The sequence below is a fragment of the Nocardioides agri genome, assembly GCF_013778305.1.
GTDB lineage: Bacteria > Actinomycetota > Actinomycetes > Propionibacteriales > Nocardioidaceae > Nocardioides > Nocardioides agri.
Genome location: NZ_JACEIC010000002.1, coordinates 2,589,003 through 2,645,154 on the forward strand (window position 1 = coordinate 2,589,003; position 56,152 = coordinate 2,645,154).

55 protein-coding genes and 2 tRNA genes (1 of these 57 running past the window's edge) are annotated in these 56,152 nt (G+C 71.4%); 41 read left to right on the forward strand and 16 right to left on the reverse strand.

The features are described from left to right. The first annotated feature begins 140 nt into the window (after positions 1-140). Genes tmk through HZF07_RS17075 form a run of 3 tightly spaced genes read left to right on the forward strand, consistent with a single transcriptional unit; the run spans position 141 to position 3,519 of the window. A complete protein-coding gene (gene tmk / locus HZF07_RS17065) occupies positions 141-794 on the forward strand; it encodes a dTMP kinase (protein WP_309504808.1) in 654 nt (217 codons plus the stop codon). Beyond that, the gene (locus HZF07_RS17070) at positions 791-1,984 is read left to right on the forward strand and encodes a DNA polymerase III subunit delta' (protein WP_309504809.1); all 1,194 of its coding nucleotides are present in this window, start codon (positions 791-793) and stop codon (positions 1,982-1,984) included. The genes tmk and HZF07_RS17070 overlap by 4 nt, the downstream gene beginning before the upstream one ends. Further along, positions 1,981-3,519, forward strand: a complete 1,539-nt coding sequence (locus HZF07_RS17075; RefSeq protein ID WP_157343289.1) for an alpha/beta hydrolase — start codon at positions 1,981-1,983, stop codon at positions 3,517-3,519. Before HZF07_RS17070 ends, HZF07_RS17075 begins: the two co-directional genes overlap by 4 nt. 7 nt (positions 3,520-3,526) lie before the next feature. On the opposite strand, the gene HZF07_RS17080 is transcribed toward HZF07_RS17075, so the two are convergent. Then, the gene (locus tag HZF07_RS17080) at positions 3,527-3,880 is read right to left on the reverse strand and encodes a VOC family protein (protein WP_157343291.1); all 354 of its coding nucleotides are present in this window, start codon (positions 3,878-3,880) and stop codon (positions 3,527-3,529) included. Positions 3,881-4,147: 267 nt separating this feature from the next. Between HZF07_RS17080 and HZF07_RS17085 the strand changes: the two genes are divergently transcribed. Beyond that, entirely contained in the window at positions 4,148-4,627 is a 480-nt protein-coding gene (locus HZF07_RS17085) for an ABC transporter substrate-binding protein (RefSeq protein ID WP_157343293.1), read from the forward strand. Positions 4,628-5,119: 492 nt separating this feature from the next. Here the strand turns inward: HZF07_RS17085 and HZF07_RS17090 are convergent, their stop codons facing one another. Beyond that, positions 5,120-6,082 carry a TauD/TfdA dioxygenase family protein gene (locus HZF07_RS17090; protein ID WP_157343295.1) on the reverse strand — a complete coding sequence of 321 codons (963 nt, stop codon included), beginning with the start codon at positions 6,080-6,082 and terminating at the stop codon, positions 5,120-5,122. 206 nt (positions 6,083-6,288) lie between these two features. On the opposite strand from HZF07_RS17090, the gene HZF07_RS17095 reads away from it, so the two are divergent. The 6 genes from HZF07_RS17095 (at position 6,289) to HZF07_RS17120 (ending at position 14,995) form a co-directional block, all read left to right on the forward strand. Beyond that, the gene (locus HZF07_RS17095) at positions 6,289-7,482 is read left to right on the forward strand and encodes an ROK family transcriptional regulator (protein ID WP_157343297.1); all 1,194 of its coding nucleotides are present in this window, start codon (positions 6,289-6,291) and stop codon (positions 7,480-7,482) included. A gap of 67 nt (positions 7,483-7,549) precedes the next feature. Beyond that, positions 7,550-9,127, forward strand: a complete 1,578-nt coding sequence (locus HZF07_RS17100) for an ABC transporter substrate-binding protein (RefSeq protein WP_181645311.1) — start codon at positions 7,550-7,552, stop codon at positions 9,125-9,127. Between the two features lie 7 nt (positions 9,128-9,134). After that, on the forward strand, positions 9,135-10,094 hold the full coding sequence (locus HZF07_RS17105; RefSeq protein ID WP_157343299.1) for an ABC transporter permease: 960 nt from the start codon (positions 9,135-9,137) through the stop codon (positions 10,092-10,094). After that, on the forward strand, positions 10,091-10,981 hold the full coding sequence (locus HZF07_RS17110; protein WP_157343301.1) for an ABC transporter permease: 891 nt from the start codon (positions 10,091-10,093) through the stop codon (positions 10,979-10,981). Before HZF07_RS17105 ends, HZF07_RS17110 begins: the two co-directional genes overlap by 4 nt. After that, positions 10,974-12,647 (forward strand): ABC transporter ATP-binding protein, encoded by a 1,674-nt coding sequence (locus HZF07_RS17115; RefSeq protein ID WP_309504810.1) that lies wholly within the window; start codon positions 10,974-10,976, stop codon positions 12,645-12,647. Before HZF07_RS17110 ends, HZF07_RS17115 begins: the two co-directional genes overlap by 8 nt. Before the next feature lie 14 nt (positions 12,648-12,661). Next, a complete protein-coding gene (locus tag HZF07_RS17120; RefSeq protein WP_157343303.1) occupies positions 12,662-14,995 on the forward strand; it encodes an arylsulfatase in 2,334 nt (777 codons plus the stop codon). Between the two features lie 137 nt (positions 14,996-15,132). Here the strand turns inward: HZF07_RS17120 and HZF07_RS17125 are convergent, their stop codons facing one another. Together HZF07_RS17125 and HZF07_RS17130 are read right to left on the reverse strand one after the other, a co-directional pair. Continuing rightward, positions 15,133-15,528, reverse strand: coding sequence for a limonene-1,2-epoxide hydrolase family protein (locus HZF07_RS17125; RefSeq protein WP_157343305.1), 396 nt, complete (start codon positions 15,526-15,528; stop codon positions 15,133-15,135). Between the two features lie 30 nt (positions 15,529-15,558). After that, complete coding sequence (locus HZF07_RS17130; RefSeq protein ID WP_181645312.1) at positions 15,559-16,476, reverse strand: LysR family transcriptional regulator; 918 nt, start codon at positions 16,474-16,476, stop codon at positions 15,559-15,561. A gap of 133 nt (positions 16,477-16,609) precedes the next feature. Here HZF07_RS17130 and HZF07_RS17135 point away from each other — a divergent pair, with 133 nt between their 5' ends. Then, positions 16,610-16,792: a hypothetical protein gene (locus HZF07_RS17135; RefSeq protein ID WP_157343309.1), complete on the forward strand. Its 183-nt coding sequence runs from the start codon at positions 16,610-16,612 to the stop codon at positions 16,790-16,792. A gap of 175 nt (positions 16,793-16,967) precedes the next feature. Beyond that, positions 16,968-17,043 (forward strand) — tRNA-Thr (locus HZF07_RS17140). 476 nt (positions 17,044-17,519) lie between these two features. Here the strand turns inward: HZF07_RS17140 and HZF07_RS17145 are convergent. Then, complete coding sequence (locus HZF07_RS17145; protein WP_157343311.1) at positions 17,520-17,903, reverse strand: VOC family protein; 384 nt, start codon at positions 17,901-17,903, stop codon at positions 17,520-17,522. A 391-nt stretch (positions 17,904-18,294) separates the two neighbouring features. On the opposite strand from HZF07_RS17145, the gene HZF07_RS17150 reads away from it, so the two are divergent. Beyond that, positions 18,295-18,480 carry a hypothetical protein gene (locus HZF07_RS17150; RefSeq protein WP_157343312.1) on the forward strand — a complete coding sequence of 62 codons (186 nt, stop codon included), beginning with the start codon at positions 18,295-18,297 and terminating at the stop codon, positions 18,478-18,480. 375 nt (positions 18,481-18,855) lie between these two features. Continuing rightward, positions 18,856-19,287 (forward strand): protein-tyrosine phosphatase family protein, encoded by a 432-nt coding sequence (locus HZF07_RS17155; protein WP_181645313.1) that lies wholly within the window; start codon positions 18,856-18,858, stop codon positions 19,285-19,287. 62 nt (positions 19,288-19,349) lie between these two features. Here the strand turns inward: HZF07_RS17155 and HZF07_RS17160 are convergent, their stop codons facing one another. Next, on the reverse strand, positions 19,350-19,892 hold the full coding sequence (locus HZF07_RS17160) for a DUF1697 domain-containing protein (protein ID WP_157343316.1): 543 nt from the start codon (positions 19,890-19,892) through the stop codon (positions 19,350-19,352). A 673-nt stretch (positions 19,893-20,565) separates the two neighbouring features. On the opposite strand from HZF07_RS17160, the gene HZF07_RS23520 reads away from it, so the two are divergent. Together HZF07_RS23520 and HZF07_RS17170 are read left to right on the forward strand one after the other, a co-directional pair. Continuing rightward, a complete protein-coding gene (locus tag HZF07_RS23520) occupies positions 20,566-21,717 on the forward strand; it encodes an SDR family NAD(P)-dependent oxidoreductase (protein ID WP_198346414.1) in 1,152 nt (383 codons plus the stop codon). 44 nt (positions 21,718-21,761) lie between these two features. Continuing rightward, entirely contained in the window at positions 21,762-22,754 is a 993-nt protein-coding gene (locus tag HZF07_RS17170; protein ID WP_232523064.1) for an RNA polymerase subunit sigma-70, read from the forward strand. A 159-nt stretch (positions 22,755-22,913) separates the two neighbouring features. On the opposite strand, the gene HZF07_RS17175 is transcribed toward HZF07_RS17170, so the two are convergent. Continuing rightward, positions 22,914-23,237 carry a winged helix-turn-helix transcriptional regulator gene (locus HZF07_RS17175; protein WP_157343318.1) on the reverse strand — a complete coding sequence of 108 codons (324 nt, stop codon included), beginning with the start codon at positions 23,235-23,237 and terminating at the stop codon, positions 22,914-22,916. Between the two features lie 57 nt (positions 23,238-23,294). Here HZF07_RS17175 and HZF07_RS17180 point away from each other — a divergent pair, with 57 nt between their 5' ends. After that, a complete protein-coding gene (locus tag HZF07_RS17180; protein WP_157343320.1) occupies positions 23,295-23,930 on the forward strand; it encodes an NADPH-dependent F420 reductase in 636 nt (211 codons plus the stop codon). 548 nt (positions 23,931-24,478) lie between these two features. On the opposite strand, the gene HZF07_RS17185 is transcribed toward HZF07_RS17180, so the two are convergent. Then, on the reverse strand, positions 24,479-24,925 hold the full coding sequence (locus HZF07_RS17185) for a MarR family winged helix-turn-helix transcriptional regulator (RefSeq protein ID WP_309504811.1): 447 nt from the start codon (positions 24,923-24,925) through the stop codon (positions 24,479-24,481). A 70-nt stretch (positions 24,926-24,995) separates the two neighbouring features. On the opposite strand from HZF07_RS17185, the gene HZF07_RS17190 reads away from it, so the two are divergent. Further along, a complete protein-coding gene (locus HZF07_RS17190; RefSeq protein ID WP_157343324.1) occupies positions 24,996-25,625 on the forward strand; it encodes a maleylpyruvate isomerase family mycothiol-dependent enzyme in 630 nt (209 codons plus the stop codon). A 122-nt stretch (positions 25,626-25,747) separates the two neighbouring features. On the opposite strand, the gene HZF07_RS17195 is transcribed toward HZF07_RS17190, so the two are convergent. Both HZF07_RS17195 and HZF07_RS17200 read right to left on the reverse strand, forming a co-directional pair. Next, complete coding sequence (locus HZF07_RS17195; protein WP_157343326.1) at positions 25,748-27,025, reverse strand: hypothetical protein; 1,278 nt, start codon at positions 27,023-27,025, stop codon at positions 25,748-25,750. After that, positions 27,022-27,528: a SigE family RNA polymerase sigma factor gene (locus HZF07_RS17200; RefSeq protein ID WP_157343328.1), complete on the reverse strand. Its 507-nt coding sequence runs from the start codon at positions 27,526-27,528 to the stop codon at positions 27,022-27,024. Before HZF07_RS17200 ends, HZF07_RS17195 begins: the two co-directional genes overlap by 4 nt. A gap of 248 nt (positions 27,529-27,776) precedes the next feature. Between HZF07_RS17200 and HZF07_RS17205 the strand changes: the two genes are divergently transcribed. Beyond that, positions 27,777-27,909 (forward strand) — tRNA-Thr (locus HZF07_RS17205). Positions 27,910-28,110: 201 nt separating this feature from the next. Beyond that, complete coding sequence (locus HZF07_RS17210) at positions 28,111-28,458, forward strand: hypothetical protein (protein ID WP_157343330.1); 348 nt, start codon at positions 28,111-28,113, stop codon at positions 28,456-28,458. Between the two features lie 7 nt (positions 28,459-28,465). Here the strand turns inward: HZF07_RS17210 and HZF07_RS17215 are convergent, their stop codons facing one another. Continuing rightward, positions 28,466-29,410 (reverse strand): AraC family transcriptional regulator, encoded by a 945-nt coding sequence (locus tag HZF07_RS17215; protein ID WP_157343332.1) that lies wholly within the window; start codon positions 29,408-29,410, stop codon positions 28,466-28,468. Between the two features lie 209 nt (positions 29,411-29,619). Here HZF07_RS17215 and acpA point away from each other — a divergent pair, with 209 nt between their 5' ends. From acpA to HZF07_RS17230, 3 genes are all read left to right on the forward strand, one after another. Beyond that, positions 29,620-31,326 carry an acid phosphatase gene (gene acpA, locus HZF07_RS17220; RefSeq protein ID WP_198346415.1) on the forward strand — a complete coding sequence of 569 codons (1,707 nt, stop codon included), beginning with the start codon at positions 29,620-29,622 and terminating at the stop codon, positions 31,324-31,326. Positions 31,327-31,748: 422 nt separating this feature from the next. Continuing rightward, complete coding sequence (locus HZF07_RS17225; RefSeq protein ID WP_198346416.1) at positions 31,749-33,692, forward strand: AAA family ATPase; 1,944 nt, start codon at positions 31,749-31,751, stop codon at positions 33,690-33,692. 94 nt (positions 33,693-33,786) lie between these two features. After that, complete coding sequence (locus tag HZF07_RS17230; protein WP_157345559.1) at positions 33,787-34,092, forward strand: Imm51 family immunity protein; 306 nt, start codon at positions 33,787-33,789, stop codon at positions 34,090-34,092. A gap of 44 nt (positions 34,093-34,136) precedes the next feature. Here the strand turns inward: HZF07_RS17230 and HZF07_RS24565 are convergent, their stop codons facing one another. From HZF07_RS24565 to HZF07_RS17245, 3 genes are all read right to left on the reverse strand, one after another. Then, positions 34,137-34,808 (reverse strand): phage tail protein, encoded by a 672-nt coding sequence (locus tag HZF07_RS24565; RefSeq protein WP_220131844.1) that lies wholly within the window; start codon positions 34,806-34,808, stop codon positions 34,137-34,139. A 115-nt stretch (positions 34,809-34,923) separates the two neighbouring features. After that, a complete protein-coding gene (locus tag HZF07_RS17240) occupies positions 34,924-36,960 on the reverse strand; it encodes a calcium-binding protein (RefSeq protein ID WP_157343334.1) in 2,037 nt (678 codons plus the stop codon). Continuing rightward, positions 36,960-37,472, reverse strand: coding sequence for a hypothetical protein (locus tag HZF07_RS17245; RefSeq protein WP_157343336.1), 513 nt, complete (start codon positions 37,470-37,472; stop codon positions 36,960-36,962). Before HZF07_RS17245 ends, HZF07_RS17240 begins: the two co-directional genes overlap by 1 nt. Before the next feature lie 289 nt (positions 37,473-37,761). Between HZF07_RS17245 and HZF07_RS17250 the strand changes: the two genes are divergently transcribed. From HZF07_RS17250 to HZF07_RS17265, 4 genes are all read left to right on the forward strand, one after another. Then, positions 37,762-38,541, forward strand: coding sequence for an SDR family oxidoreductase (locus tag HZF07_RS17250; protein WP_157343339.1), 780 nt, complete (start codon positions 37,762-37,764; stop codon positions 38,539-38,541). 171 nt (positions 38,542-38,712) lie between these two features. Further along, positions 38,713-39,459 (forward strand): hypothetical protein, encoded by a 747-nt coding sequence (locus HZF07_RS17255; protein ID WP_157343341.1) that lies wholly within the window; start codon positions 38,713-38,715, stop codon positions 39,457-39,459. After that, positions 39,456-39,878 carry a phage holin family protein gene (locus tag HZF07_RS17260; protein WP_181645314.1) on the forward strand — a complete coding sequence of 141 codons (423 nt, stop codon included), beginning with the start codon at positions 39,456-39,458 and terminating at the stop codon, positions 39,876-39,878. The genes HZF07_RS17255 and HZF07_RS17260 overlap by 4 nt, the downstream gene beginning before the upstream one ends. Then, positions 39,854-40,423: a DUF3618 domain-containing protein gene (locus HZF07_RS17265; RefSeq protein ID WP_157343343.1), complete on the forward strand. Its 570-nt coding sequence runs from the start codon at positions 39,854-39,856 to the stop codon at positions 40,421-40,423. Before HZF07_RS17260 ends, HZF07_RS17265 begins: the two co-directional genes overlap by 25 nt. A 56-nt stretch (positions 40,424-40,479) precedes the next feature. Here the strand turns inward: HZF07_RS17265 and HZF07_RS17270 are convergent, their stop codons facing one another. Then, positions 40,480-40,923, reverse strand: a complete 444-nt coding sequence (locus HZF07_RS17270) for an Lrp/AsnC family transcriptional regulator (RefSeq protein WP_157343345.1) — start codon at positions 40,921-40,923, stop codon at positions 40,480-40,482. Between the two features lie 146 nt (positions 40,924-41,069). Between HZF07_RS17270 and ddaH the strand changes: the two genes are divergently transcribed. From ddaH to HZF07_RS17340, 14 genes are all read left to right on the forward strand, one after another. Then, a complete protein-coding gene (gene ddaH / locus HZF07_RS17275) occupies positions 41,070-41,912 on the forward strand; it encodes a dimethylargininase (protein ID WP_309504815.1) in 843 nt (280 codons plus the stop codon). Between the two features lie 11 nt (positions 41,913-41,923). Then, complete coding sequence (gene rocD, locus HZF07_RS17280; RefSeq protein WP_157345562.1) at positions 41,924-43,147, forward strand: ornithine--oxo-acid transaminase; 1,224 nt, start codon at positions 41,924-41,926, stop codon at positions 43,145-43,147. A gap of 41 nt (positions 43,148-43,188) precedes the next feature. Continuing rightward, positions 43,189-44,481, forward strand: a complete 1,293-nt coding sequence (locus HZF07_RS17285; protein WP_157343347.1) for a Glu/Leu/Phe/Val family dehydrogenase — start codon at positions 43,189-43,191, stop codon at positions 44,479-44,481. Between the two features lie 22 nt (positions 44,482-44,503). After that, positions 44,504-46,132, forward strand: coding sequence for an L-glutamate gamma-semialdehyde dehydrogenase (pruA, locus tag HZF07_RS17290; RefSeq protein WP_157343349.1), 1,629 nt, complete (start codon positions 44,504-44,506; stop codon positions 46,130-46,132). A gap of 104 nt (positions 46,133-46,236) precedes the next feature. Continuing rightward, positions 46,237-47,550, forward strand: coding sequence for a cyanophycinase (locus tag HZF07_RS17295; RefSeq protein ID WP_157343351.1), 1,314 nt, complete (start codon positions 46,237-46,239; stop codon positions 47,548-47,550). A gap of 67 nt (positions 47,551-47,617) precedes the next feature. Then, a complete protein-coding gene (locus tag HZF07_RS17300) occupies positions 47,618-48,511 on the forward strand; it encodes a MurR/RpiR family transcriptional regulator (RefSeq protein WP_198346418.1) in 894 nt (297 codons plus the stop codon). 97 nt (positions 48,512-48,608) lie between these two features. Then, positions 48,609-49,583, forward strand: a complete 975-nt coding sequence (locus tag HZF07_RS17305; protein WP_157343353.1) for an ABC transporter substrate-binding protein — start codon at positions 48,609-48,611, stop codon at positions 49,581-49,583. A gap of 108 nt (positions 49,584-49,691) precedes the next feature. Then, positions 49,692-50,642, forward strand: a complete 951-nt coding sequence (locus HZF07_RS17310; protein ID WP_232523065.1) for an amino acid ABC transporter permease — start codon at positions 49,692-49,694, stop codon at positions 50,640-50,642. A gap of 29 nt (positions 50,643-50,671) precedes the next feature. Next, on the forward strand, positions 50,672-51,424 hold the full coding sequence (locus tag HZF07_RS17315) for an amino acid ABC transporter ATP-binding protein (RefSeq protein WP_157345569.1): 753 nt from the start codon (positions 50,672-50,674) through the stop codon (positions 51,422-51,424). Then, a complete protein-coding gene (locus HZF07_RS17320) occupies positions 51,424-52,626 on the forward strand; it encodes a M20/M25/M40 family metallo-hydrolase (RefSeq protein ID WP_157343355.1) in 1,203 nt (400 codons plus the stop codon). Before HZF07_RS17315 ends, HZF07_RS17320 begins: the two co-directional genes overlap by 1 nt. Before the next feature lie 53 nt (positions 52,627-52,679). Then, entirely contained in the window at positions 52,680-53,321 is a 642-nt protein-coding gene (locus tag HZF07_RS17325; RefSeq protein ID WP_157343357.1) for a response regulator transcription factor, read from the forward strand. 88 nt (positions 53,322-53,409) lie between these two features. After that, entirely contained in the window at positions 53,410-54,183 is a 774-nt protein-coding gene (locus HZF07_RS17330; RefSeq protein ID WP_157343359.1) for an SDR family NAD(P)-dependent oxidoreductase, read from the forward strand. Next, the gene (locus tag HZF07_RS17335) at positions 54,183-55,046 is read left to right on the forward strand and encodes a fumarylacetoacetate hydrolase family protein (RefSeq protein WP_157343361.1); all 864 of its coding nucleotides are present in this window, start codon (positions 54,183-54,185) and stop codon (positions 55,044-55,046) included. The genes HZF07_RS17330 and HZF07_RS17335 overlap by 1 nt, the downstream gene beginning before the upstream one ends. Positions 55,047-55,272: 226 nt before the next feature. Then, positions 55,273-56,043 (forward strand): sulfite exporter TauE/SafE family protein, encoded by a 771-nt coding sequence (locus HZF07_RS17340; RefSeq protein WP_181645315.1) that lies wholly within the window; start codon positions 55,273-55,275, stop codon positions 56,041-56,043. On the opposite strand, the gene HZF07_RS17345 is transcribed toward HZF07_RS17340, so the two are convergent. Next, positions 56,040-56,152, reverse strand: partial view of an MmcQ/YjbR family DNA-binding protein gene (locus HZF07_RS17345; protein ID WP_309504816.1) — the final stretch only. 238 nt of this gene lie beyond the right edge of the window; the window shows 113 of its 351 coding nt (coding positions 239-351); the start codon falls outside the window, past its right edge; it ends in the stop codon at positions 56,040-56,042. The two genes, HZF07_RS17340 and HZF07_RS17345, sit on opposite strands and share 4 nt — an antisense overlap.

Genomic DNA, 56,152 nt, shown 5'->3' on the forward strand with positions numbered 1-56,152 from the left:
GTCACCGACCCCCGCAGCCGCGTCGCCGGACTCTTGACGACCCACCTTTTCCTCGACCTCCAAGGTGGTGGTCCGGGCGCGGCTGCGGGCCGTTGCGACCCGAGGTGGCGACAGTCGGTGCCGCCCCGTAGGTTCTCCGCGTGAGCACGTTGCCCGGTTCCTACGCACCGACCGGCGTGTTCGTCTGCTTCGAGGGCGGGGAGGGCTCGGGCAAGTCCACCCAGTCCCGGCTGCTGCGTGACTGGCTGGAGGCCGAGGCGTACGCCGTCGTGCTGACGTTCGAGCCCGGCGACACCGCCGTCGGCAAGGAGCTGCGCTCGATCGTGCTCAGCCCCGAGACGGGCGACATCTCCGACCGCACGGAGGCGCTGCTCTACGCCGCCGACAAGGCCGAGCACGTCGACACCGTGGTCCAGCCGGCCCTCGACCGCGGCGACGTGGTGATCACCGACCGCTACGTCGACTCGATGCTCGCCTACCAGGGCGCCGGCCGGGCGCTCGACGTCGACGAGGTCGAGCGGGTCGCCCGGTGGGCGACCCACGACCTGCGTCCGCACCTCACGGTCGTGCTCGACCTCGAGCCGGCGGCCGGTCTGGGTCGGTTCGCCGAGCGCGACCGGATCGAAGGCGAGTCGCTGGAGTTCCACCAGCGGGTGCGGGAGGGGTTCCTCCGCCTCGCGGCCGAGGCTCCCGACCACTACCTCGTGCTCGACGCCCGCGCACCGGTCGAGGAGATCGCCGCGCAGATCCGCGCCGCGGTCACGCCGTACCTGCCCCAGGCGGCGCACTCGTGAGCGCCCTTCGAGACGCGGCGTCCCTCGACTCCTCAGGCACCGTGTGGGACTCGCTGGTGGGCCAGCGGCGTGCGGTCGAGGTGCTCTCGACGGCCGCGGCCGGGCAGGGCATGAGCCACGCGTTCCTCTTCACCGGGCCGCCCGGGTCGGGCCGGTCCAACGCGGCGGTCGCGTTCGCGGCGGCGCTCCAGTGCGAGTCGGAGCCGCGGGGCTGCGGCACCTGCCACGCCTGCCACACCGTGCTCGCGGGCTCGCACGCCGACGTCGCGGTGATCCGCACCGAGCGGCTCTCGATCGGCGTCAACGAGGTGCGCGACCTGGTGCGCCGCTCCGCGCTCGCGCCGGTCGGCCGGCACTGGCAGATCGTGATCGTCGAGGACGCCGACCGGCTCACCGAGGGCGCGTGCAACGCGCTGCTCAAGGCGATCGAGGAGCCGACCGAGCGCACCGTCTGGATGCTGTGCGCGCCGACGGTCGAGGACGTGCTGCCCACGATCCGCTCCCGCTGCCGGCTGGTCACGCTCAGCACGCCGTCGCCCGACGCGGTCGCCGACTTCCTGCGCCGCCGCGACGGGGTGAGCGAGGCGCTCGCGTCGTACGCCGCCCGCGCCAGCCAGGGCCACATCGGCCGCGCGCGCGCGCTGGCCCGCGACGAGGACACCCGCAACCGCCGCCGCGAGGTGGTCGCGATCCCGACCCAGCTCACCTCCCTCGGCGCGTGCATGGGCAAGGCGGCGACGCTCACCGAGGTCACCAAGGCCGAGGCCGACGCGATCACCTCCGAGCTCGACGCGCGGGAGAAGGCCGACCTCGACGCGGCCTACGGCGTGGTCGAGCGCGGCCGGCGCCCCCGCGAGTACGCGCCCGCGCTGCGCGACCTCGAGAAGGACCAGAAGACCCGCGCCAAGCGGCGTCACCTCGACGTCGTCGACCGGGGGCTCATGGACCTGGTCTCGGTCTACCGCGACGCGATCGCGGTCTCGACCGGGGCCACCGGTGCCCTGGTCAACGAGGAGATACGGCCCGAGATCGAGCGGCTGGCGCGCACCGGCACGCCCGAGGTGCAGCTGCGCCGGATCGCCGCGATCTTCGAGGCGCGCGAGCAGATGCTGGAGTTCAACGTGCAGCCGGCGCTCGCCCTGGAGTCGATGATGCTGGCGCTGGTCGCCCCGGAGGTACGTCGAGGATGAACCTCCGGCGCGCGGTGGCGCTCCTCGTCGTGCTGGCCCTGGTCGTCGGGTCGGCGCTCACCGTCGCGCTCGTCGTGGCCGCCGACCACGACGGCGCCCGGGACGACGTCTCCGACGACCGCCCCGCCGTGGGTGGCCCCGGCGCGACGCTGGAGACGTTCTACGCCCAGGACCTCCACTGGCGCGACTGCGACGATGCCGAGTGCGGGGAGCTCACCGTCCCGGTCGACTACCGCGACCCCGGCGGCGAGACCATCGACCTCGCGCTGCTCAAGGTGCCGGCGGCCGACCCCGATGCCCGGATCGGCTCGCTGGTGGTCAACCCGGGCGGCCCGGGTGCTCCGGGCACCGACTACGCCGGCAGCGCCCGGGAGGTGTTCCGGCAGCCGATCCTCGACGCCTACGACATCGTCGGCTTCGACCCGCGCGGCACCGGCCACAGCGCGCCGGTCGACTGCCTCGCCGACGGGGAGCTCGACGACTACATCGCGCAGGACCCGGACCCCGACACCGCCGCGGAGGCGCAGACGTACGCCGGGTGGGTGAAGGCGTTCGGCGTCGGCTGCGCCGACCGCTCCGGAGACGTCGCGGCCCACGTCACCACGATCGAGACCGCCCGCGACATGGACGTGCTCCGGGCTGCCCTGGGCGAGGACCAGCTCGACTACTTCGGCGCCTCCTACGGCACCAAGCTCGGCGCGACCTACGCCGACCTCTTCCCGGACCGGGTCGGCCGCCTCGTGCTCGACGGCGCGGTCGACGTCTCGCTGAGCAGCCGGGAGCTGAGCCTGCAGCAGGCGGCCGGGTTCGAGACCGCGCTGCGCGCCTACGTGCAGGACTGCGTCGACTCCGGCGACTGCGTGCTCGGCGACTCGCTCGACGAGGGGCTCGCCACGATCAAGCAGCTGCTCGACGACATCGACGCCGAGCCGCTGCCGACCGACGACGGCGACCGGGTGCTCGCGGTCGGCAACGCCTTCTACGGCGTGGTGCTGCCGCTCTACGTCCGCGACTACTGGGACCTGCTGACCCAGGGACTGACCGCCGCGCTCGACGGCGACGGCACGCTGCTGCTGCGGTACTCCGACGTCTACAACTCGCGCGGGGGCGGCGGCTACACCGACAACAGCTCCGAGGCGATCTACGCGATCAACTGCCTCGACGACCCGTGGGCGATCCCGGCCCGCGAGGTCCCCGGCCAGCTGCCCGAGTTCGAGGCGGCGTCCGCGACCTTCGGGTCGGTCTTCGCGTGGGGGCTGACGAGCTGCGGTGGCATCCAGGTGCAGTCCTCCGAGCCGGCCCGCGACATCCGCGCCGCCGGCGCCGCCCCGATCGTCGTCGTCGGCACCACGCGCGACCCGGCCACGCCGTACGCGTGGGCGGTCGCGCTCGCCGACCAGCTCGAGTCCGGCGTCCTGGTCAGTCGCGACGGCGACGGCCACACCGGCTACAACTCGGGCAACGAGTGCGTCGACACCGCCGTCGAGGACTACCTCGTCGAGGGCACGGTGCCCGAGGACGGGCTGTCCTGCTGATCGCGCCTCACACCGGCTGCCAGAGCTCGATCCGGTTGCCCTCGGGATCGGTGACCCACCCGAACCGACCGACCCCCTCCATGTCCTGGGTCTCCGCGGCGACGTCGGCGCCGTGCTCGCGCAGCTGGACGAGCATCGCGTCGAGGTCGCGGACCCGGAGGTTGAGCATCGTCTGCTGCGTACGACGCCCGAAGTAGTCGGTGTCCGCCTCGAAGATCGCGACCACGGTCGGCCCCGGCTCCTGCTGCCACAGGCCGTGCTCGCTGACGTCGAGCCCGAGGACGTCGCGGTACCAGGCGGTCAACGCAGCCGGGTCGGTCGCGCGCACGAAGTAGCCACCGATGCCGAGAACACGTTCCATGAAGCCAGCCTGCCAGCAACCTCCCGCGAGCGCATGGGTGTGAGACCTCAGGTCTGGGGTACCCCCGGAAGACCCGGGGGACAGGGTTCGTCACCACCTGGGAGGAAACAAATGCAGAAGCTACTCGGATCCACGGCCGCCCGCGCCGTCGCGCTCGCGACCGTACTGGCGATGAGCCTTGTCTCGTTGCAGTCCGCACCAGCCATCGGGGAGGGAGCCCGTTCCGGAGCCGCCGAGCGTTCCGTCGCTCAGACCAAGGCCGGCGAGTTGAAGTCACGCATCGTCGGCACCACGAGCAAGGGCCAGAAGGTCACCGGCTCGTTCGTGCCCTTGAAGTTCATCGACCGCAACGGGTCCCTCCGCGTGCGTGGTCTCGTGCAGGGGGTCGTGCACGAGAAGAACGGCGACCGCACGACGTTCGCCACCATGAAGACCATGAAGGTCGCCTCGATCGCTGGCGCTCCGGCAGCGGGGCGGACCGCGGCCACACAGCGGGCGACCTGCGACATCCTCAACCTGGTGCTCGGCCCGCTGGACCTGGATCTGCTCGGTCTGAAGGTGCACCTGGACCGGGTCGTCCTCAACATCGTCGCTGAGTCCGGCGCCGGCAACCTGCTCGGCAACCTGCTCTGCTCGATCACCGGGCTGCTCGACGGCGGCCCGCTCGGCGGTCTGCTCGGCGGTGTGCTCGGTCAGCTGAGCGACCTGCTCAACCAGATCCTCGGCCTGCTGCGCCTGGGAGTCTGACCGCACCAGGTTTGGTGCTGCCTCCCTGCCGGGTACCCCCGCTGCGGGGACAGCCGTTTGGGCAGAGAGGCAGCACCATGGCCGTGATGAGCATCGACGCCGCTGCGCACGCGCACAGCTGGAGCCTGCAGGGCGTCACCTACGAGGACTCCCTGGTGCTGGAGGAGCTCGTCTGCTCCGGCTGCGGAGCCGTCACCTACCGCTGACCGCCCCGGGACTCTGGTCCCGGGCCTCAGCTGCCGGTCTGGTCTCCGGGGTGCCAGCAGCCGTCGGCGCCGGGGTGCCAGTCGAGGTTGCGCAGCAGGTCCATCGGGACCATCACGATCGAGGTCTGTCCGTCCATGACCGGCACACTCCCCTCCGTCCGTGGCGCCGAAACGCGCGATTCTGGCCGCGATCCTGACCGCGATCCTGACGTGGTCCACACACCCGTCCCGGGCATGACGAGGCCCCGGGGAGGGTGCGGTCCCCGGGGCCTCGGTTCGGGGGAGCTCAGGAGATGAGCTCGTCCAGGCTGGAGAACGCCGTGGCGTCGCCCTGGACGACCCGGCTGTGCTCGCCGGCGATGCTCACCGGCACGTCGCCGGCCACGGTGATGCGCCGGACCTCGCGGTACTGCTCGTCGAAGTCCGCGACCGCGTAGTGCTGGGTGGCGCGGTTGTCCCAGATCGCCACGTCGCCCTCCGCCCAGGTCCACCGGACCGTGTTCTCGAGCTTCGTGACGCGCGCCTGCAGCAGCTGGAAGAGCGCGTGCGACTCGGCGGTGTTGAGGCCGACGAAGCTCTTCACGAAGTGACCGAGCACGAGCGACCGCTCGCCGGTCTCCGGGTGCACACGCACGACGGGGTGCTCGGTCTGGAAGAGGATCCGGGTGAACTCGCGGCGGGTGAACACGTTGTCCTGGTCGTGCTCGATCTCGGCCTTCTCCGACTGCGCGGCGTAGTCGTAGTCGTTGGTGTGGGTCGCCCAGAGGTTGTCGACGAGCGCCTTGAGCGCGTCGGGGAGCGTCTCGTACGCCGTGACGGTGTTGGCCCAGTTGGTGGTGCCGCCGTAGGCCGGGATGGCGACCCCGCGCAGCACGCTGAACGCCGGGATCCGGTCGACGAACGTGACGTCGGTGTGCCACGAGTTGGCGGCCATGCCCTTGTTGGCGGCGAGCGCCAGCACCCGGGCGCTGCCGGTGTTCACCGTGGGGTGGGCAGTGGTCAGCGGGCCGAGGAGCTCCGCGAACGCGATCTGGGCCTCGTCGTCGAGGTGGTTCTGGCCGCGGAAGAACACGACCTTGTGCTCGAGGATGGCCGCGCGGATCGTGGCGACGGTCTCCGGCGAGAGGTCGCCGGAGAGGCGGACGCCGTCGATCCGGGCGCCGATCCGGCCGCCGATCTTGCTGACGGTGACGCCGGTCGCGGCGGTCCCGGCGGCGGAGCTGGTCTCGCGGTCGAGGCTGATGGTCATGGGGGAATCCCTTTCTCCACTGAGGTCTGAGCTCACGTCTGAGTGATCTCTCGCCACTGTCCGGAGCCGGACCGCCCCCGCCAAGGGTTTCTCTCGCGGCGACGCAAACCCCGTGTCGGGCGTTGAGACGGCGTCTCGGATCGAGTATCAATCCCTATAGTCAATCAAGTCACTCGACTTTGGAACGGCGACGGAGGGAGGTCCGGGTGCAGCGCTCACCGATGGTCGTGGTCTCGCGCGGCAAGCTCGCCCCGGCGGCCGCGCGCGTGCTCGAGGAGCTGCGCGGCGCCGGCCCCCTCGCCCGCGAGCAGCTCGTGCAGGCGACGGGGCTCAGCGGCGCCACGATCGCCCGCGCCGTGACGTCGCTCGGCTCCGCCGGCATGGTCCGCGAGCGGCGTGACCTGGCCCCGGCCGGCGCGGTCGGCCGACCGGGCGCACCGGTGGAGATCGATCCGACGTCCTACGTCGTGGTCGCCGTCCACCAGGGCGTGCTCGAGACCACCGTCGCCCTCTGCGACCTCGCCGGTCGTGTGCTCGTGAGCGAGTCGCGTCCGCACCGCCAGGGTGCGCCCGTCGACCTGGACCTGCTCGGCCGGCTGGCCGCACGGCTGCTCGGCGAGTCACCGGGCCGGGTGCCGCTCGGGGCGGGCCTGGTCGCGCCGTGGCGCGACCTCGGCATCGACCAGCACGAGACCGGAGCCGCGCTCCAGGATGTGCTCGGCCTCGACGTCGTGACCGCCGACCACATCGCGGCCGTCGCCGCGGCGGAGTTCATCCACCGCCGGCACGGCACCGGGGGCGTCACGACCTACCTCTACGCCCGCAACTCCGCCGGCTTCGTGATGGCGGTGGACCGCGGCTCCCACACCGAGGTCTCCCGGGTCGCGAGCCTCACCCACTTCCCGGCGGGCACCGACGTGCCCTGCCACTGCGGCCACGCCGGCTGCCTGTCGGCGAGCGCCGGCGACCAGGTGCTCGCGCAGGAGGCGTACGCCGCCGGTCTCGTCCAGCGGCCGGAGATCGAGGACCTCTACCAGGCCGCCGGGGCCGGCTCGGTGCAGGCGGTCGCGCTGCTGCGGCGCCGCGCCCGGCTGCTCGGCCGGATCGCGGCGACCGTACGCGACATGGTCAACCCCGACCGGCTGATCCTCGTCGGCCAGGCGTTCACGGGCTACCCCCCCCTGCTCGACGAGGTGGTGGCGTCCTTCGCCGAGACCACCCGCCTGCCCGACCTCACGCCGAGCTTCACCCGGTTCGGCGCCGGCATCCAGGCCGTCGCCGCCGGGACGATCGCGCTCGGGCCGGTCTACGACGACCCGCTCGCGGCCGTGGCCCACCTCGCCCCGAAGGGCGAGCGATGTCGGGGCGCCCTGCCGTGCCCCGAGCACGTGATCGCCTGACCCGCTCCCGCTCCCGCTCCCGCTCCACCCTCCCGAGAAGCACCCACCCCTGCGAAAGGACGCCTCCGTGCGCGCATCCTCCCGTCTCACCATCACCCGCAGCCTGGCCCTCGCGGTCGCCGGCGCCCTGACCCTCGGCGTGCTGACCGCGTGCTCGTCGGCCGTCGGCGAGGCGCACAGGGGCGGCTCGGAGTCGGGCCCGAGCGACGGCGGCCTGCTGCGCATCGGGTCGACCTCCGACATCGTGCCGGCGACGATCTTCACGAACTCCTCCGACGCCACCAACACCCTGATCGGCGCGGTCTACGACAGCCTGATCGACTACCCGCTCGACAGCCTCGAGCCCCAGCCCCGGCTGGCGACGTCGTGGGAGCAGGCTGACGACGGCCTCTCGCTGACCCTCCAGCTGCGCGACGACGTGAAGTTCCACAGCGGGCGGGACTTCACCAGCAAGGACGTCGAGTTCAGCATCAAGACCTGGGCCGACCCGACCTGGACCGTCCAACTCCAGCGCACGGCCGCGGCGATCACCGGGTTCGACACCACCGACCCGCACGCGATCACGCTGACCTTCGACCACCCGCTGAGCAACGTCTTCGACCTCCTCGACATGCTGCCGATCATCGACAGCGAGAGCATCGACGAGCTCAAGCAGGGCAAGGCCTACGTCGGCACCGGCCCCTTCGTCTTTGAGTCCTGGACGCCCAGCTCCAAGCTGGAGTTCACCCGCAACGACGACTACTGGGGCGACGAGCCGCACCTCGACGGCATCGAGGTCGACATCGTCTCCGACCCGCAGGCGCAGGTCTCCCAGCTCCGCTCCGGCCAGCTCGACCTGATCACCGGCGCGTCCAACCGCGACCTGGAGACGCTCGGCAAGGACAGCAAGTTCAGCGTCACCGGCTTCGACGGCGCCGCCCAGCAGATCTACGTCGGCGCCGACCTGACCAATCCCAACCTCGACGACCTCGAGCTGCGCAAGGCGATCGCGTACGCCGTCGACCGGGAGCGGATCGTCGACGAGGTCTTCCGTGGTGTCGGCACCCCGATCAACCTGCCGTGGCCCGACTACTCCCCGGCGTACGACGCGGCGGGCAACGAGACCTACCCCTACGACCCCGACCAGGCGAAGGGCATCGTGACGAAGCTCGGCGACCTGCCCACGCTGCCGCTGGCCTACCCGGCGGGCAACGCCAACTACGAGCAGGTCGCGCAGATCGTCCAGGCCAACCTGGAGGCGGTCGGCATCAAGACCGAGCTCCAGCCGACGGAGTACAGCCAGTTCATCAAGCAGCTGATCGGCGGGACCATGGGCGGCCTCTGGATCCTCCAGCACGCCTACGCGCACTACACGCCGTCGACGCTGGCCGTCAGCGCCTACCCGTTCAACGCGGACAAGAACGCCTCGCACTTCGAGTCGGCGGAGTACAAGAGGCACGCCGAGGCCGCCTGGGGGGCTCCGAGCGGTGACTCGCCCGAGGCGATCGAGAACTACCAGGCCCTCAACAAGGACCTGCTCGACAACCTCTTCCTCATCGAGCTCGCACTGCTGCACTTCCAGGTCGCCTCGACCCCCGACGTGCAGGACTTCACGATGTCGAAGCGTGGCGAGCTCGACTTCCGAGCCACCTACCTCGCGGACTGAGGCCGACATGGGTGCGTACCTGCTGCGCCGGCTCCCGTCGGCACTGGTCGTCCTGGCGGTCGCGTCGTTCGCGATCTTCGCCATGGTGCGGCTGGTGCCGGGGGACCCGGTCGCGACCCTGGCCGGACCGGACGCCTCGCCCGAGGCGCGGGCCGAGATCGCCGCCGAGCTCGGGCTGGACCAGCCACTGGTGACGCAGTACGTCACCTGGCTGGGCCAGCTCGCCCACCTCGACCTCGGCACGTCGTACCGGATCGGTGGCCAGGTCTCCGACCTGGTCGCCGACGGGGCGGTCAACACGATCGTGCTGACGATCGCGGCGCTGCTGCTGGCCGTGGCCGTGGCGCTGGTCTCCAGCGTGCTCGCCGTGGTGCTCGACAAGCGGTGGGTCAACGCGGCGCTGTCCTTCGGCAACACGCTCGCGATCGCGCTTCCGACGTTCGTCACCGGGCTGGTGCTGATCCTGCTCTTCGCGGTGGTCTTCCCGGTGCTGCCGGCGGGCGGCACACCGCCCGACGGCTTCATCGCCCGGCCGGACATCGCGGCGCAGTACCTGCTGCTGCCCGCCGTCTGCCTGGCGCTGGGCGCCGGCGCTGCGCTGACCCGCTTCCTCACCGAGGCCCTGCGCACCGAGATGCGTCAGCCCTACGTCACCACCGCCCGCGCGCTCGGCATCTCGCGCCGCCGGATCGTGCTCACCCAGGCCCTGCGCAACGCGCTGCCCTCGACGATCACGGTGCTGGGCATCCAGTTCGGCACGCTGCTCGGCGGTGCGGTGCTGGTGGAGGCGATCTTCACCTGGCCGGGCCTGGGCGGCCTGATCGAGGAGGCGATCTCGGGACGCGACTACCCGCTGGTGCAGGTGCTGCTGCTCCTGTCCGTCGCGGTGTTCGTCGCCGTGCAGCTGCTCACCGACGTCGTCCACGCGTGGCTGGACCCGCGGGTGCGCATCGGAGGTGCGGCATGAGCGAGTCCCTCATCGACGTCGCGGCGCCCGAGCACGCGGCGCCGCAGCCCGACGAGCAGTTCGACCAGCGCCGTCGGCCGAGCATCTGGTCGGCGCTGCGCCGCGGCAAGGGGCTGGCCGGCGTGCTCCTGGTCGGCGCTGTCGTCGCCCTCGGCCTGCTGGCTCCGCTGCTCGCGCCGCACAGTCCGACCGAGCAGATCCCCGGGGCCAACCTCGTGGGACCCTCCGGCGCCCACTGGCTGGGCACCGACGAGGTCAACCGCGACCTCCTCTCCCGCACCCTCTTCGGCATCCGGACCGACCTCGTCGTCGTGTTCCTGGCGGTCCCGATCGGCGCCGCCATCGGCATCCTGGTCGGTCTGGTCTCGAGCTGGTGGACCTTCACCGACGTCGTCGCCCAGCGGGTCTTCGACCTGGTGCTGGCCTTCCCGACGCTGATCCTGGCGATCGCGCTCACCGCGTTCGTCGGTCCCGGCCTGCGCACGGTCTTCTTCGTGATCCTGGCCGTGGAGCTGCCGGTCTTCGGCCGCCTGACCCGGACCTCGGTGCGCACGGTCCGCGAGATGCCGTACGTCGAGGCGGCCCACGTCGTCGGCGCCGGGTCGTGGTGGCAGCTGCGGCGGCACGTGCTGCCGAACTCGATGGAGCCGCTGCTCGTGCAACTCGCGGTCTCGATGTCGGTCGCCGTGTTCATCGAGGGCGCGATGAGCTTCCTCGGACTCGGTGTCCGGCCGCCCGCGCCGTCGCTCGGCTCCCTGATCCGCGACGGCGTGCGGAACATGTACGACGCGCCGTACTTCGCCGTCGGGCCGCTCGCGCTCGTCGTCGCGCTCGTCCTCGGCCTGCTGCTCGTGTCCCAGGCACTCGCGGAGGCCCGCCGTGCCTGACCTGGAGGTGTCTGTGTCCACACCGGTGCTCGAGGTCCGCGACCTCGCGATCTCGTTCTCCCATCCCCGCCCGGCCGTCCGGTCGGTCAGCGTGACCGTCGACCAGGGGGAGGTTGTCGCCCTGGTCGGCGAGTCCGGGTCGGGCAAGTCGATGACCGCTCGGGCGGTCATCGGCCTGCTCCCCGACGGCGCGGTGGCCACCGGCTCGGTGCGGCTGCGCGGCGAGGAGGTGCTCGGGCTGCCCGAGGCCGAGCTCGTCAAGGTCCGCGGTCGCCGCGTGGCCATGGTCTTCCAGGAGCCGCAGACCGCGCTCAACCCGGTCCGCACCATCGGCTGGCAGATCGGCGAGGCCCTGCGCGCCCACGGCGGGTCGCGCGGCCGGGCCGCCCGCGAGCGCGCGGTCGAGCTGCTCCGCCAGGTCGAGATCCCCGACCCCGAGGAGCGGCTCGGCTTCTACCCCCACCAGCTCTCCGGCGGCCAGAAGCAGCGCGTCGTGCTCGCCCTGGCGCTCGCCAACGAGCCCGAGCTGCTGCTCGCGGACGAGCCGACGACCGCGCTCGACGTCACCGTGCAGGCCGAGATCCTCGCGCTGCTCCGGCGGATCCGGGACCGCACCGGCACCAGCATCCTGATCATCACCCACAACATGGGCGTGGTCGCCCACCTCGCCGACCGGGTCGTCGTGCTCCGGCAGGGCGAGGTGGTCGAGGAGGCCGAGACCCGCGAGCTCTTCGCCGCCCCGCGGCACGCCTACACGCGCCAGCTGCTGGCGGCCGTCCCCCGACTGCCGGGACCGGGCGAGCTCGTGCAGGCCCTGCCGGCGGAGCCCGCGCCCGACGCCGTCCCCGCGCTGGAGTACGACGACGTGCGGGTCCACTACGGCTCCCGGATGCGCGGGCGCGTGCTGCCCGCCGTCGACGGGGTCACCCTCCGCCTCGAGCGGGGCGAGGTGCTCGGACTGGTGGGGGAGTCCGGGTCCGGCAAGACCACGCTCGGCCGTCTCGCGGCCGGTCTGGTCCCACTCGCCGGTGGGCGGGTCCGGGTCGGCGGCGAGGACCTCGCCGCCGCCCGGGGCCGTCGCCGCGTCGACCTGCGCCGTCGACTGGCCTTCGTCCACCAGGACCCCGAGGCGTCGCTCGACCCGCGCTTCTCGATCGGTGAGGCGATCCGGGAGCCGCTGGACGTGCACGGCGTCGGCAGCCGCCAGTCCCGCGAGCAGCGAGTGCTCGAGCTGCTGGACGCCGTGCGCCTGCCGGCCTCGTTCGCGGGCCGGCGCCCCCGCGAGCTGTCCGGCGGCCAGCGGCAGCGGGTGGCGCTGGCCCGGGCGCTGACCCTCGAGCCGCAGCTGCTGATCGCCGACGAGCCGACCAGCGCGCTCGACGTGTCGGTGCAGGCCGAGGTGCTCGAGCTCTTCGCCGACCTCCAGCGCCGGCTCGGCTTCGCCTGCGTGTTCATCAGCCACGACCTGGCCGTGGTCAACAAGGTCGCCGACCAGGTCGCCGTGCTGCGTGCCGGCAAGGTCGTCGAGTCGGGGTCGGCCGCCCGGGTCTTCGGCGAGCCCGCGCACGACTACACCCGGCGGCTGCTCGACGCCGTCCCCGTCCCCGACCCCACCGTCCGCGACGCCACCGGCCCGGCCCTGCACCCGCACGTCGCCGCGTCCTGAACCAGGAGAACCCCATGGACCGCACCCACCTGCCCTTCGACGGCGCGCGCCCGTCGTACGACCCGGCCGTCGACGTCCGCGACCAGGACGCCGCCCTGCCGGCCCGCCCGCTCGCGCAGGCGCCCGAGGGCGCGCCCAACGTGCTGCTCGTGCTGCTCGACGACATGGGCTTCGGCGCCTCGTCGGCCTTCGGCGGCCCGTGCCGGATGCCGGTCGCCGAGGCGCTCGCCGACAACGGCCTGCGCTACAGCCGCTTCCACACCACCGCGCTGTGCTCCCCGACCCGGGCCGCGCTGATGACCGGCCGCAACCACCACGCCGTCGGCATGGGGACGGTCGTGGAGATCTCGACCGGCCGGCCGGGCTACGACGCGACCCGGCCGCTCAGCGCCGGGACGCTCGCGCAGACGCTGTCCTACAACGGCTACGCGACCGGCGCCTTCGGCAAGTGGCACCAGACCCCGTCCTGGGAGCAGACAGCGGCGGGCCCGTTCGACCGCTGGCCGACCCGCGAGGGCTTCGACCGCTTCTACGGCTTCCTCGGGGGCGAGGCGTCGCAGTTCGAGCCGACGCTGGTCGAGGGCACCACGTTCGTCGACCCGCCGCGCACCCCCGAGGAGGGCTACCACCTCTCCGAGGACCTGGTCGACCGGGCGATCGCGTGGGTGCGCGAGGTGCGCACCCACGCGCCGGACAAGCCGTGGTTCTGCTACCTGCCGTTCGGCGCCACGCACGCCCCCTTCCAGGTGCCCGAGGGCTGGGCCGAGAGGTACCGCGGCGAGTTCGCGCACGGCTGGGACCGCCAGCGCGAGATCACCCTCGAGCGGCAGAAGGAGATCGGCGTCGTCCCGCCGGAGGCACAGCTCGCGCCGTGGACGCCCGGCGTACCCCACTGGGACGAGCTCTCCGACGACGACCGCCTGGTGGCCGAGCGCCTGATGGAGCTCTACGCCGCGTTCGCCGAGCACACCGACGCGCAGGTCGGCCGGCTGGTCGAGGCGCTGCGCGCGTCCGGCGAGCTCGACAACACGATCGTGCTCTACGTCCTGGGCGACAACGGGGCCTCGGCCGAGGGCGGGATCGAGGGCACCCTCAACGAGACGCTGCGGCTCAACGGCATCGAGGACGACACCGCCCGGATCGCGTGCCGCCTCGACGAGCTCGGCACGCCGGACAGCTACGCGCACTACCCGGCCGGCTGGGCGGTGGCGATGGACACGCCGTACCAGTGGACCAAGCAGGTCGCCTCCCACTACGGCGGCACCCGCAACGGCCTGGTCGTGCACTGGCCCGACGGCATCGCCGGGCGCGGCGAGGTGCGGCACCAGTGGCACCACGTCGTCGACGTGCTGCCGACGCTGCTCGAGGCCGCCGGCCTGCCGCTGCCGGTGAGCATCGACGGCGTGGAGCAGCAGCCCCTCGACGGCGTGTCGTTCCGGTACTCCTTCAACGACGCAGGAGCGCCGGAGCGGCACGTCACGCAGTACTTCGAGATGTTCGGCAACCGCGGCATCTACCACCACGGCTGGACCGCGGTCGCCAAGCACAAGACGCCGTGGGCGACCGCGCAGCGCGACACCCCGCCGATGGCGGAGGACCGCTGGGAGCTCTACGACACCCGGTCGGACTGGACGCAGACGATCGACCTCGCCGAGACCCACCCCGAGCGGCTGGCCGAGCTGCAGGAGCTGTTCCTGGCCGAGGCGCGCCGCAACCACGTGCTGCCGATGGACGACCAGCTCTCCGGCCGCTTCGACGCCCGGACGGCCGGGCGGCCGGCGCCGCCCCGCTCGATCCGCCTGCTGCCGGGCGCGGGTCGGCTGCGCGAGGACGCCGTACCCAGCCTGAAGAACACGTCGTTCGCGATCCGTGCGGCGCTGTCGTCGGACGCGTCGACCGAGGGGGTCGTGGTCGCGCAGGGCGGTGGCTTCGGCGGCTGGGCGCTCTACGTCAAGGACGGTCTGCTCACCTACGCCTACAACTTCGGCGCGGTCACCGTCACCCACGTCCGGGCCGGCACTCCGCTGGCGGCCGGTGACCACGTCGTCGAGGTGCTGTTCACCTACGACGGCGGTGGCCTCGGCCGCGGCGGCGACGTCCGGCTGGTCGTCGACGGCGAGAAGGTCGGCGCGGGTCGGGTCGAGCGCACGCTGCCGTTCTTCTACTCGATGGACCAGACCCTCGACGTCGGCCTCGACCGCGGCACGCCGGTGACGTCGGACTACGGCCGCGCCGCCCGGGGCTTCGCGTTCACCGGCCGCATCCGCGAGGTCGTCATCGAGGCCGGCGACGACGCTCTCACCCCGACGGACGAGCAGCTCCTCAAGGCCACCCTGGTCACCCACTAGCCCGACTCGGCGCGTCTTGCCCACCCAGGAGCGCCGACTCGGCGCATCTTGTACGCCGTACGGGCAAGACGCGCCGACTCGCGCCCCGTAGGCGAGCAAGACGCGCCGACTCGCGCTCCAGGAGGGCGAGGGCGGTCTCAGCCCGGCAGGAGGCCCTTCACCAGACCCGTGAGGCCGGAGCCGAGCACGTCGGCCCAGCTGAAGGCGTCGTCCCAGAGCACGACCTTGCCGTCGCGGACCTCGAAGGTGCCGCGCACCCAGAACTCGCTGCGCCACCGGCCGAACGTGAGCACGTCGGTGCGGTCGGTGAGGACGACGTCCCCCGTGGCCGCGATGTGGTGGTGGACGACCTCGAACCCGATGCCGCGATCGACCATCCCGCGCAGCTGCTGGGCGACCTGCGGCCCGCGGAACGTGGGCAGGTAGGTGTTGCGCCACACCACGTCGGCGTCGAGGAGCTCGATCGCGGCGTCGACGTCGCCGGCGGCGAGCTTGTCCAGCAGGTCGCGGACCACGGTCTCCGGTGTGCTCATGCCTCCACCCTAGGCACGCCGGGCGCGGAATCAGAGGGGTTCGGCGATCGCCTGGATCCGCTTCGTGGCCAGCTCGATCATCAACCGGGCGGCCGGGGAGAGGATCGCGCCGCTGCGGTGCACGACCGCGAAGGTGTCGTAGACCCGCGGTCGCAGCGATGCCCAGCTCGCGTTCGGCGCCAGCCGGGGGAGCAGCTGCTGGGCGGCGCCCTTGGGGACGACCGAGTCGGCGAACCCCATCCCCACCAGCTCGACCGCGGTCTCGATGTCCTCGACCTCGATCCGGCTCGGTGGGTTGCGCCCGGTCTCGTGCAGCATCTGACGCAGCGTGATGCGCGTGGAGTCGACGGCCCGGTACGTCGTCTCCGCCATCACCAGGGACGCGGTCGAGAGTCGGTGCGCGGTGACGGGCGACGCCGTCCGGTCCGGATCGGCGCTGATGTAGACGAGCTCCTCGCGGGCGACCGGGGTGACCGTCATGCCCTCGCTCTCGACCGTCGAGACCGCGAGCATCGCCGCCTCGAGCCGACCGCGGCGCAGGTCCTCGAAGACCTCGGTCGAGTTCTGCCCGATGAGCTCGACCCGGACGCCGGGGTAGCGGGTGAGCACGTCGGCGATCAGCCGCGAGCCGCCGTACAGGCGGGCGATGCCGAACATGCCGAAGCGGATCGTGCCCTTCTCGAAGTTCTTCACCTCCTGCACCGACTGCTGCGCCTCGTCGACCGCGGCCAGCACCTGCTCGGCGTGCGGGCGCAGGGTGTCGGCCACCGTGGTGGGGACGACGCCGCGGCCGACCCGGCGGAAGAGCTGGACGCCGAGGCTCTTCTCGAGCGTGCGGATCTGCTCCGAGACCGACGGCTGCGAGTAGCCGAGCTCCTCGGCCGCCGCCGTGAGCGAGCCGTGCTCGTAGGTCGCGAGGAAGCAGGTCAGCTGGTGGAGTGAGAGCACGCTCACAACCATAGGCGATGCCTTTGGTTCCTGAAGGAAAGAAAGGCTACCCCTATGTCTACACCTGTTGAAGGATAGGTGTCGAGGACATCTGGGCAAGCAGATGTCCAGGTCAGCGAGAGGGAGGTCCACCATGTTCGACCACACGTGCACCGCGTGCGAGAAGCGCCAGCTCATCTTCCCGAGCCAGGTCACCGACATGGCGAACACGGACCACGGCATCAAGGTCTCCTTCACCTGCTGGTGCGGCGCGGAGCAGTCCGTCCTCACCGGCAAGCGTGCCGTCTCGGCCTCCAAGGTCACGCTGGCCGCCTGAGGCTTCCCCGCCTCCAGCTTCCAGCCGGGCGACGTAGTCGCGTTCGTCGTACGGCTGGGCTCGATCTGCCCGGACCCGGTGCGGTCCGGGCAGCTCGCATTTTCGGCCCTGCCGCGGGGGTGGCCCCCGTTTTCGCGGCCGGGCCGTCGGCTCCCTATACTTCCGGGGGTTGCCCGCCGCCTTAGCTCAGTCGGTAGAGCGAATCACTCGTAATGATTAGGTCGTCGGTTCGATTCCGACAGGCGGCTCCACCAGATGGCCCCTGGCCTGCAGCGATGCAGGCCGGGGGCCATCGTCGTACCGGGGGATCGATCCAAGCCCACGGGAAACCCACGCGAAACCGGTTCGTCCGCGCCGGTCTGCTCGAAGGCGTCAGTTGCGATCGTCTTCGTGGTCAGCATGTAGCCCGGCTCGACTGCGGTGATCTCGGTGTACAAGATTCCGCGAACTCCGTCGGGCTGGACGCAGGAACCGCAGCCCGACTCACGCTCGCGCCTAGCGTCGACGGGCGAGGGACGCTATCCGTCGAATGTGCCACCGTCCTCACGACGGAGTCGCGGAGCTACGAGAGTCGAGACTCAACTCGTTGGGCGCAGGGCGACCAGCGTCGCTCATCGGATCCGCGCGTACAGCGTGGCGGTAGGACGATCGGCCGAAGTCCGCAGCGGAGTGAGGCGCGCCGCGACTCGGCCGTCGCACGCGCTATCGGGTCGTGACGTGGTGCGGCTCAGTCGCCGCTGCCGTAGGGGCGGGTGATGATCTCCAGCCAGTGCCCGTCGGGGCCTTCCCAGTAGAGCCCCCGACCTCCGTCTTCGTGGTTCACCTCGTTTGGGTGTCTCTTGAACGGGTCTGCCCACCACTGCCGACCGTCGTGCCGCAAGCGACCGAGGATGAGGTCGAACTCCTGTTCACTGACGAGGAAGGCGTAGTGCTGACCATGGATTTCGCCCTCGGTATCCATGAAGTCCAGGCTCACCGCGTTGTCGAGCTTGAGCTCCACGAACGGTCCGTAGGCGCTTGCCTCCGGCAAGCCGAGCACCCCGCCGACATCGCGGGCCGCGTCCCATCGGTTCTTCACGTGCACGATGGTGTGGTTCAGCTCGACACTCATCAGGGTCCTCCCGCGACTGCTGGTCGTGGCTTGCGCGCCGGCTTCACGCCAGTCTGCACCCAAAACTCCCTCGCCGCGTTGCGTCAATCGACGGGGCGAGGGACGGCAAGACGCCACCTGGACGGCCCGCGACCTGGGGCATGTCTCGAGCCACCCGAGAGGCCCGGCGCCGCGGTACGGACACTGGCCGCAGTCGCGGCGGTGTGACGCCCCTCCTCACCCGAGCACGCGAGTGCGTAGGGCGCTGCCTTCCGCCGGGTAGGGCGCGGGCAGAAACCCGTGCTCGATCACCTCGTCCCGCGAGTATTGGTGATGCTCTTCTTGCTCCGTTGTGTTGTCTTTGTCTAGGAAGAGGATTAACGAAGCGACCGACGCGTCCGAGGAGGCTGCGGTGGGGCTCGTCATTCTCGGTCTTCTGAGCATCACCGCTGGAATGATGCTGATTGATGCCGGCGACACGCCCACGACCTGGGACACGTGGGACGTCTCGTCTCTGGTGTTGATGATCGCCGGGGCGGTTGTCGTATTGGTGGGCATGGTCGTCCATGTCGCCGCAGTCAATCGGGGGAACCGCTAGCCAGCCTTCCGCCGGGTAGGACGCGATCAGAGAACTCGAGCTCGTCGACCGCCATCGAACCTCTCGAGCATGACTGCGCGCTGAAGCTCCTCGACCGCGAGCGCTGGGTTCGGCGGGTCTGGGGCCGGACCGGAGGCTGGAAGGCGGCCCGCGCGGCAGCCACGACGTGTGCCGCGTTCTGCTAGCGGTCCGCGGCGAGCGTCGGGAGGACTTCCGGGCGGACGGGTGAATCTGTGGACACCCGGGCGTTGTTAGCGGGATCTCGGCCGGGGGCGCTGGCTCGTCCGGACCTTGCTCGCGGGCTTCCGGGCGCAGCGGGACCGTGCGTCGGACAGGCGGATGTCCGCATCGGAACGTGCTGCGTACAGTCGGACCGTGGCAGTGGGATGGGCGCCGGAGGAGGCGGGTGTCCTGGTGCTGCCGACCGGGCGTTCGGTCCGGGGCCGCGCCCTGCGCACGACCGTTCCCTGCGCAGCAGACCCGGACTTCGGGTTGTACCTGTCATCAGAGGCGCCTGCGGTTCCTTGGCCGTCGCAATGGATCCACTGGCGCGACTTCCGGACGCCGACCGATCCCGAGGCGGCGCGACAAGCGCTCCTCGAGCTGTGGCGTCGGTCGGCCGATGAGCGCGTCGGGGTCGCGTGCCCTGGCGGACGGGGTCGCACGGGCACCGCGCTCGCCTGTCTGGCGGTTGTCGACGGCGTGCCGGCGCACACAGCCGTGGCCTTCGTGCGTCGCCACTACCACCGCGGAGCGGTCGAGACACCGTGGCAGAAGCGCTACGTGTCCCGGTTCAGCAAGCCGTGACGTCCGGTCGCATCTCCGGGCCTGCGTCCGGCGGCACGGGTGCGATGGGATCGCGGAGATCCCTAGAGCATCCGGCCGAGCGCCTCGGTCGTCTTCCAGTTGCGGATCGTGAGGGACGCGTAGACGGGTGTGCCGATGATCTTGGAGACGCGGCTCCGGGAGGCGAGAGCAGTCACCCGCCGGTGATAGAAGGCGCGCTCACCACAGTGCACCGCATCAACCTCGGGGTTGGTCACGATGTGCTGCTCGACCTCGGCTGCGGAGACGCCCATGTAGAAACCCACGTCGTAGCGATACGTCTCGGGCTGAGCGCCGAACCCTGCCGGTGCCTCGGCCAGGACGGAGCGGTAGGCATGGGAGTCGAGGACCAGGACCCGGATGGGTTCGAGATCCAGCTCGAACCGCTTCGGCAGGCTGTGTTGGATGTGGATCTGGATCTCGGCGGCGGACAGGTCGGAGTCGAGCACCACGTTGCCGGTCTGGATGTAGCTGCGGACACGAGCGAAGTCGGGGTCCAGGTGTTCGCGGAGCGCCGCCATCGGCACCTTGTTACGACCGCCCACGTTGATGCCGCGCAACAGCACGACATAGCTCTCAATCGCCATGCTCAAGCCTCCCTACGATCCAGGAACGCCCGCAACAGTGAACACGGAGGGCGCGCAGAAGGCCGATCTCAGCTCCTGCCACATGAGGTCTCAAGTCTCCCGATGTCCTCAGGGCGGGTCGTCCTACGCACAGCCTGAAGAAGGCCAAGGGCAAGGCGCACGGTCTCCACGACCGCACGCTGGTCGCCAAGATCGCTGATCTCATCGAGTGCCAGGAGGGCCTCGTCGGGTTCTGATCCCGCCTGATCGACGCCAGCATCTGAGGTCGCCGCCCAGCCAGAACCGGCCGCGCCCCGCAGAGGGGTGGGTTCGGATCGTGGCTGGGCGGCGACTTCGTCGACTCCACGCCGCTGAGCCGACGCACGGCTTGTGTGCATCTGGCGGACTCGTGGAGGGCGGCTCCGTGCGGCGGAGCCGCGCAGGCATTTCTTGGCATTCGCTGAGGTCGGCGGACGGCTACCGGCGGAGTCACGCATCGAGGTGTCGTGCTTCGAGAGGTTCTCGGCACCTGGCGGCCGTTGGAAGCGCACTGACTGTGTGGCGGAGGACGGCGTCGCACCAGCGCGGAGGAGAACCACGATGGCCCGCGCGCCGCGACGAGCGGCGGCGGGGGTGACCAGTTCCGGGCGTCGCCGGGTTCTACCCGATCAGACCGGTTCGGGAAGGAGCCAACATGACGATCAACAGCACGCTCGAAGGGCGCACGGTGCTCATCACCGGCGCGAACCGGGGACTCGGACAGGCGCTGGTGCAGCAGGCGCTCGACCGCGAGGCGGCGTTCGTGTACGCCGCCGCCCGCACGCCGGCGGAGCACGCGGACGACCGCGTCCTCCCGCTCCGGCTGGACCTGTCCGACCCCGACTCCATCGAGACCGCGGCCCGGTCCGTCCCCACCCTCGACGTACTCGTCAACAACGCAGGCGTCGGCAGCGTCGGTGAGGACCTGAGCGACACCCGGCTCCTGGCGGAGCACCTCCAGGTCAACGTGGTCGGTCCGATGGCGCTCACCAACCGCCTCGTGCCGATGCTCGCCAAGACTCGCGGGCGGGTGGTGAACGTCGGGTCGCTCGCCGCGCTCGCCAACCTGCCGGTGATGCCGTCGTACTCGATCTCCAAGGCGGCCGCGATGTCGCTGGCTCAGTCGCAGCGAGCGCTGCTCGCGCGTCACGGGATCCGCGTCCACCTCGTCCTGTCGGGACCGCTCGACACCGACATGTCGCGCGCGCTCGCGATCCCCAAGGCGGCTCCCGAGGACGTCGCCGCGGCGATCCTCGACGGCGTCGCGCGGGGCGACGACGAGATCTTCCCCGATCCGATGTCGGCTCCCCTTGCGGCCGCGTGGCCGGAGGGCCTGACCAAGACGCTCGAGCGCGCGAACGCCGCGCTGCTCGAACCGGCGGACTACCGCGTGGCGTTCGTGGTGGCTCGGCCCGCGGACGAGGTCTATGCGGCGGTCAACGATCCCCGCGCTTGGTGGGACGGTGAGATCACCGGCTCCACCGACGCGCTGGACGCCGAGTTCACCTACCGCTACCGCGAGCACCACCGCAGCGTGCAACGCGTCGCCGAGCTGGTGCCGGGGAGGCGGGTCGCGTGGGAGGTGGTCAGCAGCGAGCTCGACTTCGTCGACGAGCCCGAGCCGTGGACCGGGACCCGGATCGTGTTCGAGATCGAGCTCGCCGAGGACGGCACCAGGGTGACACTGACCCACCGCGGCCTCGTCCCGCTCCGCGAGTGCTACGCGGCCTGCTCGGCCGGCTGGGACCACGTCGCCGGCCGCAGCCTGCGGCACTACCTCGAGACCGGACGCGGCCTCCCCTTCTGAGGGAGTGCGCGACCATGGTGAGGCAAGTGGGGGTGAGTACGTCCATGAGCGAGGAAGGGGTGGAGATGCCGGTCGACCTGGTGGGGCGGGCGCGCGCCGGGGACCGGGACGCCTTCGACGCCCTCGTCGAGCCGCACCGTGCCGAGCTCCAGGCCCACTGCTACCGGATGCTCGGCTCGCTCCAGGACGCCGAGGACGCGGTCCAGGAGAGCCTGCTCAGGGCATGGCTCGCCCTCGCCGGCTTCGAGGGCCGGTCGTCGGTGCGGACCTGGCTCTACCGGATCGCCACCAACCAGTGCCTCAACCAGCTGCGCTCGGCGCGGCGTCGCCGGGCCCCCGACCAGCCCGCGCCCGCCGCGCGCCCGACCGGCGAGGACGCCGTCCGGTGGCTCCAGCCCTACCCGGACGAGCTCCTCGCCGAGCTGCCCGACCAGGCGCCCGGCCCCGAGAGCCGGTACGAGTCTCGGGAGTCGATCTCGTTGGCGTTCGTCCGGGCGCTCCAGCTGTTGCCACCCGCCCAGCGGGCGGCGCTGCTCCTGCGGGACGTCCTGGGCTACCCCGCGGCGGAGGCGGCGTACCTCCTCGACGTGAGCGTGGACTCGCTCAACGGCGCGCTCAAGCGCGCCCGAGCCGCGGTGGCCGGTTCCGCACCACCGCGGCCGGGCGACCCCGACCCGGAGCTGCTCGAGCGGTTCGTCGTCGCCTTCACCGCCGACTCGGTCGGCGACCTGGTGGCTCTGATGAGCGACGACATCTGGGTCCGGATGCCGCCGCTGCCGTTCGAGTACCACGGCGCCGCCGCAGCGCGGGAGTTCTTCGCGGCGGTGGCCCCGCACCGCCGCACCATCGAGCGCATGGTCCCGGTCGGGGCCAACCGCCAGCCGGGCTGGGGCGAGTACGTCCGCGACCGGGTCGCCGGCGGTCTGCACCTGGTCGGCGTCGTCGTCATCCACGCCCGCGGCGCCCGGATCGACGAGATCACCCACTTCGACAGCACCACGGCTGAGCGGCTCGGACTGCCGCGCACCCTGGACTGACCGCGGCGTGCCGCTCGCCCGGAAGCGGCGTCTCCGGTCGGCCGCGAGCTGGTCGAGATCGGGAACCCGTGCGATGTCGGTGACGTCATCGCCCGGGTAGTGCGTGTGCACGACTCGACGGATGTCGTGTGAGCGGCCGCGCGGTTCGTCAGCCCACCTCTAAACGGCATCGAGCAGGTCGTCGGTGTGGGTCTCGGCCCATTCGACCAGGGCTCCGATCGGTCCCAGCAGGCTCGCACCGACCTCGGTGAGCGCGTAGGCGGCGCCGCGTCCGGGATGGCTCACCAGGCCAGCGTCCACGAGCCGGTGGAGAGTCTTCGAGAGCATCTTCTTGCTGACCCCGCCGATGCGGGCCTGCAGCTCGGTGAACCGCATCGGCCGCTCGCCGAGGGCGACCACGACGACGGCGGTCCAGGTGTCGCCGATCAGCGAGAGCGTCGTCCGGGCCGGGCAGTCAGCAAGGAACACGTCGAACACAGCCATGGCTCGAGGCTACGGGGGGTAACCAGGAGGTGACCTCGCCGTTCCTACGGTCGTGTCATGAGAATCGGAACATTGGGATCAGGACTGATGACGGCGGCGCTCGTGCCGCACTGGATCGCCGCGGGCCACGAGGTCCTCGTCGGCGGACGGGACACGGCCCACGCGCAGGAGCTCGGGAAGCGTCTCGAGGTGGAGCACGGGTCGCTCGCGGACGCTGCCGACTTCGGCGAGGTCGTGCTGCTGGCCATCCGCAGCGAGGGACTCGCCGACTGCATGGAGCAGGCGGGGGCTGCGCGCGGGACGCTCTCGGGCAGCGTGATCATCGACTGCGGCAACGCCGTGCATCTCGGCGACTTCTCGCAGGTCAGGTGGGACGGTCGGTCCCTGGCCGAGCAGGCGGAGTTCCTCGCCCAGGGTGGGCGTGTCGTCAAGGCCTTCAACACCTGCCACTACGAGGTGTGGGCGGCCGCCCGGACGTACGGCGGCAGCCCGCTCCGGGTGCCGTACTGCGGCTCGGAGCCGGCCAAGGAGACGGTCCGCGAGCTGATCACGCAGGTGGGGACCGATCCGCTCGACGTCGGCGATCTCTCCCAGGCTCGACACCTCGAAGCGCTGGGGATCCTGATGATCCGGGCGCTGGTCGGCGGAGCTCCGGCGCTGTCCGCCTTCAACCTCGTGACAGCCGACGCCTGAGGGACTACGTGGAGCGGACCGCGACCACGTCCGCGATCGCCTCGAGGGCGTCGCGGGTGCGGCGCCGACGGCCAGGTCGGCGACGACGTACACCCAGGCCCCATCACGGCGGTCCGAGGAGATCGACGAGTCGGTCGACCGAGAGATCGCCCTTCGGGAGGAAGCCGCTCACCGGAGCAGCCACCTCAGGCAACTCACGTTCCTGGACGACGGAGTCACCCGCTACCTGGGCTCGTCGTACTCACCCGACGGAAAGTGGGTCACCGTGGGCAAGCGACCCTCGACGGGCGGACCTGAACTGAACACCGCAGACGTCGTCATCGTGCGAGTCAATGGAACGCGCGAGCGTCTGGTCACCGCTACAGAGCTGTACGACAGCTGCCCCGACTGGGGTCCGCCGGCTGACCGCAGCTCCTGAGAACGCACGGATCGCGGTGCGGGTTCAGGCGGTCAACGCAACACCTCGGCCAGTGCTTGTGATGGTGTCTTGAAGCCAAGGGTCTCTCCGGCAGTCTCGGAAGCTGTCACCGGCTCCTCGGGCGCCCGGGTCACGGGCGGAACGGGTCGGTGATCTCGCGCAGGTCCGCGAGGGCGTCGCGCAGCAGGACCGTACGTTGCTCGCCGAGGTGGGCACGCCACGCTGCCTCCGTCGCGCGTACGACGGGCAGGCTGATCTCGACCAGCTCCTGGCCGCGTGGCGTGATCGTCACCAGGCGGGCTCGCGCGTCTGTGGGGTCGGGGATGCGGCGGACGTAGCCGGAGCGTTCCAGATGGTCGACGATCGAGCCCACGGTCTGCTTCGGCAGCTGAGACGCCTGGGCGAGCTGGGCCAGGCGGGATCCCTCGGGAGCGATGCGCTGGAAGACCCTGGCCTGGTTGAGGGGCAGGTCGTGCCCGGCCTCCGCGAGGGCGTCGAGGACCGCCGTCTCCATGGCTCGGTAGGGGATGAAGAGCAGCAGGCCCAAGTTCAGGGGAGAAGCGTCGTCCGTGCTCACGCCGGCAGTCTTGCACATAGTCCGAAGTTCGGACTAATGTGATGAGTCCTGTGCGGGAGGCGAAGGAACCATGGACGCGGAGTACTGGTCGGCGGTGAAGGACTTGCGGCTGGGGATCGCCGACCTGTTGGAGTCGCTGGCGCCCCAGGAGTGGGACGCTCCGTCACTCTGTGCCGGGTGGCGGGTTCGTGACGTGGCCGGCCACCTGGCCGTCGTCCCCGTGATCAGCGTGGGTCGCATGCTGTCGGTGGCGCCCCGAGCCGGGTTCAACCCCCAACGCATCAACACTCGCGTCGCGGTCCAGGAGGGCTCGCGCCGGCCTGAGGAGATCGTCGCCCTGATCCGGGAGCGGGCGGACCTGCGCGCCACGTCGCGGTTGCTCGACGTCCGCAACTCCCTCTTCGACCTCGTGGTGCACGGCCAGGACATCGCCCGACCGCTCGGACGGGAGTTCGACGTGCCGCCCGACCTGACGCGGCGCGGCCTGGACCGGGTCTGGGAGATGGGGTGGCCGTTCCGCGCGCGACGACGGCTTGCGGGCCTTCGGCTCGTGGCGACTGACACCGACTGGGAGGTCGGCGACGGGGAGCAGGTTGCCGGGCCTGCGATGGCACTCATCCTGTTGCTGACCGGACGTGACGAGGTCGCGGCGCCGGACCTCGTCGGGCCGGGTGTCGGGCAGCTGCGGCGGGCGTCCTGAGCGGAGCCCGCGCCCTCGCGCCTCAGCGCCTCAGTCAACGGCGCACCGCTATCGGCGTGCTCGGCGAGCTCTCGGTTGTCGCTCGCGGAGACCGCTGGCGGGCGAGTACTCGTCGGGGTTGCTCAGGATTGGAGTCGGGGGTCGAGGGCGAGGTCGATCAGGGCCTGGTCCAGCTCGGCGCCGATCGTGGGTTCGCCGTCGGGGATCAGGCGACTCTGGGAGACGATGACCGTGTGGCGCGGTCCGACGTAGACGAAGGTGCGGCTGACCGCCCGGGTGTTGCGCGGGCAGCAGTCGGCCCACTCGTCATCGTCCCGGACGTGGACGTAGACGATCGTGGGGTCGTCGGCGCCGTAGACGCGACGTTCGCTACAGCTCCGCGTCCAGGGGTCCTCCCCGCAGGTGGGAGCACCGCTCGCCGGGCGAACCACCACCCCGACGGTGAAGGGCGCGAGCTTCCCCGAGGCGGACGCGTAGCCCAGTTCTGGTAGCGGAATGACCTGTTGGTCGGCGTCTGCCCGCCAGGTCGGGAAGTGGTCGGCGACGACGGCCGCGACGGTCTGGTTTGACGGCACGTCGTACGCCGCGTCGGGCAGGGCGAGCCTCGGGTCGGCGGCCGCAGCGACCAGATCCGCGAGTGCGAACGGCATCGCCTCGACGTAGTCGCGGCCCTGGACGTCGATGTAACCGATCCGGCCGTCGTTGCGCTCGACGACCACCGTGACGTTGTAGTCGCCGCAGTTGTTGTAGTAGACGCCCGGCGCGGCGCTGTCGGCGTCCCAGGTCGTGCACAGGCTCTGGAACGAGGTGACGTGGACGGGTTCGCCGTTCGGCCCGCGGGTCTGCGTGGTGTGGCACGACTCGTCGCGGTCCGGGTCGGGGGTGGGGTGGAGGTATGCGCAGCCGTTGGCGAGCAGTCCTGCGGCTCTGCTGGCCTCCATCACGCCGATCGCCCCGCCGGCGGAGTAGAGCGAGCCTTCGGCGGGAAGCTCGAAAGCACCCTGGCCCCACTCGGCGTGCCGCGGAGAGGGACGGAGGTGGTCGGCCACGATCTGGAACCACCCGTCGCGGACTGGGTCCAACGGATTGGGGACCACCCAGCCGTTTCCCTTGGTCGGAGTCATCGCCGTGTCCACCCAGGTCTGGGGTGACTGGGTCTTCGGAGGCGTCGGCGTGGGTGTGATCGGTGTGGGCGAGACCGGGGGAGCCGTGTCGGTGTCGCGGGTGACCGCGAGCATGCCGACGATGACTGCGACGACGGCTGCGGTCGCGGCGATTCCGGCCACGACGCCGTAGCGGCGACGCCGCTCCCGCTCGGCCTGGGCGATGGCTCGGTCGAGGTCGCCGTACGCCGGGACGTCGGCGACGATCTCGTCGAACGCCTCGCGCAGCCCGCTCATGTCTCTGCTCCTTCGAACGAGGTCACCACGTCGGGGGCCAGCTCCCGCAGCCGTTCGAGGGCGACCCTGGTCTGCGACTTGACCGTGTTCGGGCTGGTGCCGAGCGCGGCCGCGGCCTGTGCCTCGGTGAGGTCCTCGTAGAACCGCAGCACGAGCACAGCGCGCTGCTTGGGCGTCAGCCGGGCCAACGCGCCCTCGAGCGTGAGCCGATCGGTGACCGCGCCCACCTCGTCGTGGGTAGGCCCATCCGGCGGCGACGCCCACGGCAGTTCCGACAAGCGTCGCCGTCGCCAGCCGTCCACGAAGCGGCTGTACAGGATGCGCCGGACGTAAGCTTCGGGGTCGACGGCGCCGGACCTCTGCCAGCGCCGGACCAGGACGACGTAGGTCTCCTGCACCAGGTCCTCCGCCGCCTGGTGGTCGCCGGTCAACAGGTACGCCGCCCGCGAGAGGGCGGTACCGCGCGCCGAGACGAACTCTCTGAGCTCGACCTCCCGGTCCATGGGCCCACTCTCCTCGCTCGAACCGCTCTCATCCCGGTAAACGCAGGAATGACCACCCACGGGTGGGGGACGATGAACGAAAGTGCGAACGTGCGTCGCATTCCGAGGTCGGGATGCGGCATCGAATTCTTGAGCCGCGGAACGTGGGGGGAGAGCGTCATTCCGGGCGCTATTCCCGTGGGCGGGCACCTCGTCGCGGACATTCCGTGCAAACTCACGGGATACTGACGTGAACCCTCGGTAGTGACGGGGCTGGTGGGGGCTCCTGGGTCGTGATCAGATCAGCCCCAGATGCCGTTCCTGCAGGTCAAGCCGTCAACGCTGAGCGAGTCACTCGTAATGACCGGGTCGTCGGTCCGATTCCGACAGACGGCTCCACCATGGCCCTGGCATTGCAGCGATGCGGGCCGGGGGCCATCGTCGTCACCGCCCGACCAGTCCGACTCCAGGAAGCTCACGAGCGCGGTCGGCGCCTGGAGTGGCCCTTCGCGATACGGCCAGGGACTGTTCGTGTCTGGGGCGGAAGGAATGAGCGCCCTGTGCGAGGTTCATCGATGTCGTCCGAGTGGTTAGGGGCACATCATGCTGGTCACCGCAGCTGACGGTCAGGCCTGGTTCCGGTCCCAGCCTGGCACCGGGACCCTTCGTCTCGGTGGAGTCATCGGACACGGGTCCTACGACCTCATCCCCGCGATCGTCGTGGCGCTGCAGGGCGACACGTGCTGGAGAGAGCTGAACCTCGACGAGGTCAGGCTGCTCTCGCCCCCCGGAGCCCAGCTGGTCGATGCCATCTGCCGGCTGGCACGCGAGCACGGAACGCCCCTACGGCTCACGTGTCGGCCGAGCACGCGCGTCCATGGCGTCCTGGAGGCCGCCCACCTGGCGCCGGTGCGCGGACCCGTGGAGGCGGCAGCCGGGCACGCCGGCTGACCTTGCGTCACCGTCGCAGCGTCTGAGCGGGCAGCTCCCCGAACTCGGCGCGGTACTGCGCCGCGAAGCGGCCGAGGTTCGAGAAGCCCCACTGACTGGCGACCGCCGTGACCGTCGTCATCTCCGGACTGCCGGCCACCAGCCCGCCGCGGACGTGCCGGAGGCGCACTTTGCGCAGGTACATCGTCGGCGTCAGGTCGAGGTGCCGTCGGAACGCCAGTTGCACCGCTCGGATCGTCACGCCGGACGCGTCTGCGATGTCCCTGAGGGAGATGTCGTGGATCGCGTGCGCCTCGATGAACTCGGTCGATCGATGAAGCGTGCGCGTGTCTGCGGCCGCACGGTCCGCTGCCGTCGGCTCGGTGAGCGCGGTGGTCGGGAACGTCGCCAAGGTGGCCGCCGCCAGGAGGCGAGCGACCGCCTGTGCGTAGAAGGGGCGGGTGGCCCCGGCGTCAGCGCATGCCCTGCTGCCGGCCAGGGCGAAGCGGTAGGTGCGACGCCACATGGCGGTCGCCTGCGCTGAGACCGGCTCATGGTCGAGGAGGCGGATCGGCCCGTGGGATCCCGGTGCCGGTTCCGCGACCTGACCCAAGAGCGCTGGGTCCAGGACCGCGATCTCTCCCTGGTAGTCGTGCAACGACGCGATGAACCCGGCGTCGGGGTCCGCGGTCACGTAGACGTCACCGCGGCAGTAGCGCCGCTGAGCGGCTCCCCGGCCGTAGCTGGCGTGTCCATCCACGACCCGTGCCACGACGAGCGCTCCCAACGGGTCTGCCTCGAGGTCGAGGTCCATCTGGAACGTGGTCCGGTCCAGCCGGACCCTGCCGATCCGGTCCTGCTCGAGGCGCAGCAGGTGTCGGCTCCCGGAGGCGCGGAGCCGCATCGCCGAGTACTTGTCGCGCAGCAGGTCCTCGGAGGCGCCGATCTCCGTGCTCTCGAACACCTGCGTCATACGGCCACCTCCCTCGAGACAGACGGCTCCTGTCGACGCTACGCCGAGCGTCGCTGCACGCCATGACCCGAATGGTGGATTGTGCGAGCACAGACGCACCAGGCCCGGCGTCGGTGGCTGGCGGAGCAGACAGCCGAGAATCCCTTCGGGGGGTTCTCGCGGAACGGGCCCGGGAGTACGGTGCCGAGAACTGCATCTCGGAGGTCGCCATGACTCGTTCGGCATTGATGTTCGTTGCGGTGCTCGCCCTCGGCGGCAGCCTGGCTGTGCCGGCCGCCGCGACACCCCACAAGGCGCACCCGCACAAGGGGACGAAGATCGACCACATCGTGGTGATCTACGAGGAGAACCACAGCTTCGACAACGTGTTCGGGGGCTGGGAACGCGTCCGAGGCCTGGCCGACGCGCCGCCCGAGCCGCAGATCGCCCCCGACGGGACGGTGCTGCCCTGCCTGCCGCAGAACGACGTCAACCTGACGTCGCCACCGCTCCCGGTCACCTGCACCGGCACCGTCGGCTCGCTGGCGATCAGGTCCGCGTTCGAGAACGAGCCGTTCCGGATCGACGACTACATCCAGCCCCAGGACACGACCTGCCCCGTCCCCGGCGCTCCCTTCCAGCCCAACGGCGTGCCCGACGGCAGTGGCCTGCCAGGTGGCTGCACCCGGGACCTGGTGCACCGGTTCTACAACGAGCAGTACCAGATCCACGGCGGCCGTCAGGACCGCTACGTCGCCGGCAGCGACGCCGTCGGGCTCACGATGGGCACCTACGACACCACCGAGCTGCCGATCTACCGGTACCTGCACTCAGCCGGTGCGCCGCACTATGCGATCGCCGACAACTTCTTCCAGGCCGCCTTCGGCGGGTCGTTCCTCAACCACCAGTGGCTGATCGCCGCGCGCACCCCGACCTGGCCGGGTGCGGTCGCCGACTACGGCGCCAACGACCTGCACTCGATCGTCGGCCCCGACGGCTTCCCCGCGGGGACCCTGCTCCACCCGGCGACGCCAGGGACGAAGGACGCCGCGCTGACCCAGGCCGCCGCGTCGGACGGGTCGTGCAAGGTGCCGGCGGCCGGGCCCACTCCGCCGGCCGGGACCGTGTGCGGCGACTACGCGGTCAACACCGTCCAGCCCCCGTACCAGCCGTACGCACCGGGCACGGCCGTCACCCGACGACTGCCGGCGCAGACCGCCCCCACCATCGGTGACCGGCTCTCCGGCGCCGGTGTGGACTGGGCGTGGTACTCCGGCGGCTGGTCCAACGCCAACGGCGACGTCGGCGCCCCGGGCTGGACCAACGGAAGCACCCCCGGCACCTGCACCGACCCGAACACGATCGCCGGAGCGGTCTACCCGAACTGCGCGGACAAGCTCTTCCAGTTCCACCACCAGCCGTTCAACTACTACGCCACCTACGCGCCCGGCACCGCGGCGCGCGCCGCCCACCTGCGCGACGAGGAGGAGTTCATCGCCGCGGCGAAGAGCGGCGATCTGAAGCCGGTCAGCTTCGTCAAGCCGGTCGGTGCCGAGAACGAGCACCCCGGCTACGCGAGCGAGCACTCCGGGAGCAGCCACCTCGTCGAGCTGCTGGAGGCGATCGAGAACGGCCCGGATGCCGACAGCACGTTGGTCATCGTGACCTACGACGAGTTCGGTGGGCAGTGGGACCACGTGGCGCCGCCGCACGGCGTGGCCGGCATCACCGACCAGTGGGGACCAGGCACCCGGATCCCGGCGCTGCTGGTGTCGCCGGTGCTCAAGCACCGGTTCGCGGTCGACCGGACCGAGCACGACACGACCTCGATCCTGGCCACCATCGAGCGTCGGTTCCGGCTCCGGCCGCTCACCACCCGCGATGCGGCGGTCGCTGACCTGTTCCGAGCACCGGTCTTCCCGGGGAACCGTCCCTAGAGCGTCCCTCCGGTGACTGTTCCAGCTTCCACAACGGCAGAAGGAACCAGTGGCGGTTCGCGCAGCCGATCTTCGCGTGCTCGACGGGGCCGTCGGTGCTCTCGAGGACATCGCGCCACAGCACCTCGGCCAGGACGCCGCACTCCGGACAAAGTGTCGTGTCCATGGACGCTCCTCACTGGCAGGTATGTGGTTGAGGAAGGGCGCCGGCGGCCGCAGATACGCGACCGGCCGCAGGCACGCCGGTCCATGCGACGACGCCTGGACGCGAAAGCGAATGCTCTGGGGTCCGAGTGGTCACCTGAGTTGGGGACTCATCGCGCCGTTGCCGGCGGAGGCTTCCCTCCCTCGTCGACGATGTCGACGACGTCGACAACGGCGGAACCAGAGGGCCCAGGGGCGTGGCTGGGGGAGGTGCACGGGTGACGAAGCGGCTCGAGCATGGACGATCACTGCTGGCGGACGCGGGGGTAGGGCGACTGGTCGCCTCCGACGCCGACGTCGGCGCTGCCCGCGAGAGGCGTCGGCAGCTGGCGCTCGGCCGAGTCACGCTCGTGCTGACCCTGCTGATGGCGTGGCTGTGGTGGCGCCTGCTCAGCGGCGACCCCATGGACGTCCGCACCTGGCGGCTGCCGTCGCTCGACCCGTTCCTGGTCATGGCCTCGTTGCTCCTGCTCACGATGGTGGGCATGCTGCTCGGCGCGACGATCGGGGCAGGCCGATCGCCCCACATCATGTTCAGGCCGGAGCAGATCGAGGTCACCCTCGACGACGTCAAGGGGGTCGACGCCGTCAAGGAGGACGTCGTCCGCTCGCTCAACCTCTTCCTCGCCCATCGCGCCTTCACCGAGGAGATGGGAGGAACGCCGCGGCGAGGACTGCTCTTCGAAGGGCTGCCAGGGACCGGGAAGACACACATGGCCAAGGCGATGGCCCGCGAGGCCGGCGTCCCGTTCCTGTTCGTGTCCGCGACCTCGTTTCAGTCGATGTACTACGGCGCTACAGCACGCAAGATCCGCTCCTACTTCCGCGCGCTGCGCAAGGCCGCCCGACGCGATGGCGGTGCCATCGGCTTCATCGAGGAGATCGACGCCATCGCCATGACCCGGCGAGGCATGGCCGCCGTGCCGGCGCCGAGTCTCGCCGATCCGGTGCTGCCGTTCGACCCGTCCCTCCTCGGTCACACCTCGTGCGGCTGGAACGCGCCAGCCAACGCGCTCTTCGTCGGCCGGACCGCAGCAACCGACCGCTCGGCCATCAGCGAGGGCACCGGGGGCGTGGTCAACGAGCTCCTCGTCCAGCTGCAGTCGTTCGACGAGCCGAGCGGTGCCCAGCGGATCCACGCCTGGTTGGCCGAGCAGCTCAACGCACTGCTGCCGGCCCACCGACAGCTGCCCCGGCCCGTGCCCACGCGGACGAACGCGCTGGTCATCGCGGCGACGAACCGGGCCGACAACCTCGACCCGGCACTGCTCCGCCCGGGCCGCTTCGACCGCCGGCTGACGTTCGACCCTCCGGGGCGGGTGGCCCGCCGCGAGCTCGTCGACCACTTCCTCGCCCGCAAGGCACACGTACCCGAGCTGGACGACGACGATGTCCGGGAGCATCTGGCCGCCCTGACCCAGGCCTACACGCCCGTCATGATCGAGCACCTCTTCGACGAGGCCCTGGTCAACGCGCTGCGGCGCGAGGCCCGCGCGATGACCGTAGGAGACATCGAGCGAGCCCGGCTGACCGAGGAGATCGGTCTCGGCCAGCCGGTGCAGTACACCGACCACGAGCGAACCCTGATCGCCACGCACGAGGCCGGGCACGCCACCACCGCCTGGCTGGTCGCCCCCGAGCGACGCCTGGAGGTCCTCACGATCATCAAGCGCCGTGACGCGCTGGGGCTGCTGGCACACGGCGACCGGGACGAGGTCTTCACCCGATCACGGACCGAGATGCTCAACCTGATCCGGATCGCCATGGGCGGCATGGTGGCCGAGGAGCTGTTCGTGTCCGATGTCTCGACCGGCCCGGGCGGCGACCTGGTCACCGCCACCTCGGTGGCGGCGCAGATGGTCGGCGTGTGCGGCATGGACGAGAGCCTGGTCTCCTTCCAGGCCGTGCAGGGCGCGACACTGTCGCAGACCAACATCGTCGGGCGGGTCCTCGGCGACCCCCAGGGTCGAGCGGCCGTGGAGCGTCTGCTGCACGAGCAGAAGCAGCATGTCCATGACTTGCTGACGGAGAACAGGCACCTGGTCGCCGCCCTTCGGGATGCGCTGGTGAGCCGGCACGAGCTGATCGGCGCCGAGATCACCAGCGTGCTCGAGGCCGCAGCCACCCGACATGCGGAAGCCAACGACGTCGCTGAGGGGTGACCTCGCCGCGGGCTGGTCCCGAAGCGTTCGGGTGATGCGGCCGTCTGCACGGCGCCGATCTGGCATCATCCGCGCCGTGCCGAATCACACCACCATGCACGACGTCGACGGATCGGTCAGCCTGACGTTCTACTGCGGCGAGCTGCCAGCGGACAGCGCGATCCATGCCGCGGGCCACGAACCGAACGGCTACTTCTGGGAGGGCCTGGTCCAGTACCTGGCACCCGACGTGGCCGACCGGGTCGAGCTCGACTCGGAGGCGGGGATGTTCGCCGCGTACGGCGATCGGTCAACGCTCGAGCGGCTTCAGACACTCATCGATCCGTACCTCGACGACGCCGAGCAGGTTGCCGTGGCAATTCGTGAGGCCGAGGGCTCGGGGTTCAGCTTCGACGACTGAGTCCCGCGCGGCGAGTCGAGCGGCCGCGCGAAGGCTCGCGTGCGTCAACCGCGCGAGGGGAAGGTGCCCCCGGTGCAGATGCCGTAGATGAGTCCCTTCGGCGCCGCGTTGCGAAGATCGGGGAGTGCGAAGGTCGTCGTGCCGTTGCCGCCGAAGTTGGTGCCGAGCAGCGAGAAGAGCGCCGTGTTGCTGGCGATCGGCAGGAGCTGGCCGCGCGCGGGGGTGCCGAAGGCGAAGCTCGCGGCCGTCAGCTTGATCTCGCCCAGCATGCAACCGGGGACGGTGCCGCCCGAGCTGCCGCCCGGGTCGATGCCGTACGGCGTGTTGTCGGCCGGGCCGAAGATGCCCGTGGTGCCCGGGAGTCCCTGAGGTCCGGCGGGACCCGTGGCGCCGGTGTCTCCCTTCGCGCCCGGGGCTCCCTGAGGTCCGGCGGGACCCGTGGCTCCGGTGTCTCCCTTGGCGCCCGTGGCTCCCTGAGGTCCTGCAGCCCCCGTGGCGCCGGTCGCGCCGCGGACGCTGACCGAGATCTTGTGACTTCCCCGCGGGCACGCCGACGTGCGCGAGGCGCTGACGACGACGTTCTTCTTCGTCACGCAGACGTTGACGGCGGAGGGTTGACCGACACCTGTCGCCAACGCGGCGCCGTATCCCAGGCCGACCAGGACGAGCGAGCCCGCGACGACGGCAGCGACGCGGCTGCGGAGGAGACTGATCACGCGCCCGATTGTGGCCCACGACCGGGCGGGACATGGCCCGTTCGGGCGATTCGCAGCCAGGCGCGCTGGACCACCACATCGGGCGCGGTGGGTGTCCGGGTCTTGGAGTCGTGGGTCACGGGTTGCCCTCGGGGAGCGTCGTGGCGAGCGACCACGACCAGTCAGCCACTCCGCCGGATGCGTTCATCGGCGCGTAGCGTGCCGTGCCCACCAGCGGCGGCCCCGTCGGGGACAGCGGCTGGTCCTTGATCACTGCCGCATTGGTGTTCAGCGGCTGGTAGCCGATGACTTCTGGCTGCTTGTCGGGGCAGGAGACCGTGACCGGCACCGTTTGCCCGGCAACCCGATGGACCTGGTGGCTGTAGCTGAACAGGTCCCACCAGACGGTCAGGCTCGCTCGGCCGGGAACGGTCGCCGCCCCCGCGTACTGGCAGCCACGGGAGTCGGTGCCGCCGACGTGCCATTCGATGCTGGCGTCGCCGGACCAGGTGAAGTCCTCGACGTCTGTCTCGAGGACGTAGCTGGTGGTCCAGGTCTCGGTGACGCCATCGTCGGCCAGGGTGCCGGACGCGTGACCGAACCAGCGGGCGATGGAGCTGCCGTTGCAGTTGTGCTTCTCCTCGACGTCGTCTCCGCAGGTGTCGGGGTCGGTCGGGGTCAGCCCGTCCTCGCCGAGCGGACCGCCGTCACACCAGTCCGTGCCGTCCCCGCCGAGACAGGTGTCGGCGCCGTCGTGTCCGGAGAGCCGGTCGTCTCCGGTGCCGCCGAGGATGCGGTCGTCGTCCTCGTTGCCCTGGAGCACGTCGTTCCCGGGACCACCGTCGATCACGTCGTTGCCCGGACCGCCGCTGACGTCGGTGTCGTCACCGCCCAGGAGGGTGATGGTGTCGTTGCCGGCGTCGCCGTGCGCGTGGTCCGCGAACTGGCTCCCGGTGATGGTGTCGTCGCCGTCACCTCCGGTAGCCAGCGAGCCGTTGCCCGAGATGGTGAGGATGTCGTCACCGGCCTGACCCGAGACGGCGGCACCTTCGGCGGTGGACCGGATGACGTCGTTGCCGCTGCCGGCCTCGACCATGCCCAGGTCCGCGGGTCCGTAGTCGATGGTGTCGTCGCCGGGTCCGGCGTCGATGAGGTGGCGGTCTCCGCCGTTGACCGTGAGGGTGTCCTGGCCCGCACCTGAGTGGATCCTGTCGGTGCCGCCGCCGGCGTTGATGGTGTCGTTGCCGTCATCGCCGTCGATGACGTCGTCGTAGCGGGATCCCGTGATGACGTCCCCATCGGGGCCGCCGGACAGCGCCATGCCCGGCGCCTTGCCGGTGATGGTGTCAACGCCCTCCTCTCCTGCCAACGCGGACCCGTTGGCGGCGGAGGACAGCGTGTCGTTGCCGGGACCCCCGTAGACCCAGCCGTTCTCGCCGGTGCCGAGGTCGACGGTGTCGTTGCCGGGACCGGCCTTGACCGTGTCGGTGCCGGCGTTGGTGAAGATGATGTCGTCTCCATCTCCCCCGTCGACCAGCCCGCGGTCGCCGCCGTCGTCTCCGTTGGAGCCGGAGATGGTGTCGTTGCCCGCGCCGCCGTACATGGTCTCGGCCGGCTTCAAGGCCTTGAGCCTGTCGCGACCGGCCATCCCGTCCATGTTCGCGCCGCGCTCCTCGGCCGTGAGGCGGTCGTTGCCCTCCTCGCCGAGGAGGGTCACCCGCTCTGCCTCGGCGGTCATGGTGTCGTCACCGGCTCCGCCGCTGAGCTGGGCCGCGTCGGAGTCCCCGATGAGAGTGTCTCCACCGCCCTCACCCCAGGCTCGGTCGCGATGCCCGGCCCCCGTACGCACGGTGTCCTTACCCGTGCCTGCCAGCACCTGGTCGTCACCTGCCCCGGCGTCGACCACGTCGCGCCCGGAGCCCGCGCAGATCAGGTCGTTGCCGCCCCGGCCGTGGATGGCGTCGTGGCCGGCGCCGGCCCAGATGATGTCCCTGCCACCGGTCCCGACGAGGACGTCGTTGCTCGAGCCGCCCACGATGCTCGGGCGCTTGCCGAAGCAGGTGGGGCCGGCTGCGTGCGCCGCCGCGGGTTGCGCGCCGAGCCCCACCATGGAGGACGCCAGGAGGACCGCGGCGAGGCCGGCTGCGCGGCGACCAGCGGTAGGGGCGGCCATCAGTCGGTCCCGAAGGCGACGGCGTAGGCACCTGGGCGGACGGTCACCGTGAAGTGGACAGCCCCGGCGGAGCCGTCGATCTGCTCGCCGAGACCCTGGTCGCTGCGCGTCGCCTCGTAGGAGGCCGGAAGCGCCGCCTCGAGCTGGTCGAGCACGTCCTCGGGGGACAGGTCGGTGGCGTACTCCAGGCTCTGCCGGGTTCCGTCCGGCGTCTCCGTGGTCTGGCACAGGACGCCCGAAACCGCATCGGCGGGCCAGTCGGCAGGTGCCAGTGTCGCTGCGGCCGGGTCCGGCGCTCCCAGGGCGACGGGGAAGGCGTCCAGGCACTCCTCGGGTACCCCGGAGCCTGACTGGAGCTCGGAGGCGTCTGTCTCGGCCGCGGGGGAGGTGGGCGCGGCGCCCGGTTCCCCGGTCGCGTCCGCTCCGGCGCAGGCGGTGAGGGTCACCGCGCCGATCGCCAACGACGCGAGGACCGCGGCGACGCGGCGGTGGGCGGTGGTGCGTGAGTTCATCGTGGTTCCCTGTTCGGTCGGGTCCGCGGTGGTTCGCGGGACGACCCAGAGTTTCGATGTCCCGATGTCCCAGCCGACAGGGACATAGATCACGACCGCCGTCGGGACGTCTCCAGCGATCTCAGAACGGCGTCGACCGTCCCCCGGCCTAGAGTGAAGGTCTCAGCCGGCCGACACCGACCACGCGGAGGGCACTCATGGCCAGCTCGCGAGCCCATGAGCGCCACCCGGCGCCACCCGACGACCAGCTCCTGGGCAACGCCCGGCGACGCGGCCCAGGGGACTGGGCATGAGCCTGCTGGAGGGCAAGGTCGTCCTGGTCAGCGGCGGCACTCAGGGCGTGGGCGCAGCCGTCGCCCGCGCCACCGTGGACGCCGGGGCCACGGTCGTGGTCACCGGCCGTCGCAACGAGATCGGCGAGGCGTTCGCCGCGGAGCTGGAGCAGCGGGGCGGGCGCGCGGCGGCGTACCTGGCAGCCGACGTGAGCGACGTGGAGCAGGCCCGCGCGTCGGTCGAGGAGGTCGTCCGTCGGTTCGGTCGGATCGACGGCCTCGTGAACGCCGCCGGCCACACCAGCCGGGGCACCCTGCTCGACACGACGCCGGAGCTGTTCGACCAGCACGTGGCGGTGAACCTGCGCGCGCCGTTCTTCCTCATGCAGGCGGCGGTCAAGGACATGCTCAGCCGCGGGGCGCCGGGCACCATCGTCAACATCATCACGATGTCGGCGCACGGTGGGCAGCCCTACCTCGCGCCGTACGTCGCCGCCAAGGCGGGCCTGATCGGCCTGACCCGGAACGCGGCCCATGCGCTTCGGTGGGACCGGATCCGGGTCAACGGCGTCAACATCGGCTGGACCGAGACCGAGGGCGAGGACGCCGTGCAGCGCGAGTTCCACGGCGCCGGCGACGACTGGCTCGAGCGCGCCGCCGCCGAGCTGCCGATGGGCAAGCTCGGGCAGCCCGACGACGCCGCCGCGCTGGTCGTCCTGCTCCTGTCCGATCGAAGCGGGGTCGTCACCGGCTCCGTCATCGACTGGGACCAGGCGGTCATCGGCGCCTACGACTGAAACCCGATCCTGGAGGGTGAGGCGGTCGACGGCGGGGGATCGGGCGGCCTCACCCCGCGGGGTGCAGACGTCCGTGCTCGGATCGGGCACCGGGTCTAGGTGGGGCCACCCCGATCGAGGGTCGGCCTCCCCCATCGCCCAGCGCGACCCATCAATGGTCGAGGAGAAGCAATGACGACGACCCAGGACACCACCCAGGGCACGACCAAGGACACCACCAAGGATCAGGTGCAACAGACCGCCGGCACCGCTGCGGACGAGGGCAAGCACCTCGCCTCCGTCGTCGGTGAGGAGGCCCAGAACGTGGCCGCGCAGGCCAAGGACCAGGTGCGGGCCCTCATGGATGACACGCTCGAGCAGGTCAGCGACCAGTCCCGGGTCCAGCTGGACCGGCTCGTCGGCACCCTGAGGAGCGTCAGCTCCGACCTCGAGTCGATGGCGTCCTCCGCGGACGGCGGCCTCGCCGCACAGGTCACCCAGCAGGTGGCTCACCACTCACGCAGCCTCAGCACCCACCTGGACGGCCGGGCGCCGTCCGAGGTGGTCGACGACGTTCGCCAGTTCGCGCGCCGCCGCCCCGGGCTGTTCCTCCTCGGAGCGCTCGGCGCCGGTGTCGTGGCCGGGCGGCTCGCCCGTGGCGCGAAGCAGGCCCACGACACAACGCCTTCGGCCACCAGCGCTCCGGACCCCGTCGGCACGCCGACTCTGACCAGCGGCACCCCGTCGAACGGTCTGCCGGTGGGCGAGACGTCGACCGCTCCGTCCTACGGCCAGCCCGGCGTCGCCGTACCGCGCTCGCCGGTCGAGCCGACCTATCCCACGACCGGTGGCGTCGGCAGCACGCCCACTCCGCCTCGTGCCGAGGACCTCGACGAGCCGGACGGCTCCGGCGCCGGGCCGCAGGGGTTCCTGCCGTGAGTGTCACCCCGACCCCCGACGTCGGACCCGGCCCCGCGTCCGACGGACGCAGCATCGGCGAGATCGTCGGCGACGTCACCCAGGACCTCACCACGCTCATCCGCCAGGAGATCGACCTGGCCAAGACCGAGCTGAAGGAGGAGGGGACGAAGGCCGCGAAGGGTGCCGGGATGCTCGGCGGGGCCGGTCTCGCAGGCTTCTTCGCCGTGCTGTTCCTCTCCACCACGCTGATGTTCGTGCTCGATGAGTTCCTCGAGCTCTGGCTCGCCGCCCTCATCGTCACCGCCGTGTGGGCCGTGGCCACTGCCGCGCTCGCCGTCATCGGCAAGAACAAGCTCCAGGCCAGCAGGCCGCAGCTTCCGCAGACGCAAGAAACCTTGAAGGAGGACGTCCGATGGGCCAAAGCACAGAAGAACTGAGCACCCAGATCGCCGGCACCAGGGAGTCCCTGGCGAGCGACCTCGACGCACTGCAGGACCGGGTCAGCCCGAGTGCCATCGTCGAGCGACGCAAGGAAGCCGCGCGGAGCAAGGTCCGATCGGCCAAGGACAAGATCATGGGCAGCGGGCACAGCGCCGCGAGTTCGGCCGGCTCCACCGGCAGCGACGCGATGGCCGGTGTCAAGGACGGTGTCGGTGGCGCCAAGGACGCGGCCGGCGACGCGATCGAGGGCAGCCCCCTGGCCGCCGGACTCGTCGCGTTCGGTGCCGGAATGGTCATCGCAGCTCTCATCCCTGCCTCCGACGCCGAGCAGCGGGTCTCCCAGCGCGTGACCGAGGCCGCCCAGCCGTTGGTCGACGAGGCCAAGTCGCTCGGACAGGACCTCGGCGACACCGTCAAGGACACCGCGGTCGACGCAGCGCAGCAGGTGAAGGAGACCGCCCAGGACTCCGTGCAGCGCGTCCAGGAGGAGGGCAAGGCGTCCGCCGAATCCGTCAAGGCCGAGGCACCCGGACAGGGCTAGCCGACAACGCTCACCACTAGGGGTCCGACCGTTGGGTCCGGACCCCTGGTGGTGCGTCAGATCCTCACGTCGGGTCGCTCCAGCACCCGCGACATGACGATCGCGCTGCGAGTCCGGTCGACCTTGGGGTGCTCGCGGATGCGCTCGACGGTCCGTTCGATCTCGGCCATGCTCGCCGCGCGGACGTGCACGAGCGCGTCGGCGTCGCCCGAGACCGTCCACGCTCCGGTGATCTGGGGCACCTCGGCGAGGCTGCGCGCGAGCTGGGCGGTGGAGACGTTGCCGCGGTAGTAGACCTCGACGTACGCCTCGGTCGTCCACCCCAGGACCTCCGGGTCCACCACCGCGGTGAAACCAGCGATCTGGCCCCGCCGGGTCATCTGGTCGACCCGACGCTTGACGGCTGAGGCGGACAGCCCCACGTCGGCGCCGATGTCGCGAAAGGTCGCCCGGCCGTCGGCGACGAGTCGGCCGAGGATGGCGCGGTCGAGGTCGTCCATGCACACACCTGCTCTCACAATCGACCACTGCGCGCAACAGATCGGTGCGCGGAGCGGTGAAGACGCAACAGAACGCACGTGTCCGCGCGTCACATCGCATCATAGTTTCGTCGGCGTTCCGACCCGACGATTCTCAGGAGTCCTTCGTGACCGCCACCCTTCCCTCGCCAGTCGACGTCCCCGCTCGCGTGGCGCGCGCCAAGCGGTTCCTCATGTGCCGCCCCGACCACTTCGACGTCACCTACGCGATCAACCCGTGGATGGACACCAGCCGCCCGGTCGACCGCGACCTCGCGCTGCGGCAGTGGGAGACGCTGCGCGCGGCCTACGAGGCCAAGGGCCACCGCGTGGAGGTGGTGGACGGAGTCGTGGGGCTGCCGGACATGGTGTTCGCGGCCAACGGGGGCTTCGCGGTCGGGGATCGAGCCATGGCGGCGACCTTCGCCCACGTCGAGCGGCAGCCCGAGGGCGACGCCTACCACGCCTGGTTCACCGCGGCCGGGTTCACGAGCACGACCCGCGCGGTCGCCGTCAACGAGGGCGAGGGGGACCTGCTGCGCGTCGGCAACCTGATCCTCGCCGGGCACGGCTTCCGCAGCTCGACGCAGGCGCACCACGAGGTACGGGAGTTCTTCGGCCTCCCGGTGATCTCGCTCGAGCTCGTCGACCCGCGCTTCTACCACCTCGACACGGCCCTCTGCGTGCTCGACGACCACAACGTCGCCTACTACCCCGCCGCCTTCGCGCCCCAGGCTCAGCGCCTGCTGGAGCAGCTCTTCCCCGACGCGGTCATCGCCACGGACGCCGACGCCGAGGTGCTCGGTCTCAACGCCGTCTCCGACGGCCGCCACGTCTTCCTCACCGACGCGGCCACCGGGATGCACGCCGCCCTGCGCGAGCGCGGGTACGAGCCGGTCGGCATCGACCTGGGCGAGCTGCTCAAGGCCGGCGGCAGCGTCAAGTGCTGCACGCTGGAGCTGCACCCGTGAGCGCCGTCGGGATGGAGACCGCCGCCGCGGAGCGCACCCTCGCCCAGGTCGACGAGCGGGTCGCGCACAACTACCACCCGCTGCCCGTCGTCATCGGCAGCGCCGAGGGTGCCTGGCTGGTCGACACGACCGGCCGGCGCTACCTCGACATGCTCGGTGCCTACTCGGCGATGAACTTCGGGCACGGGCACCCAACCGTCGTCCAGGCCGCCCGCGACCAGCTCGAGCGGATGACGCTCGTCAGCCGGGCGTTCCACCACGACCTGCTCGGGCAGTTCGCCGAGGAGCTCACCGACCTGGTGGGCAAGGACATGCTGCTTCCGATGAACACCGGCGCCGAGGCGGTCGAGACGGCCCTCAAGGTGGCGCGGAAGTGGGGGTACGAGGTCAAGGGCGTGCCGGCCGGCCGAGCGCAGGTCATCGTGGCCCACGGCAACTTCCACGGCCGGACCACCACGATCGTCAGCTTCTCCGACGACCCGGACGCCCGCGCGGGCTTCGGGCCGTTCACGCCCGGCTTCGTCGCGGTGCCGTACGGCGACGCGACCGCCGTCGCCGAGGCGATCACCCCGGACACGGTCGCCGTCCTCCTCGAGCCCGTGCAGGGCGAGGCCGGCGTCGTGATCCCGCCCGAGGGCTACCTGCAGCAGGTCCGGGAGACCTGCTCGCGCCATGACGTCCTGTTCATCGCCGACGAGGTGCAGTCCGGTCTCGGCCGCACCGGCCGCACGCTCGCGTGCCAGCACGCCGGCGTCGAGCCCGACCTCTACGTGCTCGGCAAGGCGCTCGGTGGCGGCATCCTTCCGGTCTCCGCTGTCGTCGGGGACCGCTCGGTCCTCTCGGTCCTCCGCCCCGGCCAGCACGGGTCCACGTTCGGCGGCAACCCGCTCGCGTGCGCCGTCGGCCTCGCCGTCGTCGGCATCCTCCGCGACGGCACGTACCAGCGGCGCGCCGAGGAGCTCGGCGCCGTCCTCGCCGACCGGCTCGCGAGCCTCGTGGGTCGGGGGGTGCTCGAGCGTCGGGTGATCGGCCTCTGGGCAGGCATCGACATCGACCCCGCGCTCGCCTCCGGTCGCGAGGTGTGCGAGCGGCTGATGGCTCGCGGCGTCCTGGCCAAGGACACCCACGGCTCGACCATCCGGTTCTCGCCACCGCTCACCATCGACGAGCAGGACCTGCACTGGGCGGTCGACCAGCTCGACGCCGTCCTCGACGACCTGCGCGCCGGCCGCTGAGCCTCGCCCGCGACCTCTTCACGAGAAGGAGCACCACCTCCATGACCCTGTCCCCGGCGGCGGCGATCGACGAGCCGTCCCACACCCAGCGCGGCTCCGCCATGGACGCCGCCCTCAGCCAGCTCGCCGACGCCGTACGGCTGCTCGGCCTCGACGAGAGCACGCACCGCACGCTCGCCTCCCCGCGCCGGTCGCTGACGGTCTCGGTCCCGCTGGAGCGCGAGGACGGCTCCATCACCGTGCTGCAGGGCTATCGGGTCCAGCACAACCTGGCGCGCGGGCCCGCCAAGGGCGGCGTCCGTTTCCACCCCGAGGTCGACCTCGACGAGGTCACCGCCCTCGCCATGTGGATGACGTGGAAGTGCGCCGTCGTCGGCATCCCGTACGGCGGCGCGAAGGGCGGCGTGCGCGTCGACCCGGCCCAGCTGACCCGCCGCGAGCTCGAACGCGTCACCCGCCGCTACACCAGCGAGATCCTGCCGCTCATCGGGCCGGAGCGCGACATCCCGGCTCCGGACGTCAACACCGACGAGCAGGTGATGGCCTGGATGATGGACACCTACTCGGTGACCAAGGGCCACTCGGTGCCGGGCGTCGTCACGGGCAAGCCGATCGAGGTCGGCGGGTCCGCCGGTCGCGCCGGCGCGACCTCGCGCGGGGTCACGATCGCCACCCTGGCTGCGCTGGCCGGTGCTGGGGCCGCCCCGGAGGGTCGTTCGGTCGCCATCCAGGGCTTCGGCAAGGTCGGTGCCCTGGCGGCGCGCTTCCTCCAGGAGCAGGGGCTGCGGGTCGTCGCGGTGTCCGACGTCAGTGGAGGTCGCTACGACGAACGGGGCCTCGACGTCGCGCGCCTCGTCGACGCGGCCCGCGAGCCGGGCTACCGACTCGCCGACGAGACCGCGGGGTCGGCGGTGACGAACGACGAGCTGCTGGCCATGGACGTCGACGTCCTGGTGCCGGCCGCCCTCGACGGGGCGATCCGCGAGGACAACGTCGACCAGGTCCGTGCCCGCTTCGTCGTCGAGGGTGCCAACGGTCCCACCACGCCGGCCGCGGACGCCGTGCTCGCTGAGCGTGGCGTGGTCGTCGTCCCCGACATCCTCGCCAACGCGGGAGGCGTCATCGTGTCCTACCTCGAGTGGGTGCAGAACCTGCAGTCCCACTCGTGGAGCGAGGCCGAGGTCGAGCTGCGGCTCGCCGACCTGATGCGGCGCGGCTACGAGGACGTCGCGGACCTCGCGGCGTCCCGCGGCATCACCCTGCGCCAGGCAGCGCACGTCATCGGCGTCGGTCGCGTGGCGCAGGCTGCGCGGCTCCGAGGCCTCCACCCGTGATCGAGCCCCTCCAGGAGACCCCATGGATTCCGTGACCACCGTCCCCGTCCCCGTCAACGAGCCGGTGCGCGACCACCGGCCGGGCAGCCCGGAGCAGCAGTCCTTGTGGGCGGTGCTCGAGCAGCTGCGGACCGCGCCCCGGGACCTGCCGGCGCGCATCGGCGACCGCTGGCACCTCGGCAGCGGCGAGCGGATCCGCGTCACCGAGCCGCACCGCCGCGCGTCCGTGCTCGGGGTGCTCGCCGACAGCACGCGCGCCGACGCGTGCCTGGCGGTGCGCGCCGCCCTCGACGCCGCCCACGACTGGCGACGTCTGCCCTACGACGCCCGCGCGGCGATCTTCCTGCGCGCTGCGGACCTCCTGTCCGGGCCGTGGCGCGACCGGATGAACGCCGCGACCATGCTCGGGCAGGGCAAGACCGTCCACCAGGCCGAGATCGACGCCGCGTGCGAGCTGGCCGACTTCTGGCGCTTCAACGTGGCCTTCGGGCGAGAGCTGCTCGAGCAGCAGCCGGCCGTCCAGCCCCCGGGTGCCTGGAACCGCCTCGACCATCGCCCCCTCGAGGGCTTCGTCTACGCGGTCACGCCGTTCAACTTCACCGCGATCGCCGGGAACCTCGCCACCGCGCCGGCCCTGATGGGCAACGTCGTGGTCTGGAAGCCCGCGCCGACCCAGCAGCTCTCGGCGCACGTCACCATGGAGCTCCTGGAGGCGGCCGGCCTCCCGCCCGGGGTCGTGAACATGCTGCCGGGCACGGGACCTGCCGTGAGTGACGCCGTCCTGGACAGTCCGCACCTGGCCGGCATCCACTTCACCGGCTCGACCGACACGTTCCGGCGGCTCTGGGGCGAGGTCGGGCACCGCATCGGGTCCTACCGCACCTATCCGCGGATCGTGGGGGAGACCGGCGGCAAGGGCTTCGTGCTCGCCCATCCCAGCGCCGACCTCGACGAGCTCCGCACGGCCCTGCTGCGAGGCGCGTTCGACTACCAGGGTCAGAAGTGCTCCGCTGCCTCACGTGCCTACCTGCCGAGGAGCATCTGGCGCCGCCTGCGCGACGACCTCGCCGCCGCGGCGGACGCGCTGCCGATGGGGGACGTGACCGACCACCGCAACTTCCTGGGCGCGGTCATCGACGAGCGCGCGTACCGGCGTCAGGTCGCGGCCATCGCGGAGGCGAGAGCGCGCGAGACCTGCCGGGTCATCGCCGGCGGGGAGCACGACGACGCCGAGGGCTGGTTCGTCAGACCCACGGTCCTCGAGTGCGACGACCTGTCCGACGAGGTCTTCGAGCGCGAGTACTTCGGACCGATCCTGGCCGTGCACGTCTTCGACGACGACCGGTTCGACGAGGTGGCGCAGCACATCGACCGCACCAGCGACTACGCGCTGACCGGGGCGGTGTTCGGTCGCGACCGGGGTGCCCTGGAGTCCGCCTCCGCGACGTTGCGCGACGCGGCGGGCAACCTCTACCTCAACGACAAGCCGACCGGGGCGGTCGTCGGCCAGCAGCCGTTCGGGGGCGGCCGCGCGTCCGGCACGAACGACAAGGCGGGCGCCCCGAGCAACCTGAGCCGGTGGATCTCCAGCCGCACGCTGAAGGAGACCTACGCCCCGCCCCGCGACCACCGCTACGCCCACATGGGCTGACCCCTGACGTCGGCGCGGCGCTCGACGGGTTCCGACATGTTCGTTACAGTGCGCGACACACTCGGTCATTCTGTAACATTCATCACACACACAAGGTCGGTGCCATGTCGTTCATTCCACGCCTCGTGGCGGTCGCCGGGGTCCTGACCCTGGCGAGCGCCGCGCTCGTCGCCCAGCCCGCATTCGCCTCGGGACCGGGGCAGACCGCTCATGCCGCGGCGCTCGACCCCGCCGCCGCGCGCGGCTCCCTGGTGCTCGTCGGCGGCAACCTCGACGAGAACCGGCAGATCCTGCGGCGGATCGTGGCGCTCGCCGATCCGGACGGCGACGGCCCCCGGCGCGCGCGGATCGCGCTCGTCACGGCGGCGGCAGAGCCCGCCGAGACCGCGGCGGAGGCTCAGGACCCCGACGAGAACAACGCCGCCGCGAACGGCCTCTACTACGCCCAGCTGTTCAAGCGCTTCGGCGCCACGACGTACGCCGTGCCCGTCGACACCACCCAGGACGCCTTCGCCGGCGACACCTACGGGCCGCGCGCTGCCCGCGACGAGCGGGTGGCGCGGCGGGTCGAGCGCTCGACCGGGGTGTTCTTCGGCGGCGGCGACCAGATGGACTACATCCGCACGCTGATGAGCTGCCGCGATGCCGTGCGCGAGGCGTTCCGCGATTGCGTGCCCTCGCCGGTGCTGACGGCCGTCGCGCGGGTTCTCGACCGCGGCGGGGTCGTCGCCGGCGTGAGCGCCGGCACCACGATCCAGCAGGGACCGGACATGGTGACCGGTGGTGAGCCGTACGAGGCCTGGCGTGACGGCGCCACCGCGGGATACCTCGAGGACGCGGATCGCCTGGGCTACCTCCCGTTCGGCGGGTTCGGCTTCTTCTCCGGCGCTCTGCTCGACAGCCACTTCGGCACCTGGGGGCGTCAGGCTCGGATGGTCAGGCTCGCTGAGGAGACCGGTCACCGCCGGGTCGTCGGCATCGACGAGACGACGGCCCTGGTGGTCGACCGAGCGTCCGGGCGGGCGCGCGTGATCGGCGAGAACGGCGTCTCGATCCTCGACGTGCGGGGCCAGGGTGCCGGCTGGACCTACCTGACGGCCGGCGACCGGCTCGACCTGCGCACCTGGGAGGTCCGTCCGAGCCGGGCGGCCCACCGGCTCAGGGGTTCCGGCCCGGCGCCGGCTCCGGTGGCGGACGTGTGGGACTCGGCGGCGGCCGACGACCCGGGCTCCTACTCCCTGGTCGACCTGGCCGTCGGCCTGGTGCGCTCCTCGGGGGCTCGCGCCACCGGTACGACGCTCGAGACCGGTCCGCAGTACCGCACGACGCTCGTGCGCACCGAGGCGACCCGTGCCTGGGGAGGCTCCGGGAGGACGTCCTTCAGCGGCCTGCGCCTGCTCATCGGGCGCGCCGGCTGACCATGGTCGGTCCCCGGGGACGTGGCGCCGCGCGACGGATCGCGCGGCGCCACGTATCTTGCGGCGTGTGGAACCGCTGGTGGAGGACGACATGACGGTCGCCGAGCGCGTGCGCGAGGGGCTGGGACGATGCAGCCCCGCGGAGCGTCGGGTCGGCCGCGCCCTGCTGGCGGAGTACCCCGCGGCCGGCCTGGACACCGTGGCCAGCCTCGCGGAGCGGGCGGGGACGAGCGGCCCCACCGTCCTGCGCTTCCTCGCGCGGCTCGGTTTCTCCGGGTTCCCCGACTTCCAGGAGGCGCTTCGTTCGGAGCTGACCGAGCGCACGGCGTCGCCACTCACGATCCTGCAAGCCGACGGTGGCGATGCCTCGAGCCCCGCGAAGCGGCGCCAGCGCCGGGCCGACCTGCTCGGCAACGCCCAGGAGGTCATCCCGGCGTCCGTCGCCCACACCCTGGAGCAGCTGCCGCCCAACGAGCTCTCCGCCGCCGTCGAGCTGCTGGCCGACCCTCAGGTGCGCATCGTCGCGGAGGGCGGGCGCTTCACCCGGCTGCTGGCCGAGTACCTCGTCCGCCACCTGATGCAGGTGCGTGGCCAGGCTCGGCTGCTGCCCGACATCCCCGTGGCCCGTGCCGACCTCCTCCTCGACGTCGGTCGCCGTGACGTGCTCGTCATCTTCGACTTCCGCCGCTACGAGCCGCCCTCCAAGAAGCTCGCCGACCGGTACGCCGAGCGCGGCGCCAAGGTCATCCTGGTGACCGACCGCTGGCTGTCGCCGATCTCCTCCGTTGCCGACGTGGTCCTGCCGGTGGGCGTGGACGCGATCTCGGCCTACGACAGCCTGGTACCGGCGCTGGCGCTGGTCGAGGTGCTCATCGCCGGCGTGCTCGAGGTCCGCGGGGACGGGGCCCGCAAGCGCATGGCCGACTTCGAGCAGGTCAGCCTGGACCACGGGATCGTCTGAACTTTTCATTACGTCTTCCCATGCATCCGTACTGAATGTAATGTGCGTTCCACATCGCTGTGACCGGCATCACCCGGTCCGTCCGGAAGGAACACGCATGCGCTCACACACCTCTCCCGGCCTCCGCGCACGGCGGCTCGCTGCCGTCGCCCTGGCTGGAGCGCTGGTCGTCGGCCTCGGTGCCTGTGGCGGGGACGCGGACAGCTCGGAGGGCGCCCCCGCGGCTGCCGCCGGCGCCGACGGGGTCGACATCGAGGGTGTCGGGTCCGTCGAGGCCGACGACACGTTGACGAAGATGCTGCCCGCCGAGGTCGCGTCCGCCGAGAAGATCACGGTGGCCACGAACGCGCCGTACCCGCCCTTCATCGACTTCGTCGAGGAGGGCAACACCGAGGACTTCACCGGTCTGGACTACGACCTGCTCCAGGCGATCGCCGCACGCCTGGGCCTCGCCGCGCCGTTCGAGCAGCAGCCCTTCGACGGCCTCGTGCCGGGCCTGAAGGCCGGTAAGTCGGACGCCATCGTCGGTGGCATCACCGACAACTTCGAGCGTCAGGCGACCGCGACCTTCGTCGACTACACCGCCTCCGGCACCGGGATCCTGGTCGCCGGCGGCAACCCCGAGGGCATCGCCACCATGGACGACCTGTGCGGCCGGCCGGTGTCGGCGCAGAAGGGATCGAAGCAGGTCGACCTGCTCGCCGACTTCAGCAAGGAGACCTGCGGCTCGTCGCCCATCGAGGTGACGACGTTCCCGCAGAACACCGACGCGGTGCAGGCGCTGCTCGCCAACAAGGTGGACGCCGTCGTCGCCACCCAGGTCAACCTCGTGGACGAGGCGAAGAAGCTCAGCGGCAAGGCCGAGGTCGTCGAGGACCCGGACAACCCCAACGGCTACCAGGCGAGCCCCAACGGCATCGGCTTCGACAAGGCGGACGCCGACCTGGCGACCGCTGTCCAGGCCGCGCTCCAGTCGCTGATGGACGACGGCACCTACGCGAAGATCCTGGCGAAGTGGGAGATGGAGCCGATCGGCCTCGACAAGGCCACGATCGACGCCGCCATCGACTGACCCCGTGCTGCGCGGCCACCTCGCGCGCCGCCCGCCGACCTCCGGCGGTGCGACTGAGGTGGCCGCGCCCCGCGAGGCGACAGGACACGAGAGAAGGACCGCTGGGAGATGAGCACCATGACCACCACGCCACGAACCATCCGCAGCGATGGCGCGATGGGCGACGCGCGCGACCTGGAGGTCGTGCCGCTGCGCCACTGGGGACGTTGGGTGGCGGCGCTGCTGGTCGGCGTCTTCGCCGCCGCGTTCGCGGTCTCGCTGATGAACAACCCCAACCTGGAGTGGGCGACCGTCGGCGACTACCTCACGAAGGAGTTCGTCCTCAAGGGCGTCGCCGTCACCCTCATGCTCACCGCGGTCGCCATGGTGATCGGCACACTCGGAGGTGTCGGCATCGCGATCATGCGGCTGTCGGGCAACCCGGTCCTGCGGTGGTCGGCGTGGCTGTTCGTCTGGTTCTTCCGAGGGACGCCACTGCTCGTCCAGATCATCTTCTGGGGCTTCCTCGCAGCGCTCTACCAGCGGATCCAGCTCGGGATCCCCTTCACCGGCTGGCACCTGGTCGACGCCGACACCAACACCCTGGTGACCCCCATGGTCGCCGCGATCCTGGCGCTCGGCCTCAACGAGATGGCGTACGCCGCCGAGATCGTGCGCGGCGGCATCATCGCCGTGGACACCGGCCAGGACGACGCCGCGCGTGCCCTCGGCCTCACGGGAGCGCAGGCGATGCGGACGATCACGCTTCCCCAGGCCATGCGCGTCATCGTGCCGCCGATGGGCAACGAGACGGTCACGATGCTGAAGTCCACGGCTCTGGTCTCGGTGATCGGCGGCCACGACCTGCTCACCGCGGTCCAGAGCGTCTACGCACAGAACTTCAAGGTCATCCCCCTCCTCGTCGTGGCGGCCATCTGGTACCTCGCCATGACCAGCGTGCTCAGCCTGGGCCAGTACTTCCTCGAACGACGGTTCGGGCGCGGCTACGCGTCGAGCAGCAGGCCCGGGGTGGTGTCCCGGTGGCTCGGGAGCCGCGGAGTGGAAGGAGACGCACGGTGAGCGCCCAGCAGATCGAGGCCCTGGAGACGATGGTGCGCGCCCGCGGGGTGCGCAAGTCCTACGGCAGCACCGAGGTCCTCAAGGGGATCGACATCGACGTGATGTCAGGCGACGTCATGTGCATCATCGGCCCGTCCGGGTCGGGCAAGTCGACGTTCCTGCGCTGCATCAACCACCTCGAGACGATCGACGGCGGCTGGCTGGAGGTCAACGGGCACCTCGTCGGCTACCGCCGCAAGGGCGACAAGCTCCACGAGATGCGGCCGAGCGAGGTCGCTGCCCAGCGGCGCGACATCGGCATGGTCTTCCAGCGGTTCAACCTCTTCCCGCACATGACCGTGCTGCAGAACGTGTGTCACGCCCCCGTGCTGGTCCGCAAGGAGTCGAGGTCGTCGGCGCGGGCGCACGCCCGCGAGCTCCTCGACCGGGTGGGGCTCGCCGACAAGGCGGAGCGGTACCCGAGCCAGCTCTCCGGTGGGCAGCAGCAGCGCGTGGCCATCGCGCGCGCCCTCGCGATGCGGCCGCCGCTCATGCTCTTCGACGAGCCGACCTCCGCGCTCGACCCGGAGCTGGTCGGTGAGGTCCTCGACGTCATGAAGGGCCTGGCGCGCGACGGGATGACCATGGTGGTGGTGACCCACGAGATGGGCTTCGCCCGCGAGGTCGCGAGCTCGGTGGTCTTCATGGACGACGGCGTCGTCGTGGAGGCGGGCTCGCCGGACCAGGTCATCGGCGCCCCGCAGCACGCCCGTACCCGCGCCTTCCTGTCCAAAGTCCTCTGATGCCAGGACTCCACTCCGCGCTCCGTGAGGTCACGGAGCGCCGGTTCGACACGTACGTCGCCGAGCTCGCCGACCTGGTCGCGATCGACTCCGGGACCGATGACCACGCGGGCGTCGCCCGCGCTGCCGATCGGTTCGCCGGTCTGCTCGAGAGCAGGGGGTACGGCGTCGCGCGGCCGGCGGTCCGTGCCGGCGTGCCGCCGGTGGTCGGCACGCTCCGCGGGACCGGGACCGCTCGCCTGGTGCTGAGCGGGCACCTCGACACGGTCTTCGACGCCGGCACCGCGGCGGCGAGGCCGTTCGCGGTGGCCAACGGGCGGGCCAGTGGCCCCGGCGTGAGTGACGACAAGGGCGGGCTGCTCGCCGGTCTCTTCGCGCTCGACGCGCTGCGGGAGGTCGGCTTCGAGGACTTCGCCGAGATCACGCTGCTGGCGACCACGGACGAGGAGACCGGCTCCACCGCGGCACGCGACCTCATCGTCGAGGTCGCCGCCACGCACGACGTCGGGCTGTGTCTCGAGTGCGCACGGGAGGACGGCTCGCTCGTGATCGCCCGCGCTGGCGTCGCCGACGTCGTGCTGGAGGTCCGAGGACGCGCGGCGCACGCGGGGATCGAGCCGGAGCGGGGCGTGAACGCGGCGGTGGCCGCGTCGGCCCTCGCGGTCGAGATCCACGCCCTCAACGGTCGCTGGGACGACGTCACGGTCAACGTCGGTGTGATCTCCGGCGGCAGCAGGGCGAACGTCGTGCCGGACCGCGCCCGCCTGGTGGTGGACCTCCGCAGCCGGTCCTCCGAGCGCTTCGCCGCAGCGCTGGACGCGGTGGCGCAGATCGCGGCCCGTCCGCCGTACGGCGCTGCGGTGCAGCTGAGTGTCGAGAACGACGCCCCGCCATGGGAGGCCGATGCGCGATCCCGTGCCGTCGGTGCCCGGGCGGTGGCACTCGGCCGGGCGCTCGGGATGTCGCTGCAGCTCGTGGAGACCGGCGGCTCCGCCGACGCCAACCTGCTCGCCGCCGCAGGACTGCCGGTCCTCGACGGGCTCGGGCCGGTCGGCGGCGCCGATCACTCGGTGGACGAGTGGCTCGACCTGAGCACGGCGGTCGACCGGATCGCGCTGCTCGCCGTCCTGATCGCCGACCTGTCGAGCCCGGACGCCACCGCTGTGCGTGCGAGCCCGGCGCACGAGGCGACACCGCGCTAGGCAGGTCGCGATCGCAGGTTTGAGATCCTGGCGGTCTGGCGAAAAATAGCGACATGCCTGCTGGTATCGCCACGGTGGCGGTGCTGAGCCCGCACCCGGTGGTGGTCGAGGGACTCACCGCAATGCTGAGTCGTCACCACGACCGGGTCGAGGTGATCGACCTGCCCACCTCTTTCGATGAACGCGAGCCCGACGTCGTCCTCTACGACGTCGGGGCGCTCGCCGACGGCGACGGAGTCGACCTCGACGAGCTGGTGAAGAAGACGGCGAGCGTCGTCCTGGCTGTGGCGCAGGACCTGCGCCCCGACCTCCTCGGTCGCGCACTCTCACGCGGCGTCGACGGGTTCTTCCCGATCGACGTCAGCGAGGAGGAGCTGCTCACCGCGGTGGAGTCCGCGCTGACCGGGTGGCAGGCCGGCGACCCCGGACCCGACCCGGTCGTGGGGTCGAGCACCTCGGAGCAGCGGTCCCACCGGCTGGGCGCCGACGCCGGGCTCAGCGACCGGGAGCGCCGGGTGATCTCGCTGATCGCGCAAGGGCTCAGCAACGACGAGATCGCCACGCGGGAGTACATCACGGTCAACACCGTGAAGACCTACATCCGCACGGCGTACCGCAAGATCGGGGTCCACACCCGCGCCCAGGCTGTCGTCTGGGCGGTGCAGCACGGCGTGGACACCGACGCCGATCGGTGATGCCAGGCATACGCCGTCCGCTGGTTCTGTGAGGGACGCCGGCGCGCCAGACTCCCGGTGACGGAGCCACGAGCGGACGGAGCGCGGGTTGAGCGGGCGGCTGGACGGCAAGATCGCGCTGATCACCGGCGTCGGCGGCGGCATGGGGATCGCGGCGGCGCGGCGGTTCGCGGCCGAGGGTGCCCGGGTCGTCGGCTGCGACCTCGACGCCGCGGGGGCGGCCCGGACCGAGCAGCTCGTGCGCGCCGAGGGGGGCGAGATCGCCGTCATGGGCGGCGTCGACCTGGGCGACGCGGCGTCGGCCCGGGCGTGGGTCGACGCCGCGGTCGCGACGTACGGCGGCATCGACGTGCTCTACAACAACGCCTCGACCCAGCGGTTCGCGCCGATCGACGAGCTGCCGGTCGAGGACTGGGACTTCACGATGCGCAACGAGCTCGACCTCGTCTTCTACACCGTGAAGGCGGCGTGGCCGCACCTCAAGGCGGCGGGCGGCGGTTCGATCATCAACGTCGGGTCGATCGCCGCGATCCGCGGCGTGGAGTTCATGGCGCAGAACGCGCACAGCACCGCCAAGGGCGGCGTGATCGCGCTGACCCTGCAGCTGGTCGTCGAGGGCGGGCCGCACGGCATCCGGGCCAACGTGATCAGCCCCGGCCTGGTCGAGACGCCCAACACCGCGCGGATGCTGGCGGACCCACCGGAGCGGATGCGCCGCGTCGTGCTCGACCGGATCCCGCTCGGGCGGCACGGGCAGGCCGACGACGTCGTCAACGCCGCCGTCTTCCTCGCCTCCGACGAGTCGTCGTGGATCAGCGGCACCAACCTCGTCGTCGACGGCGGCGGGTCGGTGCTCGGCTGATGCGGGTCGCGACGCTCCGCCAGGGTCCGGCCGTCCTCTCCGACGCCGGCGCCCACCTGCTGCCGATGCCGGTCGGCGAGCTGGTCGGGCTCGGGCTCGACCGCGCGCTGGAGGTCGGCGCCGCGGCACTCGCCCGGCCGCCGGTCGGGTACGTCGAGGCCGACCTGCTGCTGCCGTACAAGCCGCCGTCGGTGCGCGACTTCGTGACGTTCGAGAGCCACGTCGAGGGGGTGCGGCGCAGCGTCGACAACGCCTCCGGCGTACCGGAGGCGTGGTACGACGCGCCGACGTTCTACTTCACCAACCCGCACGCGCTCTACGGTCCCGGTGCGCCGATCCGGCGGCCGGCCACCTGCCGGGCACTGGACTTCGAGCTCGAGGTCGGGGTGGTGCTCGGAGCCGGCGGCTCGGACCTGTCCGAGGCGGAGGCAGAGGCCGCGATCTTCGGCTACACGATCGTCAACGACTGGTCGGCTCGCGACCTCCAGTCCCGCGAGATGCAGGTCGGGCTCGGCCCGGCGAAGGGCAAGGACTTCGCCACGTCGGTCGGGCCCTGGATCGTGACCGCCGACGAGCTCCCGGCGCTGGACCTGGACTGCCGCGTGTCGGTCAACGGCGAGCCGGTCGGCCGGGACCGGCTGTCGAGCATGCACTGGACCTTCCCCGAGATGATCGCCTACGCCGCCCGCGACTCGGTCGTCGTCGCCGGCGACCTGCTCGCGTCCGGCACCACCGGCGGTGGGGGCTGCCTGGCCGAGCTCTGGGGCCGACGGGGGGAGCGGACCCCGCCGCCGCTGGAGCCGGGCGACGTCGTGACGATGGAGGTCGAGGGGATCGGCCGCCTCAGCGCGGCCGTCGCCTGATCGTCCACATGTCGGCGCGTCGCTGGGGCGACCGGCGTACCCGCCCCTAGTATCTCGACGTCGCGCGCCCGAACCGAGCGCGCAGCGCCCAGGTGCCGCAACGTCGTTGTCGGGTCACACGCCTCGGGCGCGAAGCGGGGTAGCTGCCTCCTCGGAAGGGGAAGCCCGACGGGGCAGCTACCTGCGCACTGCCGACCAGGGTGCGGTCTCGACGCGAGGAGGCACCGTGGACCAGCAGGACCTGCTCGGCCTCGTCGCGGGGTTCGTCCTCGCCACGGTGACGACGCCGGTGGGGGTCTCGGGCGCCGTCTTCCTGCTCCCGTTCCAGCTCTCCGTCCTGCACGTGCCGAGCCCGCGGGTCACGCCGACCAACCTGCTCTACAACGTCATCTCCGGTCCCGGGGGTCTGCTGCGCTACCGCCGCCGCAGCCAGGTCGACGGTGCGCTCGCGCTCCAGCTGGTGGCCGGCTCGGTCCCGGGCGTGGTGCTCGGCGCGGGGCTGCGCGTCTACGTCGTCGCCGACCCCGACGTGTTCCGCGTGCTCGCCGCGCTCGTGCTGGCCCCGGTCGGGATCTTCATCCTCCGCCGGCCGTCCCCCGGCTCGATCGGCCGCCGGCTCTCGCCGTGGACCGTCCGGGTGCTGGCGTTCGTGGTGGGCGTCGTCGGCGGCCTCTACGGCATCGGCGGTGGCTCGGTGCTGGGGCCGATCCTGGTCGGGACCGGCATGGCGGTGGCGACGGTCGCCCCGGTGGCCCTGCTCTCGACGTGGGTGACGTCGCTGGTCGGGGTGGCGACGTACGCCGTGATCTCGCTCGACGCGAGCGGGACGGTCTCGCCCGACTGGAGCCTCGGCATCGCCACCGGCTTGGGCGGCCTCGTGGGTGGCTGGGTCGGGGCCTCGCTGCAGCCGCGGATCCCGGAGCGGGCCTTACGCACCATGCTCGGCGTGCTGGCGATCGCGCTGGCCGTGCTCTACCTCGCCCAGGCGCTGGCCTAGCTCGGCAGCACGTCGGCGCGTCCCTCGACCAGATCGGCGGGCGCGGTGAGGCGCCAGGCCTCGAAGGTCAGCTCGGCGAGCTCGTCGCGCTCGACGCCCTCGAGGTGGA

Coding starts and splice junctions, on each gene's coding strand:
- HZF07_RS17305 (WP_157343353.1), top strand. CDS start 48,609: ATGCGCTCACACACCTCTCCCGGCCTCCGCGCACGGCGGCTCGCTGCC.
- rocD (WP_157345562.1), top strand. CDS start 41,924: ATGGAGACCGCCGCCGCGGAGCGCACCCTCGCCCAGGTCGACGAGCGG.
- HZF07_RS17075 (WP_157343289.1), top strand. CDS start 1,981: ATGAACCTCCGGCGCGCGGTGGCGCTCCTCGTCGTGCTGGCCCTGGTC.
- HZF07_RS17105 (WP_157343299.1), top strand. CDS start 9,135: ATGGGTGCGTACCTGCTGCGCCGGCTCCCGTCGGCACTGGTCGTCCTG.
- HZF07_RS17335 (WP_157343361.1), top strand. CDS start 54,183: ATGCGGGTCGCGACGCTCCGCCAGGGTCCGGCCGTCCTCTCCGACGCC.
- HZF07_RS17090 (WP_157343295.1), bottom strand. CDS start 6,082: ATGACCATCAGCCTCGACCGCGAGACCAGCTCCGCCGCCGGGACCGCC.
- HZF07_RS17160 (WP_157343316.1), bottom strand. CDS start 19,892: ATGGCGATTGAGAGCTATGTCGTGCTGTTGCGCGGCATCAACGTGGGC.
- HZF07_RS17295 (WP_157343351.1), top strand. CDS start 46,237: ATGTCGTTCATTCCACGCCTCGTGGCGGTCGCCGGGGTCCTGACCCTG.
- HZF07_RS17310 (WP_232523065.1), top strand. CDS start 49,692: ATGAGCACCATGACCACCACGCCACGAACCATCCGCAGCGATGGCGCG.
- HZF07_RS17250 (WP_157343339.1), top strand. CDS start 37,762: ATGAGCCTGCTGGAGGGCAAGGTCGTCCTGGTCAGCGGCGGCACTCAG.
- HZF07_RS17120 (WP_157343303.1), top strand. CDS start 12,662: ATGGACCGCACCCACCTGCCCTTCGACGGCGCGCGCCCGTCGTACGAC.
- acpA (WP_198346415.1), top strand. CDS start 29,620: ATGACTCGTTCGGCATTGATGTTCGTTGCGGTGCTCGCCCTCGGCGGC.
- HZF07_RS17145 (WP_157343311.1), bottom strand. CDS start 17,903: ATGAGTGTCGAGCTGAACCACACCATCGTGCACGTGAAGAACCGATGG.
- HZF07_RS17270 (WP_157343345.1), bottom strand. CDS start 40,923: ATGGACGACCTCGACCGCGCCATCCTCGGCCGACTCGTCGCCGACGGC.
- HZF07_RS17200 (WP_157343328.1), bottom strand. CDS start 27,528: ATGGACCGGGAGGTCGAGCTCAGAGAGTTCGTCTCGGCGCGCGGTACC.
- HZF07_RS17170 (WP_232523064.1), top strand. CDS start 21,762: ATGAGCGAGGAAGGGGTGGAGATGCCGGTCGACCTGGTGGGGCGGGCG.
- HZF07_RS23520 (WP_198346414.1), top strand. CDS start 20,566: ATGACGATCAACAGCACGCTCGAAGGGCGCACGGTGCTCATCACCGGC.
- HZF07_RS17265 (WP_157343343.1), top strand. CDS start 39,854: ATGGGCCAAAGCACAGAAGAACTGAGCACCCAGATCGCCGGCACCAGG.
- HZF07_RS17315 (WP_157345569.1), top strand. CDS start 50,672: ATGGTGCGCGCCCGCGGGGTGCGCAAGTCCTACGGCAGCACCGAGGTC.
- HZF07_RS17175 (WP_157343318.1), bottom strand. CDS start 23,237: ATGGCTGTGTTCGACGTGTTCCTTGCTGACTGCCCGGCCCGGACGACG.
- HZF07_RS17210 (WP_157343330.1), top strand. CDS start 28,111: ATGCTGGTCACCGCAGCTGACGGTCAGGCCTGGTTCCGGTCCCAGCCT.
- HZF07_RS17285 (WP_157343347.1), top strand. CDS start 43,189: ATGACCCTGTCCCCGGCGGCGGCGATCGACGAGCCGTCCCACACCCAG.
- HZF07_RS17125 (WP_157343305.1), bottom strand. CDS start 15,528: ATGAGCACACCGGAGACCGTGGTCCGCGACCTGCTGGACAAGCTCGCC.
- HZF07_RS17190 (WP_157343324.1), top strand. CDS start 24,996: ATGGACGCGGAGTACTGGTCGGCGGTGAAGGACTTGCGGCTGGGGATC.
- HZF07_RS17195 (WP_157343326.1), bottom strand. CDS start 27,025: ATGAGCGGGCTGCGCGAGGCGTTCGACGAGATCGTCGCCGACGTCCCG.
- HZF07_RS17255 (WP_157343341.1), top strand. CDS start 38,713: ATGACGACGACCCAGGACACCACCCAGGGCACGACCAAGGACACCACC.
- HZF07_RS17080 (WP_157343291.1), bottom strand. CDS start 3,880: ATGGAACGTGTTCTCGGCATCGGTGGCTACTTCGTGCGCGCGACCGAC.
- HZF07_RS17320 (WP_157343355.1), top strand. CDS start 51,424: ATGCCAGGACTCCACTCCGCGCTCCGTGAGGTCACGGAGCGCCGGTTC.
- HZF07_RS17135 (WP_157343309.1), top strand. CDS start 16,610: ATGTTCGACCACACGTGCACCGCGTGCGAGAAGCGCCAGCTCATCTTC.
- pruA (WP_157343349.1), top strand. CDS start 44,504: ATGGATTCCGTGACCACCGTCCCCGTCCCCGTCAACGAGCCGGTGCGC.
- HZF07_RS17180 (WP_157343320.1), top strand. CDS start 23,295: ATGAGAATCGGAACATTGGGATCAGGACTGATGACGGCGGCGCTCGTG.
- HZF07_RS17110 (WP_157343301.1), top strand. CDS start 10,091: ATGAGCGAGTCCCTCATCGACGTCGCGGCGCCCGAGCACGCGGCGCCG.
- HZF07_RS17240 (WP_157343334.1), bottom strand. CDS start 36,960: ATGGCCGCCCCTACCGCTGGTCGCCGCGCAGCCGGCCTCGCCGCGGTC.
- HZF07_RS17215 (WP_157343332.1), bottom strand. CDS start 29,410: ATGACGCAGGTGTTCGAGAGCACGGAGATCGGCGCCTCCGAGGACCTG.
- HZF07_RS17245 (WP_157343336.1), bottom strand. CDS start 37,472: ATGAACTCACGCACCACCGCCCACCGCCGCGTCGCCGCGGTCCTCGCG.
- HZF07_RS17325 (WP_157343357.1), top strand. CDS start 52,680: ATGCCTGCTGGTATCGCCACGGTGGCGGTGCTGAGCCCGCACCCGGTG.
- HZF07_RS17230 (WP_157345559.1), top strand. CDS start 33,787: ATGCACGACGTCGACGGATCGGTCAGCCTGACGTTCTACTGCGGCGAG.